Source organism: Afipia sp. GW821-FHT04G03 (assembly GCF_059419985.1).
Genome location: NZ_JBWKSV010000001.1, coordinates 1532979 through 1590649 on the forward strand (window position 1 = coordinate 1532979; position 57671 = coordinate 1590649).

Annotated in this window: 53 protein-coding genes and 1 tRNA gene (2 of these 54 cut by a window edge); 10 read left to right on the top strand and 44 right to left on the bottom strand. The window is 60.9% G+C overall.

All coding sequences use genetic code 11. The features are described 5' to 3' along the window. From AC07UB_RS07305 to AC07UB_RS07395, 19 genes are all read right to left on the bottom strand, one after another. On the bottom strand, window positions 1-409 hold the 5' portion of the coding sequence (locus tag AC07UB_RS07305) for a GntR family transcriptional regulator (RefSeq protein ID WP_492793261.1). The gene continues 251 nt to the left of window position 1, outside the view; 409 of the gene's 660 nt are visible here — the first part of the coding sequence; its start codon is at window positions 407-409; its stop codon lies beyond the left edge, outside the window. A gap of 71 nt (window positions 410-480) precedes the next feature. After that, a complete protein-coding gene (gene hpxZ, locus AC07UB_RS07310) occupies window positions 481-885 on the bottom strand; it encodes an oxalurate catabolism protein HpxZ (protein WP_492793233.1) in 405 nt (134 codons plus the stop codon). A 2-nt stretch (window positions 886-887) separates the two neighbouring features. Next, window positions 888-2303 carry an AtzE family amidohydrolase gene (locus AC07UB_RS07315; RefSeq protein ID WP_492793234.1) on the bottom strand — a complete coding sequence of 472 codons (1416 nt, stop codon included), beginning with the start codon at window positions 2301-2303 and terminating at the stop codon, window positions 888-890. Next, entirely contained in the window at window positions 2293-2475 is a 183-nt protein-coding gene (locus AC07UB_RS07320; protein WP_492793235.1) for a DUF4089 domain-containing protein, read from the bottom strand. Before AC07UB_RS07320 ends, AC07UB_RS07315 begins: the two co-directional genes overlap by 11 nt. A 36-nt stretch (window positions 2476-2511) precedes the next feature. Then, window positions 2512-4224 carry a dipeptide ABC transporter ATP-binding protein gene (locus tag AC07UB_RS07325; protein ID WP_494651540.1) on the bottom strand — a complete coding sequence of 571 codons (1713 nt, stop codon included), beginning with the start codon at window positions 4222-4224 and terminating at the stop codon, window positions 2512-2514. Between the two features lie 2 nt (window positions 4225-4226). After that, window positions 4227-5126: an ABC transporter permease gene (locus AC07UB_RS07330; protein WP_492793237.1), complete on the bottom strand. Its 900-nt coding sequence runs from the start codon at window positions 5124-5126 to the stop codon at window positions 4227-4229. After that, window positions 5123-6136, bottom strand: coding sequence for an ABC transporter permease (locus AC07UB_RS07335; protein ID WP_492793238.1), 1014 nt, complete (start codon window positions 6134-6136; stop codon window positions 5123-5125). The genes AC07UB_RS07330 and AC07UB_RS07335 overlap by 4 nt, the downstream gene beginning before the upstream one ends. Window positions 6137-6157: 21 nt before the next feature. Continuing rightward, on the bottom strand, window positions 6158-7771 hold the full coding sequence (locus tag AC07UB_RS07340; protein ID WP_492793239.1) for an ABC transporter substrate-binding protein: 1614 nt from the start codon (window positions 7769-7771) through the stop codon (window positions 6158-6160). Window positions 7772-8063: 292 nt separating this feature from the next. Next, window positions 8064-8654, bottom strand: a complete 591-nt coding sequence (gene pcaG, locus AC07UB_RS07345; protein ID WP_494651539.1) for a protocatechuate 3,4-dioxygenase subunit alpha — start codon at window positions 8652-8654, stop codon at window positions 8064-8066. After that, on the bottom strand, window positions 8654-9355 hold the full coding sequence (gene pcaH, locus AC07UB_RS07350; RefSeq protein WP_494651538.1) for a protocatechuate 3,4-dioxygenase subunit beta: 702 nt from the start codon (window positions 9353-9355) through the stop codon (window positions 8654-8656). The genes pcaG and pcaH overlap by 1 nt, the downstream gene beginning before the upstream one ends. Before the next feature lie 29 nt (window positions 9356-9384). Next, on the bottom strand, window positions 9385-10098 hold the full coding sequence (locus tag AC07UB_RS07355; protein ID WP_492792600.1) for an ABC transporter ATP-binding protein: 714 nt from the start codon (window positions 10096-10098) through the stop codon (window positions 9385-9387). Beyond that, window positions 10079-10843 (bottom strand): ABC transporter ATP-binding protein, encoded by a 765-nt coding sequence (locus tag AC07UB_RS07360; RefSeq protein ID WP_492792599.1) that lies wholly within the window; start codon window positions 10841-10843, stop codon window positions 10079-10081. The genes AC07UB_RS07355 and AC07UB_RS07360 overlap by 20 nt, the downstream gene beginning before the upstream one ends. Beyond that, complete coding sequence (locus tag AC07UB_RS07365; protein WP_492792598.1) at window positions 10840-11841, bottom strand: branched-chain amino acid ABC transporter permease; 1002 nt, start codon at window positions 11839-11841, stop codon at window positions 10840-10842. Before AC07UB_RS07365 ends, AC07UB_RS07360 begins: the two co-directional genes overlap by 4 nt. Window position 11842: 1 nt before the next feature. Beyond that, a complete protein-coding gene (locus tag AC07UB_RS07370; RefSeq protein ID WP_492792597.1) occupies window positions 11843-12709 on the bottom strand; it encodes a branched-chain amino acid ABC transporter permease in 867 nt (288 codons plus the stop codon). Then, a complete protein-coding gene (locus AC07UB_RS07375; RefSeq protein ID WP_494651537.1) occupies window positions 12709-14340 on the bottom strand; it encodes an amidohydrolase in 1632 nt (543 codons plus the stop codon). Before AC07UB_RS07375 ends, AC07UB_RS07370 begins: the two co-directional genes overlap by 1 nt. 170 nt (window positions 14341-14510) lie before the next feature. Further along, complete coding sequence (locus AC07UB_RS07380; protein WP_492792595.1) at window positions 14511-15686, bottom strand: ABC transporter substrate-binding protein; 1176 nt, start codon at window positions 15684-15686, stop codon at window positions 14511-14513. A 37-nt stretch (window positions 15687-15723) separates the two neighbouring features. Continuing rightward, window positions 15724-17181 carry a glutamine synthetase family protein gene (locus tag AC07UB_RS07385; RefSeq protein WP_492792594.1) on the bottom strand — a complete coding sequence of 486 codons (1458 nt, stop codon included), beginning with the start codon at window positions 17179-17181 and terminating at the stop codon, window positions 15724-15726. A gap of 15 nt (window positions 17182-17196) precedes the next feature. Continuing rightward, window positions 17197-18555 (bottom strand): aromatic ring-hydroxylating dioxygenase subunit alpha, encoded by a 1359-nt coding sequence (locus AC07UB_RS07390; protein ID WP_494651536.1) that lies wholly within the window; start codon window positions 18553-18555, stop codon window positions 17197-17199. Between the two features lie 50 nt (window positions 18556-18605). After that, window positions 18606-20306, bottom strand: a complete 1701-nt coding sequence (locus tag AC07UB_RS07395) for an amidohydrolase (RefSeq protein WP_494651534.1) — start codon at window positions 20304-20306, stop codon at window positions 18606-18608. Between the two features lie 239 nt (window positions 20307-20545). On the opposite strand from AC07UB_RS07395, the gene AC07UB_RS07400 reads away from it, so the two are divergent. The 3 genes from AC07UB_RS07400 to AC07UB_RS07410 all read left to right on the top strand — a co-directional run bounded on the left by AC07UB_RS07400 (window position 20546) and on the right by AC07UB_RS07410 (window position 22968). Then, a complete protein-coding gene (locus AC07UB_RS07400) occupies window positions 20546-20872 on the top strand; it encodes a 2Fe-2S iron-sulfur cluster-binding protein (protein ID WP_494651533.1) in 327 nt (108 codons plus the stop codon). Continuing rightward, complete coding sequence (locus AC07UB_RS07405) at window positions 20869-22107, top strand: NAD(P)/FAD-dependent oxidoreductase (protein WP_494651532.1); 1239 nt, start codon at window positions 20869-20871, stop codon at window positions 22105-22107. The genes AC07UB_RS07400 and AC07UB_RS07405 overlap by 4 nt, the downstream gene beginning before the upstream one ends. Window positions 22108-22170: 63 nt before the next feature. Then, a complete protein-coding gene (locus AC07UB_RS07410; protein ID WP_494652657.1) occupies window positions 22171-22968 on the top strand; it encodes an IclR family transcriptional regulator domain-containing protein in 798 nt (265 codons plus the stop codon). 21 nt (window positions 22969-22989) lie between these two features. On the opposite strand, the gene AC07UB_RS07415 is transcribed toward AC07UB_RS07410, so the two are convergent. Both AC07UB_RS07415 and AC07UB_RS07420 read right to left on the bottom strand, forming a co-directional pair. Continuing rightward, on the bottom strand, window positions 22990-25338 hold the full coding sequence (locus tag AC07UB_RS07415) for a bifunctional salicylyl-CoA 5-hydroxylase/oxidoreductase (protein WP_494651530.1): 2349 nt from the start codon (window positions 25336-25338) through the stop codon (window positions 22990-22992). 166 nt (window positions 25339-25504) lie between these two features. Next, complete coding sequence (locus AC07UB_RS07420) at window positions 25505-26083, bottom strand: winged helix DNA-binding protein (RefSeq protein ID WP_494651529.1); 579 nt, start codon at window positions 26081-26083, stop codon at window positions 25505-25507. Window positions 26084-26170: 87 nt separating this feature from the next. Here AC07UB_RS07420 and AC07UB_RS07425 point away from each other — a divergent pair, with 87 nt between their 5' ends. The 3 genes from AC07UB_RS07425 to AC07UB_RS07435 all read left to right on the top strand — a co-directional run bounded on the left by AC07UB_RS07425 (window position 26171) and on the right by AC07UB_RS07435 (window position 29165). Then, window positions 26171-26884 (top strand): glutathione S-transferase N-terminal domain-containing protein, encoded by a 714-nt coding sequence (locus AC07UB_RS07425; protein ID WP_492792587.1) that lies wholly within the window; start codon window positions 26171-26173, stop codon window positions 26882-26884. A gap of 68 nt (window positions 26885-26952) precedes the next feature. After that, the gene (locus AC07UB_RS07430) at window positions 26953-28464 is read left to right on the top strand and encodes a class I adenylate-forming enzyme family protein (RefSeq protein ID WP_492792586.1); all 1512 of its coding nucleotides are present in this window, start codon (window positions 26953-26955) and stop codon (window positions 28462-28464) included. Next, window positions 28461-29165: a glutathione S-transferase N-terminal domain-containing protein gene (locus tag AC07UB_RS07435; RefSeq protein WP_494651527.1), complete on the top strand. Its 705-nt coding sequence runs from the start codon at window positions 28461-28463 to the stop codon at window positions 29163-29165. The genes AC07UB_RS07430 and AC07UB_RS07435 overlap by 4 nt, the downstream gene beginning before the upstream one ends. Window positions 29166-29250: 85 nt before the next feature. Here the strand turns inward: AC07UB_RS07435 and AC07UB_RS07440 are convergent. The 7 genes from AC07UB_RS07440 to AC07UB_RS07470 all read right to left on the bottom strand — a co-directional run bounded on the left by AC07UB_RS07440 (window position 29251) and on the right by AC07UB_RS07470 (window position 36365). Then, window positions 29251-29326, bottom strand: a tRNA-Lys gene (locus tag AC07UB_RS07440). 176 nt (window positions 29327-29502) lie between these two features. Continuing rightward, window positions 29503-30105 carry a Spy/CpxP family protein refolding chaperone gene (locus tag AC07UB_RS07445; RefSeq protein WP_494651526.1) on the bottom strand — a complete coding sequence of 201 codons (603 nt, stop codon included), beginning with the start codon at window positions 30103-30105 and terminating at the stop codon, window positions 29503-29505. Window positions 30106-30207: 102 nt separating this feature from the next. Next, the gene (locus tag AC07UB_RS07450; RefSeq protein WP_492792583.1) at window positions 30208-31536 is read right to left on the bottom strand and encodes a TRAP transporter large permease; all 1329 of its coding nucleotides are present in this window, start codon (window positions 31534-31536) and stop codon (window positions 30208-30210) included. Further along, window positions 31533-32144 carry a TRAP transporter small permease gene (locus AC07UB_RS07455; RefSeq protein ID WP_492792582.1) on the bottom strand — a complete coding sequence of 204 codons (612 nt, stop codon included), beginning with the start codon at window positions 32142-32144 and terminating at the stop codon, window positions 31533-31535. The genes AC07UB_RS07450 and AC07UB_RS07455 overlap by 4 nt, the downstream gene beginning before the upstream one ends. Window positions 32145-32274: 130 nt before the next feature. Continuing rightward, the gene (locus tag AC07UB_RS07460; RefSeq protein WP_492792581.1) at window positions 32275-33276 is read right to left on the bottom strand and encodes a TRAP transporter substrate-binding protein; all 1002 of its coding nucleotides are present in this window, start codon (window positions 33274-33276) and stop codon (window positions 32275-32277) included. Between the two features lie 195 nt (window positions 33277-33471). Continuing rightward, window positions 33472-35034 carry a 2-isopropylmalate synthase gene (locus tag AC07UB_RS07465; protein ID WP_492792580.1) on the bottom strand — a complete coding sequence of 521 codons (1563 nt, stop codon included), beginning with the start codon at window positions 35032-35034 and terminating at the stop codon, window positions 33472-33474. 380 nt (window positions 35035-35414) lie between these two features. Further along, window positions 35415-36365: a polyphosphate kinase 2 family protein gene (locus AC07UB_RS07470; RefSeq protein ID WP_492792579.1), complete on the bottom strand. Its 951-nt coding sequence runs from the start codon at window positions 36363-36365 to the stop codon at window positions 35415-35417. 104 nt (window positions 36366-36469) lie between these two features. Between AC07UB_RS07470 and AC07UB_RS07475 the strand changes: the two genes are divergently transcribed. Together AC07UB_RS07475 and AC07UB_RS07480 are read left to right on the top strand one after the other, a co-directional pair. After that, window positions 36470-37255 carry an ATP-binding cassette domain-containing protein gene (locus tag AC07UB_RS07475; protein WP_492792808.1) on the top strand — a complete coding sequence of 262 codons (786 nt, stop codon included), beginning with the start codon at window positions 36470-36472 and terminating at the stop codon, window positions 37253-37255. Then, window positions 37252-38814, top strand: a complete 1563-nt coding sequence (locus AC07UB_RS07480) for a glycine betaine ABC transporter substrate-binding protein (protein WP_494651523.1) — start codon at window positions 37252-37254, stop codon at window positions 38812-38814. The genes AC07UB_RS07475 and AC07UB_RS07480 overlap by 4 nt, the downstream gene beginning before the upstream one ends. On the opposite strand, the gene AC07UB_RS07485 is transcribed toward AC07UB_RS07480, so the two are convergent. From AC07UB_RS07485 to miaA, 8 genes are all read right to left on the bottom strand, one after another. Then, window positions 38811-40541, bottom strand: a complete 1731-nt coding sequence (locus AC07UB_RS07485) for an LTA synthase family protein (RefSeq protein WP_494651522.1) — start codon at window positions 40539-40541, stop codon at window positions 38811-38813. The genes AC07UB_RS07480 and AC07UB_RS07485 overlap by 4 nt on opposite strands. Window positions 40542-40560: 19 nt before the next feature. Next, the gene (locus tag AC07UB_RS07490; protein WP_494652655.1) at window positions 40561-42282 is read right to left on the bottom strand and encodes a sulfatase-like hydrolase/transferase; all 1722 of its coding nucleotides are present in this window, start codon (window positions 42280-42282) and stop codon (window positions 40561-40563) included. 291 nt (window positions 42283-42573) lie between these two features. Then, a complete protein-coding gene (gene ilvC, locus AC07UB_RS07495) occupies window positions 42574-43593 on the bottom strand; it encodes a ketol-acid reductoisomerase (protein WP_494651520.1) in 1020 nt (339 codons plus the stop codon). A 155-nt stretch (window positions 43594-43748) separates the two neighbouring features. Continuing rightward, complete coding sequence (locus AC07UB_RS07500; RefSeq protein ID WP_492792575.1) at window positions 43749-44354, bottom strand: LysE family translocator; 606 nt, start codon at window positions 44352-44354, stop codon at window positions 43749-43751. Window positions 44355-44359: 5 nt separating this feature from the next. Continuing rightward, entirely contained in the window at window positions 44360-45232 is an 873-nt protein-coding gene (locus AC07UB_RS07505; protein WP_492792574.1) for an EamA family transporter, read from the bottom strand. 18 nt (window positions 45233-45250) lie between these two features. Continuing rightward, on the bottom strand, window positions 45251-45793 hold the full coding sequence (ilvN, locus tag AC07UB_RS07510; RefSeq protein WP_492792806.1) for an acetolactate synthase small subunit: 543 nt from the start codon (window positions 45791-45793) through the stop codon (window positions 45251-45253). 17 nt (window positions 45794-45810) lie between these two features. Beyond that, window positions 45811-47589, bottom strand: a complete 1779-nt coding sequence (locus tag AC07UB_RS07515; RefSeq protein ID WP_492792573.1) for an acetolactate synthase 3 large subunit — start codon at window positions 47587-47589, stop codon at window positions 45811-45813. Between the two features lie 235 nt (window positions 47590-47824). Further along, window positions 47825-48814 (bottom strand): tRNA (adenosine(37)-N6)-dimethylallyltransferase MiaA, encoded by a 990-nt coding sequence (miaA, locus tag AC07UB_RS07520; protein WP_494651517.1) that lies wholly within the window; start codon window positions 48812-48814, stop codon window positions 47825-47827. 9 nt (window positions 48815-48823) lie between these two features. On the opposite strand from miaA, the gene serB reads away from it, so the two are divergent. Together serB and AC07UB_RS07530 are read left to right on the top strand one after the other, a co-directional pair. Next, a complete protein-coding gene (serB, locus tag AC07UB_RS07525; protein WP_494651515.1) occupies window positions 48824-49717 on the top strand; it encodes a phosphoserine phosphatase SerB in 894 nt (297 codons plus the stop codon). 28 nt (window positions 49718-49745) lie between these two features. Next, a complete protein-coding gene (locus AC07UB_RS07530) occupies window positions 49746-50579 on the top strand; it encodes an SDR family NAD(P)-dependent oxidoreductase (protein WP_494651514.1) in 834 nt (277 codons plus the stop codon). 66 nt (window positions 50580-50645) lie between these two features. On the opposite strand, the gene AC07UB_RS07535 is transcribed toward AC07UB_RS07530, so the two are convergent. The 8 genes from AC07UB_RS07535 to AC07UB_RS07570 form a co-directional block, all read right to left on the bottom strand. Beyond that, window positions 50646-52169, bottom strand: coding sequence for a DegQ family serine endoprotease (locus tag AC07UB_RS07535; protein WP_492792569.1), 1524 nt, complete (start codon window positions 52167-52169; stop codon window positions 50646-50648). 197 nt (window positions 52170-52366) lie between these two features. Next, window positions 52367-52567 carry a DUF2065 domain-containing protein gene (locus AC07UB_RS07540; protein ID WP_492792568.1) on the bottom strand — a complete coding sequence of 67 codons (201 nt, stop codon included), beginning with the start codon at window positions 52565-52567 and terminating at the stop codon, window positions 52367-52369. A gap of 34 nt (window positions 52568-52601) precedes the next feature. Further along, window positions 52602-53501, bottom strand: a complete 900-nt coding sequence (hflC, locus tag AC07UB_RS07545; protein WP_492792567.1) for a protease modulator HflC — start codon at window positions 53499-53501, stop codon at window positions 52602-52604. After that, window positions 53498-54640 carry an FtsH protease activity modulator HflK gene (gene hflK, locus AC07UB_RS07550; protein ID WP_492792566.1) on the bottom strand — a complete coding sequence of 381 codons (1143 nt, stop codon included), beginning with the start codon at window positions 54638-54640 and terminating at the stop codon, window positions 53498-53500. The genes hflC and hflK overlap by 4 nt, the downstream gene beginning before the upstream one ends. A gap of 182 nt (window positions 54641-54822) precedes the next feature. After that, window positions 54823-55359, bottom strand: coding sequence for a dihydrofolate reductase (locus AC07UB_RS07555; protein WP_494651511.1), 537 nt, complete (start codon window positions 55357-55359; stop codon window positions 54823-54825). Further along, on the bottom strand, window positions 55356-56150 hold the full coding sequence (locus AC07UB_RS07560; RefSeq protein ID WP_492792564.1) for a thymidylate synthase: 795 nt from the start codon (window positions 56148-56150) through the stop codon (window positions 55356-55358). The genes AC07UB_RS07555 and AC07UB_RS07560 overlap by 4 nt, the downstream gene beginning before the upstream one ends. A gap of 153 nt (window positions 56151-56303) precedes the next feature. Then, window positions 56304-57290, bottom strand: coding sequence for a tripartite tricarboxylate transporter substrate binding protein BugD (locus AC07UB_RS07565; RefSeq protein ID WP_492792563.1), 987 nt, complete (start codon window positions 57288-57290; stop codon window positions 56304-56306). A 143-nt stretch (window positions 57291-57433) separates the two neighbouring features. Next, a protein-coding gene (locus AC07UB_RS07570; protein ID WP_492792562.1) for a tripartite tricarboxylate transporter permease crosses the window boundary here: on the bottom strand, window positions 57434-57671 show its 3' portion. Its footprint extends 1277 nt past the window's final position; 238 of the gene's 1515 nt are visible here — the last part of the coding sequence; the start codon falls outside the window, past its right edge; it ends in the stop codon at window positions 57434-57436.

Sequence of the window (57671 nt, forward strand, 5' to 3'; positions counted from 1 at the left end):
AAGCTTCATTCGCCTCGTGAAAGAGCTGCGGATTGCCTTCATAACTCAGCAGCCGCAGCCGCTCGTGCAAACCTTCAAGCTCGTGTCGCTGGCCGACGGGCATGCGTTCCGCGGCAAGCCCGGCACACAGAGCCTCAAGTTCGGCCATGGCTTCGAACATGGCATTAAGCTGTTCGATGGTTGGGCGCGCAACAACCGCGCCCCGATGTGGGCGGGAATCGACAAGGCCGCTGGCGACAAGTTGCCGGAGCGCCTCACGCACTGGCGTGCGCGATACATTGAAGCGCCGCGCGATGTCGGATTCGTCAAGCGAAGAGCCTGGCTCAAGCGCGCCACGCACGATGTCGTCGGCAAGCTGCAATCGCAACTCCTCGGCAAGCGTGCGCCTTCCAGCTACGCCCCTCCCCAGCGTTGACGTCGCGCCTGATTCATTTGTGCCCGGATTCTCAGCCAATCCGCGCGATGATCCGGGCTCAAAGATCATGGCTTTTCGTTCGCAGGCGCGTCGATGAGGCTGACATGGGCGGCGACGATCCGCCAACCCTCTGCCACGCGAATCCACATCTGCATCTGCCGTCCGACCCTGCCGGGCGATAATGTCCGATGAAACAACGTCGAGGCAACAGCGGTATCGCGGCCATACGCCGTGATGACGGTCTTCGTCAATTCGCGCATCAATCCTGCAGGGCTGCGCGCGGCGCGAAACGCCGCGATGGCATCGTAACCGTAAAGATTTTCGCCGATACCATAGCGGATCGTTCTGGCATCCTTGTGAAACAGCGCATCGAGCGCTGCGACATCATTTGACGTCAGCGCTTTTTCGTAAGCCGCGAAGGCTGTTCTGACTTCGGCAACGACATCCGGCAGATCGATTTCGGTCGGCATCTTCAAAATCCTTTTGGCCGCGGCGCGTAAACCACGCCGGCCTGTTCAAGCGTATAAGCGACACGCAAGGCTATATCCTCACGCCACGGCGCTGCAATCACCTGCACACCAATCGGCATCGAGTTCAGCGGAACCGGCACGGCAACCACCGGAAGCCCGATGAAGGAAATCGGCTGGGTGTGTATTCCAATGTTCGCCCGAACCGGCAGTTCGACGCCGCCCAGCACGAACGTCGCCTGGCCGAGTTTCGGCGCAACACATGGCGTGGCGGGTGCCAGAACGACATCGACGGTTTTGAAAAGCTCCAGCACCTGCGCGCGATACCAGCGGCGGAACTTCTGCGCGCGATCCACGAACGGCGCCGGGATCATCGCTCCCGCCAAAAGCCTGTCGCGCACCGCCGGGTCGAAATCGTTCGGCCGCGTGCGCAGCCGGTCGAGATGCAGCGAAGCCCCTTCGCAGGTCGAAATGACATAGGCTGCCGCCCGCGCCCTCACCGCTTCCGGAATTTCGACCTCGCGCGTTACGGACAGCGCCTCGGCGACGCGCGCCATTGCCTCCTGGGCTTCGGGAAGGACATTCTCCCTGAAGTATCCGCCCGCGACGCCGATGCGCAGATTACCAATCCCAAGCTCAAGCGACGAGGTGGCCGGCTCGATGGGGCGATTGGTACATGCGGCATCGTCCGCATCCGGTCCCTGCATCACGTCGTAAGCCAGTGCGAGATCGCGCGTCGTTCGTGCGAAAGGGCCAACATGATCGAAGCTCGTGACGAACGGAAACGATCGTGCTCGCGACAGCCTGCCATAAGTGGGCTTCAGCCCGAAAATGCCGCAGAACGACGACGGCACGCGAATCGAACCGTTGGTGTCTGACCCCAGCGTCAACGGCACGAGACCGCCGCCGACCGCGGCACCCGAACCTCCGGACGAGCCGCCGGTTATGCGCGTCAAATCGTGTGGATTGCGCGATGGACCATCGTGGATATTCTCGCCAGTGAAATCATAGGCGTATTCGCCCATATTGAGCGCGCCGACCAGCACCGCCCCCGCGGCTTCCAATCGCTCGATCAACGTCGCGTCTCGCTCTGAGGGAACGCGCTGACGGTTGATTTTCGAGCCCGCCCGGGTCGGCAAGCCTGCAACGTCGAAAAGATTCTTAACCGCGAACGGCACACCGGCCAGTGGTCCCACCTTGCCGCCACCCGCAATCGCGGCATCGATTTTTGCGGCACGCGCACGCGCGCGATCCGCAACCACGTCGGTGAAAGCGTTCAACTTGCCGTCGTTTGCAGCAATGCGCACAAGCGCGCCGTTCGTGACATCGAGCGCCGATATCTTGCGCGCGGATACCGCATCGGCAATCGCCGACGCCGAGGACCAATCCATACCGGACGATATGATGCTATCAGGCTTCATAGATGCTCGCTGGTTCGATTTCGTCGGGCAGCGGGAATTCCTGCACCAGACGCGCCATCTTCAGGGTCGTGTCGAGATTGACACGCACCGCGGGTTTCCATTCCCCCTCGATGGATAACGCAAGAACCTCGGCAACAGTATCGATATAGATATCCAGCGGATCGTTCGGCATGCGCGTCTCTGTGTGCGTAGCGGCGATAACTCGGTCTCAATGCGCGGTAAGCGGTGGATGCGGGATCGCCGACAACAATTCGCGGGTGTAGGCATCCTGCGGCGCATCCAGCACCTTTTTCGTTTCGCCCTGTTCGACGATTCGTCCGCTTCGCATCACAATGACGCGATCGCACAAAAGCCGCACCACATTCAAATCGTGTGACACAAACAGATAGCTCATTCCCATCGACTGCTTGAGATCCTGCAGCAAATTCAGCACCACCGCCTGCACCGAGACATCGAGCGCCGCAGTCGGCTCGTCGAGAATGATGAGGTCGGGTTTCAGCGCAATCGCCCGCGCAATGCCCACACGTGCTTTCTGGCCGCCGGACATCTGATGCGGGAAACGATCCAACAGCGACAACGGCAAGCCGACCTGCTTCGCCAGTTCTTCGCATCGCGCGCGCAACGCAGCACTTCCCTTGATATCGCCAAGCTGCATGATCGGATCGGCGACAGCGCGCGCTGCCGTAAATCGGGGATTGAGGCTGTCGGTCGGGTCCTGAAACACCATCTGGATTCGCTTGCGCAGCGGCAGCCGCGCGAAAGCGTTCGGAGCGATCTCGCCAATGTCCTCGCCGTCGAACACGATGCGGCCCGAAGTCTGCCCCAGCAACCGCATCACCATCATCGATGTGGTGGATTTCCCGCACCCCGACTCGCCGACAAGCCCGACACTTTCCCCCCGCGCCACCGAGAAGCTGATGCCATCGACCGCGCGGAACTGCTCAGGCTCCACCGGAGGCTTGCGCCCGAACAGTGCCGCCAGCGTTTTTGATGCACCCTGGCGCGGATATTCCTTGATCAGTTTTTCGACGACAAGAAGCGGCGTCTCTGCCTGTACAGCCGGAGCGATGGAGAGGGACGCAGGCAAAGCTGCCCTGTCCTCGTCCGACAGCAGGTCTCGCAACGAGACTCCGAGTCTCGGCGTCGCGCGCATCAGCTTACGCGTATAGGGATGTTCGGGGTTGGCGAAGATATCTTTTGAAAGCGCCGTCTCGACAACATTTCCCTTCTCCATCACCACGACGCGGTCACAATAAGCCGCCGCGAGGCCGAGATCGTGGGTGATGAGAATGGTGGACATGCCGCGGCTTTTGGTCAGCTCCACGATCAGGTCCATCACCGCCTTCTGCGTGGTGACATCCAGACCCGTGGTCGGCTCGTCGGCAATCAAGAGTTGCGGATTACACGCAAGCGCCAGCGCAATGACGACGCGCTGGCACATGCCCCCGGACAGCTCAAAAGGATAAGCATGATAGCGCTCACGCGGGCGGGCGATCCTCACCTGCTCCAGCGCCTCGATTGCCTTTTCGCCGCGGTCGTTCGATGTCGATTGTACATGCTGGCGCAGCACATCCTCGATCTGGTCGCCAACCTTACGGATCGGGTTGAGCGCGGCGCGTGGATTCTGGAAGATCATCGAGATTTCACGACCTCGCAGGTCGCGCATCGCGTTCTCGGATGCGTTTTGGACATCGATACCGGAGAACATGATCGATCCGTCGGCGATCTTGCCGGCGCGATCGAGAATCCGCATCACCGCATAGGATGTTACGGACTTCCCGGAACCGGATTCGCCGACGATACCCAGCGTTTCGCCTTTCGCCACGCTGACATTGACATGCTGGATCGCGCGCACGATGCCGCGTCGGGTGGCGAATTCTACGGTAAGATTTCTGACGTCCAGCAGTGGAGTTGCGGTCATCGTTACGTCCTCCGCTGCGGATCGACAATGTCGCGCAGACCGTCGCCGAGCAGATTAAAGCAAAACACCGCGATCATCAGTGCCAGCCCCGGGAAGAACGCGATCCACCATTCACCCGACACCATAAAGGTCGCACCTTCCGCGACCATGATACCCCACTCTGCCGTCGGCGGCCGCACGCCGAGACCGATGAACGACAGTCCGGCGGCATTAAGGATGGCGTACCCCATGGTCAGCGACATCTGCACGATCATGATCGGCATGATGTTCGGCAGGATGTGCCCGAGCAGAATGCGATACTCCCCGTTGCCGGACAGGCGCGCGGCCTGCACGAAGCCCGCATCGCGGCGGACATTGGCCTCGGCGCGCGCGACACGCACGTAAAGCGGGAAATTCACGATGGCTGTGGCGATGATGATGTTCTGCACGGTATTGCCGAGCGCCGCAACGATGCCCATCGCCAGCACGAACAGCGGGAATGCCATGATGGTGTCGGCAATGCGTCCGACGATGCGGTCGGTCCAGCCGCCGAAATAACCTGCCGCGATGCCGGCAATGCCGCCCATGAAGAACACCAGCACCACCGACGCCGCGGCAATAAAGAAATCCAGCCGGGTCGCGACCACGACACGACTCAGAATATCGCGACCGAGCTGGTCCGTGCCGAACCAATGCGCCGCCGACGGCGGCTTCAGCGCCTGCGCGGTATTGCTGGCGAGCGGGTCATAAGGAACGACCCAGGGTCCAAAGATTGCCAGGAAAATGATGAGAACCAGCAATCCAAATGCAAACGCCGTGACGAGATTTTCGCCAAGAATGTAGCGCGCATGCAGAAGCGTCGCCTTAAATCCGGAGGCTTGAGGCACCGGCACAGCTTCGGCAACAGGTGCGATAGTGCTCATCCTTCCAGCCTCACGCGCGGGTCGATAACGCCATAAAGAATGTCGATGACCAGATTAAGCAGTACGTACATCACCGCCATGGTCAGCACGAAGCCTTGCACGGGTGCGAAATCTGAAGAGATCAGCGCCTCGACTGCGTAGGAGCCGATGCCCGGCCAGGCGAATACCTTTTCCACCAGCACGTTCGCGCCGAGCAGGAACGAGAATACCATGCTGAGCGTGGTGATGACGGGAAGCATTGCGTTCCGGAACGCATAGGTGACGATCACCTTCCCCGGCGATAATCCACTGGCGCGCGCGGTGCGGACGAAGTCGGATGCCAGCACCGCCAGCATCGAGGCTCGCGTCATGCGCGCGATCGGCGCCAGCGAGAAGATCGCCAGCGTCAGTGCGGGCAGAATGAGCTGGTTGAATGCCGAGCGGAAGGTCTCAAAATTCCGCGCGATCAGGCTGTCGATCAGATAGAAACCCGTGACACTCGGCGGCGCACTGGCGAACACGTCGAGCCGCCCGAGCGGGGCCGGTGACCAGCCGAGCTTGAAGTAGAACACATAAACGAGCACCAGCCCGGTAAAGAACACCGGCAGCGAGACGCCGGCGGTCGTCAGCACTCGACACAGATGATCGATCCACGAGCCCGGCCGGGTCGCGGCAAGGATGCCGAGCGGTATCGCGATCGCCACCGCGATCAGCAATCCGATCAGCGTCAGTTCCGCCGACGCAGGCAGACGATTGCGGATTTCAGTCGCCACCGGCTGCCCGGTGGTGAGCGAATTGCCGAAGTCGCCTTTCGACAGATCCACGGTGTAGCGCACGAATTGCTCGATCAGTGGCTTGTCTAACCCGAGCTTCTTGCGGATCTGCTCGACGGCATCCTTGGTCGCCGCAGGCCCGGCGAAATATGCAGCCGGATCGCCCGGCAGCGCGCGCGTCAGAAGAAACGTAACGATCACGACCCCGATCAAACTCGGGATCGCGAACGCCAGTCTTTTGCCGATCATGCCGAGCATGAAACGCTCCCGCCCCTGCCGTTACGCTTTCACAAGCGCGCGATAGTCGAGACGGCGGTGGAACCAGTACTGATAGCCCGAGACGTTTTTCTGCATCGCGACGTTGACGTAAGGCTGGAACAGCGGAATGCGCGGAATGTCGGCGTAGGCGAGATCGACGAAGCCCTTCACGTCCTTGTCGTAGGTCGGCTTGTCGCCTATCGCAGCGGCAGTCACTGACCCGTCGATGAAGCCATCCATCTCCGCAGACTGATAGCTCATCGTGTTGAAGACGGAATTCTTTCCGCTGTAACACCAGATGAAGAAATATTCGGGATAGTCGAGCCAGCCCGAAAACACGTTGGTGTAAAGCGGCAGAACCTTTTTGTTCAGTTCGGTGCGCCAGTTGGCCCCGGGGATTTTATTGATGGTTGTCTTGATGCCGATCTGTCCGAGGCTCTCCTGCACAAGAATGCAAAGAGGCTCGTTGACGCCGGCGAAGCCGAGATCGAACGACAGCGTCGTCTCGAACCCGTTGGGATAACCGGCCTCGGCGAGCAGCGCCTTGGCTTTCGCAATGTCGGTGTTGAACTTGTGCGGCTGCGGCCATGCTACTTCGGTCGCGCCGTTACCGCCGAACATCGGCTTGGCGAGGCCGAACAGCACCGCATCCATGATCTTCTGGTACGGCAGCGCGTAAGCCACTGCCTGACGCACCTTGGGGTTGTCGAACGGCGGATTCTTGACGTTCATTCCGATGTACTGGACTCCGTTGGAGTAAGGCGTCGAAACAATGTTAAGCTTGCCGGAGTCCTTCAGTTCAACGAAGTCCTTGTTCGGCAGATCATAGGAGATGTCGGCGTCGCCCCGCTCCAGCAGCGCGCGCCGATTGCCGGATTGCGGCACCATGCGCCAGATCACGCGCTTGATCTTCGGCATCGGGCCGCCGACCCAATTGTCGTTGCGCTCCATCACGACTTCAGTGCCAGCGGTCCAGCTCTTGACCTGATAGGCGCCAGAGCCCGCCGTGTTCTGCTTGGTATATTCGAGACCCCACGGATCCTTTTCGGTGGCACTTTTCTTGACCAGCTCGGAGTTGACGACGCAGGGTACGATCACCCCGAGATCGGGTATCGTCAGGCGATCCTTCTTGGCGAAATCCACACGCACGGTGTGGTCATCGACCACGACGAACTGTTCCGGCTTGGTCAGCGAGCCGGCGGCCATCTGGAAGGTGGGAAAGCCGCCGACACTGACGGCGCGATCCAGCGACCATTTCACGTCCTTCGCCGTCACCGGCGTACCGTCGTGGAAAGTCGCCTTCCTCTTCAGCTTGAATGTCGTCGACATGTCACCGACGCTCATGTCTTCGGCGAGTTCGGGTTTGAATTTGTCGCGGTCGTAATACGGCACGCCGTTGGCGCCGGTTTTCATCTCATGGGTAATGAGACGGTCGTAACAATTCCACGACACCTCGTAGCCCGGGACGTTGGTGCCGACGCCATGAATGTCGAGATTGTTCGGACCGCTTTCCGAAACGATCAGCAGCGTTTCGGAACGGGCGTCAGCCTTGGCGGCCGACCAGATCGCCGGCCCCGGTATCGCCGCACCTGCCGCGGCCCCGGTGACAGTTTTCAAAAAATCGCGACGCTTCATGATGCTCTCCAACGCGTTCAGACTTCGTTGGAGAAGGCATCGCAAGCATCGTGCCAAACCCTAAGGGATCATTAAAAATATGAATAACTACCTGAAGTCTCGAGCCTTTCCGATGCATTTCAGACGCATGCCGACATGCGTGGCTCGCGCGTCCATTGCATACAAAGACAGGCATTTGCATAATTTTTATGCTGTATTTTTCGATGCTTAAATCTCACCCACACGTCGCCGGCGCACAAACGCGATCAGCGAAAGCGGCGTGTTACCTTTCGCCGAAGATCGGGCGAAAACCTCACAGGTCGAAGAACACCGTTTCCCTGTCGCCCTGGAGATGGACGTCGAAGCGGTAAGTCACAGGCTCGCCCGGCTCGCGCGTCGCAACCAGTGTGGCGCGGCGATCCGCCGGCACCAGCGCCAGGATCGGATCCGCCGCATTGGCAGCATCCTGATCCCCGAAATAGATCCGCGTGAGCGCCTGCTGGGTCATGCCGCGCGCAAACACCGCCAGAAGAACATGGGGCGCCTGCGGCTTCCCGCCGGGTCCAGGCACCGAGCCGGGCCGGATGGTCTGAAACGTAAAGCCGCCGTCGGTGTCCGTGCCGCAACGGCCGAAACCTCTGAACGCCGTATTCGGCACGGCCCGCGCATCCTGCGGATCGGCAAAGCGTCCCTGCGCATCGGCCTGCCAGATCTCGAGCATGGCATCCGGCATCGCCTTGCCGTCGCCATCCAGCACCCGACCGTCAATCCGGATACGCTCGCCAGATACATCCGAGGTCACCAGATCGCTACTGAACGCGTCATTCCATTGGTAGTCGTCGCCCGGTGTCAGACCATACTTGAAATACGGGCCGACGGTCTGCGACGGAGTAATCTTGCTCATCAGTCGTTATCCAGCGGTGTGGCGTTGCGTCCGCGCAAGACGATGTCGAAGCGATAGCACAGCGCCCAGTCGGGCTTGGTGTTTTCGAGGTCGAAGCTCGACACCATCCGCATGCGTGCGTTCTCGTCGGTCACCGAATTGAAAATCGGATCGTAGGCGAACAGCGGATCGCCGGGAAAATACATCTGCGTCACGATGCGCGAGATGAACGAATGGCCAAACACCGAGAAATGGATATGGGCCGGTCGCCATGCGTTATGATGATTGCCCCACGGATACGCGCCCGGCTTGATGGTGACGAACCTGTAGTAACCTTCTGCATCGGTCTGCGCGCGGCCAGCGCCTGTGAAGTTCGGATCGATCGGCGCCGGATGCTGGTCCACAGCGTGGATGTAACGCCCACAGGCATTGGCCTGCCAGACTTCCAGCAGCGTGTTGGGGACGCCGCGGCCATCTTCATCGCGCACATGACCATGAACGATGATGCGCTCGCCGAGCGGCTCTCCGGCGTGCTGGATCGTGAGATCGTTGTCGTTCTCGCGCACGGTCTCATGGCCGTACACCGGCCCGGTCAACTCCGACAGCGTATGCGGGACGATCACCAGCGGCTTGGTCGGCGAACGCTTGACCGTGCTCTTGTAGTCAGGCGACAGCCGCGGCGCGTGCGCGAGATTGCTCTCGCGCGGATAGATCAAAGTCATCGGTTGTCCTCCCGCATCGCAGCGCTCGATCAGTGGATTCCCACACCAAGCAGCTTGTTTACCAGAGGCCGGTCGGACTTCAACTCCTCGGATAGCCCTTCCCAGACCGCGCGCCCGCGTTCAACCACCATAACGCGGTCCGCGAAATTCAGCGCGCGCTCGATCTGCTGTTCGACCAAAACAATGGTCATATCGCCGCTGGTGGCAAGCAGGGAAATCGTTTCCATCAACTGGTCGCAGATCACCGGTGCGAGGCCCTCAAGCGGTTCATCCAACAGCAGGATCGACGGCTTGCCCAGGAGGGTCCGCGCCATCGCAAGCATTTGCTGCTCGCCTCCCGACAATTGCATCCCGAAATGACGCCGCCGCTCCGCCAGCCGCGGAAACATGTCGTACATCTCTGAGATCGCGCTGCGTTCCCGCTGCTTGAGACCGGTTGAGAGATTCTCTTCGACAGTCAAAGACCGGAAAATATCGCGGGTCTGCGGCACGTATCCCATCCCGCGCAACGCGCGCACCGATGTCCGTAATCCGCTGATGTCCTCCCCATCGGCGAGAATGCATCCATGATGCTGCGTCGAAAGCCCCATCAGCGTCGCAAGAAGTGTCGTTTTCCCGACCCCGTTGCGCCCGAGAATCGCGAGACGCCCGCCAGCCGGAACGTCGAACGACATCTCCGAGACGATCTGCGTCGGGCCATAGCCCGCGCTCAAATGCTGCACTTCAAGCCGTGCGGCTGGCATCGGCGTAACTCCCCAGATAGGCGCGGCGCACTTCATCGTCTTTCGTGACGTCCGCCGGACTGCCCTCAAAGATCAGGCGACCGTTCGCCAGCACGAGCACGCGCTTGGCGAACCTGAAAACGAGGTCCATGTCGTGATCGATCATGAGAACTGCGATGTCGGACGGCAGGCGATTGATCGCCTCCAGAATCTTCGGTGCTTCATCGTGCGGAACGCCGGCGGCCGGCTCGTCGAGCAGCAGAACTTTCGGCGTCAGCGCGAGGCCGATCGCAAGATCGAGCAAGCGCTGCTGCCCATAGGCAAGTTCCGAGACGGGAAAATGATAGAGATGCGCAATCCCCAGCATGCCGAGGATATGCATCCACTCTTCGCGCACCTCGGGCACGAAGGTCCCCGGTGAAAAGAAGCGGCGCGTGATGCCTTTACGCTGCATGACCGCAAGCGCGACATTCTCCGCCACGGTCAGACTGGTGAACAGCCGCGTGATCTGAAACGTCCGCGCCAGTCCCTTGCGGACACGTCCCGGGATCGAAACCGCCGTCAGATCTTCTCCCTCGAACAGAATTTGGCCATCCGATGGAGCGAGATCGCCGGAGATAACGTTGACAAGCGTGGTCTTGCCCGCACCGTTCGGACCGATCAGCGCCACGCGGTCGCCTTTGCCGAGGCTGAACGACACGTCGCGATTGACGTGGAGTCCGCCGAAAGACCTGGAAAGATTCCGCAACTCGAGCAGCGGGCTCATCGGCGTGACCTCCGCCGCGAGAGCGCATCCCAGAGCGTGACGACGCCATGTCCAAGGCCCCGCGGGGCAAAAATAACAATGACGATCAGAAGCAAGCCAACCAGCGTCATCCAGTGGAACGGATTTGCGGCCGAGACGATGTGCTCGAAGATCTGGAAAATCACCGCGCCGGCCAATGCACCCCACAGATTTCCCGCGCCACCCAGCACCAGCATGACCAGCACTTCGGCGGATCGCTCAAAGCTCACGCTATCCAGTCCCACCACACCCGTATTGATCGCCATCAGCGCACCACCAAGCCCCGCGACCACACCCGACACGCCGTACATGATCACAAGTCTTGGATAGGCCGACGCGCCGATCATCAGCGCACGCAGGCTGTCGTCCTTGATGCCGCGGCATAACAAGCCGAACGGCGACCGAACGAAACGCAGCAACAGCGTCATGACGATCGCGAGCGTCACCAGCGAAAAGACGTATGATGTGCGGCTGTACATATCGAACGAGAACACCCCGAATATCGGCGCGGGCGTTATCCCGGACAAGCCGTCGCTGCCGCCGGTCCACGACGCCAGCTTGTTCGCGAGCGAACTGACGAGTTGGCCGATGGCGATGGAAAGAACGAGTTGTGGCAATCCCTGAAAGCGCGTGATGAGCGCACCGGAAATGAGACCCATGCAGGTGCCGGTAAAAGCCCCGATCGCCAACAGCATCAGCGGGTTTGTGACCCCGGCGATGCAGGCATTTCCCACGGCATAAGCGCTGACGCCGAAGAGTGCAGCGTGGCCCAGCGTGGCGACGCCGCAATAGCCCGTGACCAGATCGAGCGACAGAACAAGGAACGTGATGCTGATGAGGCGCGTCAGAAACGCAAGATCGTCAGGAAATGCGAAATAGCCAATCGCTCCCACGACCGCGACCGTCAACAGTCCATAGGCTTCCGCCTGGAACGGAATTCCCTGCCGCGGGACGTCGGATTTGATGATCTGTTCGGTCATGTCAGTGCGCCCGCCCGAGAAGACCGCGTGGAAACAGGAACACGGTCAGGATCACAGCGAGATAGAAAAAGAACTCGCCATACTCTGGCGCGAGATATTTTCCGGTCGTATCCGCTAGCCCCAGAAACAGCGACGCCGAAAGCGCACCGAGAATCGATCCCGCGCCGCCCACCGACACGACGACCAGAAATGTCACCATATAGCGAAGCGCATAGAACGGCTCGATCGGCAGCATTTCCGCACCGAGCACGCCACCGAACGCCGCCAGACCGACCGCGAGCGCGAAGGTCGCCGAGTAGATCCACTGCGTGCGAATGCCGAGCGACTCCGCCATGTCGCCGTTATCGACCGCGGCGCGCATCCGCACGCCGAATTCGGTCTTGTCGATCAGCAACCACAGCAGCAACGCCGTCACAAGTCCGCACGCGATCACCAGCAACCGATGCGTCGCGATCATGCGGAATCCGATATCGAACGGACCGCTCAGCGCCGCCGGCAGAGGTATCGGCTTCGATGTCGGCCCGAGGACGAAGTTCGACAACCCGATGATGACGAAGGTGATCCCGATGGTGAGCAGCACCTGAAGCAAAGGATCGGATTTTCGGTAGATACGCCGGTAGAGAAGAACCTCGAACGGGATCGAGATGATAATCGTACCAATGACAGCGACCGCAATGGCAATCGGATAGCTGACGCCCATCGTCTTCAATGCATAGGACGCGAGATAACCGCCGATCATGGCGAACGCGCCGTGAGCGAGGTTCACGACACGCATCAATCCCATCATGATCGACAGGCCGATGGAAATCGTGAACAGCACCATGCCGTAGGCAAACGCGTCCACCACAATGCTCAGCGCCGTCAGCATCAGTGAACCTCCGCCTGCATCGCGACGGCATGGCCTGCCGAGAGCAGATCATGACGCACGACGCCCCGCAGCACCGTCATCAGGACTTTCGTCGCGGCGAGATCGGTGGATTCCTCAAAGGGATCGTGGTCAACAGCGACAAAGTCCGCGGCCATTCCGGGAGCAAGCGTGCCGCGCCAGTCCTCCTGTTTCATCGCGAAAGCACCGCCATGCACGTAACTCCCGACGGCCTGGCGGCGGGTCAACGCTTCGCTAGCACCGATCGGTGTCCCCAGCGACGCCCCGCGGTCTACCGCATTCGCCATCCCGACCCATGGCGAGACGTGCCCGGTCGGCGCGTCGGAGCTTCCGACATAAGTCACGCCGGCGTCGATCACGGACCGCGCGGGATATTTTGTATGGGCGTCCGGGCCGAATGCCTCGAGAATCGATCGCCGCATTCGCGTGAGAAAACTCGGCTGCGTGACCACGAGAGCGTCGAGCGCCTTCATGCGCGCGAGGCCACCGGCGGGCGGACAGAAATAGTGCTCAATGCGGTGACGCGGCTTTTGTCCCGGCAACGCCTTTTCCGCTTTTTCGAATGCCGCGATGACGCGTGCAGACGCGCGGTCGCCCACGCAATGCGTCGCAGTCTGCCAGCCGCCGAGATGCGCCTCGACGATCACGCGCTCAAGGTCGTCCTCGTCGCGCATGAAGAAGCCCTGCGATTTCGTATCGGCAAACGGCGCGGTAACCGCCGCCGTGCGCGCACCGACAATGCCATCGGCAAAAAATTTCAACGTCATCGCCTGCCAGTCAGGATCGCGGCCCGGGGTGAGACCGCGGACCGCAGCGTCTTTCGGATCGAGCTGATACATGAACCCGAGGCGCATCGGAGAAAACGCCAAATCCTGACGTAGCAAATTCCATACCGAAAATTCTTCGTCGAAACCGCTGGTGAATCCAACCGCGGCCTCGACGGCGGCGGTCAGGCCCATCCGGATGCTGTCATCGATTGTATCGCGCAACGACCTGACCATCGCGACGCGGTCGATGTGCGGGATCGCCCGGAATATGACCTCCGCCGCGCTTTCCTTGGCGCTGCCATCCAGCCGGCCGGCCGCATCGCGGCCGAACGACCCGCCCGCCGGGTCCGATACACCGTCGCCGACTCTCAGTAGTTGCAATGCCGCGCTGTTGAGGATCGCTGTGTGCCCGCAAAACCGGCGAATGATCACGGGGTGATCGGGCGCAACGGCGTCGACTTCGTCCCGCGTCGGATAACGGTGCTCGGCGAGATTGTTCTCGTCAAAACCGACGGCTCTGATCCATTGTCCTGGTGGCGTTGCCAATGCCGCCGCTGACAACTGGCGTAAAACATCCGAAACGGTGCGGACGCCCTGATTACCGAGATGAATCTGCTGCCGTTCGTGGGCGATCGCAAACAGATGCACATGGGCATCCGTCAGGCCGGGAATGATCGTGGCGCCCTGCATGTCGATCGTGCGCGCGGCAACGGGCGCATCATCCTTATCGCCAACCCAATGGATGACGCCCCCACGGGTCACAAGAGCGTTCGCCGGCCAGACATCGTCGGCAGATCGATAGATCCGCGCGTTGACGACTCGCAGAGAATCCAGGCCGTGTGACATCGCTCGGTCAATCCGCTCATTCTGGCTGGAGCCGATGCAGGTCTCCTGAATCAACTCGTGTTCGTTTTTTGTTTGGGCACGATCATTGCCGAAAGCCGATCTCGGCTTTCGGGATCATGCTTGAAGGATTGACGCGAGAGACTCGCGCCAATCCTGTGTGACGGCCTGAATCAGTTCTTGACCAGCGCCCAATCGGGCTGAGCTTCGAATGTCTGAAGCTCCTTGTTGATCAATTTTCCGTCCTTCTTTGCAACTTCACGCAAATAAATGTTCTGTGTGATGTGACGCGTCGTCGGATCGATGGACACAGGCCCACGCGGGCTGACCCACTTCATCCCCTTGACCGCGGCAACGGCTTTCTCAGGATCGCGCTGACCCTTGGTGGCCTCGATCATCTTGTAGATCACGCGCGCGCCGTCATAGGCAGCCACCGAGGTCATAGTCACGTCATCGAGCTTGGTGCCGACCTTCGCGAGCAGTGCGAGGAACGCCTTGTTCTCGGGCGAGTCGTGCGACACCGCATAGTGGTAGGTGGACAGCAGGCCGAGGCCGTTCTCGCCGATATTCGGCAGATCGGGTTCGGTCAACACGTCGCCGAGCGAGATCAGCTTGACACCACCTGCCTTCAAACCGTTGTCGATATAGCCTTTCACAAAACCAAGCGTCGGCGGACCGGCGGGCAAGAACGTGAAGATCGTATCTGCGCCAGAGCTTTTGATACGCTGCATGATCGGGCTGAAATCGGTGGTGTTGAGGGGCATACGGATCGCTTCGACAATCGCGCCGCCTTCTGCCTCAAAGGTCTTTTTGAAAGCCGCCTCCGCATCGACGCCCGGACCGTAATCGCTGACGGCGATGGCGACCTTCTTCGCACCCTTCGCTTTCGCAACCTTGGCGGCGGGAACGGTGTTCTGCCACATCGTAAACGACGTGCGAACGATATACGGGCTCTTCTCCACGATGGACGACGTCGCAGCATTGAAGACGATCATGGGCGTCTTCGCTTCTTCAAGCAGGGGCGCGACCGCCATGGCGTTCGGTGTGAAATAGAGGCCGGCGATATACTGCACCTTGTCCTTGACCAGAAGTTCCTGGGCAAGCGCCTTGGACTTTGCCGGGTTCGGCGATTCTTCATCGCGGTAGATGAATTCGACGTCGTGCCCCGCGACCTTGGAGCCGTGCTCCGCCACCCAGGCATCGATGCCCGCCTTGAAGTTCTGACCGAACAACGCATACGGCCCGGACATGGTGCCGATGACGCCGACCTTGATCACGTCGGCATAGGCCGCCCCTGACATCAATCCAGCAACCGCCAGCGTAAACGCGTATTTCACTGCCTTTTTCATGTTTAGTCCCCTGCTCCGGTTTCTTTGCTTTTGTTTATCAAAACATCTCGAAATATTCTCGCTGCTCCCACTCGGTGACTTCGGCCTGGAAGCGCTCGATCTCGGCATTCTTGATGTGCACGTAATAGTCTACCAATTCCGCGCCCATTGCGGTCCTGAAGAATGGATCATCATTCAACGCAAAGACAGCCTCTCGCAGCGATTTCGGCAGCAGGCTGGCCTTGGTTTCATAAGGTGTATCGGCTGAGGGGCCCGGGTCAATGGAGCGGTCCACACCGTCCAGCCCCGACAGGATTTGCGACGCCATATAAAGATACGGGTTGGCGGCAGGCTCGCCGACGCGGTTCTCGAGCCGGGTGGCCGGGTCTTTGGGGCCGCCCAGCACGCGTATCATGACACCACGATTGTCCCGCGCCCAGATCGCACGGTCGGGTGCTAACGAATAGGACCGGTAGCGCTTGTAACCGTTGATCGTCGGCGTTGTGAACACCGTCGCCGCACGCGCATGTTCGAGCAGCCCGCCGAGATAGCCCTTGCCGAAATCCGACAGGAATTCCCCGTCGGTGTCGGACATGAAAGCATTCCGGCCATCGGCGCGGGAGACCAGCGACTGATGCAAATGCCAGCCCGACGACACGACATTGGGAATGCGCGGGCGGCACATGAAGGTGGCGTGATAGCCATGGCGGTGGCAGATCTGTTTCACCGCGCTGCGAAACAGAACCATCGTGTCGGCTGGATCGAGTCCGACCGTCGGCGCGAAGGTAAATTCGCACTGGCTGGGGCCGAATTCGACCTCGATCGACCGCAGCGGCAATCCTAGCGCCACGACATCGCGCCGGATCAGTTCGAGCACCGGCTCCATCTGATCGTAACGCTGCTCGGTGAGGTACTGGTAGCCGTGCGAGAGCAGGCTCACGGCAGGCGGCTCTCCCGGCTGCCCGGCATCCGTCGGCGCCATTCGCGGATCATCCACCTTGAAGACGTGAAATTCGACTTCAAGACCAGCCACGAAATCATAGCCGCGCTGAGACAGCGTGTTCAGCACCGACTTGTAGAGACCGCGCGTCGCGAACGGCACCGGGCGGCCATCGGCAAAGTGAAGGTCACACAGGATCCAGCCCGTCGCGGGTGCCCAGGGCAGAACGCGAAAGGTTGTCGGATCGGGGATCATCAGGACGTCGGCGGCGCCCTGCATTTCCGTCATCCCGAACCCGCCGCCGGCGGTGAACACCGGGAACACGGTGCGATGCGACGTATCTTTCGCGAGCATCGTGGTCGTGATCGAGCAGCCGCTTTCAAGCGTGCGCAACGCCTCGCTTGCGATCAGCGTCTTGCCGCGCAGGATTCCGTGCTGGTCCGGAAACGACAGCCGGATTGTCTCAATACCTTTTTCCTCGACGATCCGCCGAAGGCGGACAGCTGCCTCCTGCTGCTCTGCGGACCAGAGGCGGTGTCGTGCGACAAAGCTCAACGACGTTGCTTTCCCTGACATTTGCGCGGCCAGACCTTACTCGGCCGCGGACAGGTGCGGCACCTTTGCGGCGATTTCGGCCGGAACGGGCGCGGCCCACGGCGCGCCCCTCCGCCGCTTGACGTCGACCTCCATCCAGTAGGTTTCCCAGCCGCGCGTCGGGCCGATGCCGTCCATCGTCGCTGGCCCCTGAATACTGCGCGCATGCGCCTCATCGAGAAACAGTAGCGGCTTGCCGCCTGCAGCGACCTTTTCGATTTCCTGCCGCAACAGCCGGCGATACTGAATGATTGCCTTGTCCGACTGCCCGAGATGTTCGCGGGTGCGGTTCTGGATCGGCCCCATCGACTCCACGGCCCACTGGTCGTGCACGTTGATGTCCAGTCCCATGCCGGTATAGGTCTCGGTGGCCTGCTCGTGCGGATCGAAACCGTAATCGTTGGTCTTGTTGCGCCGCGACTTGTAGTCGGGCAACTCGTACAATTCCAGACGTTGCTCGCGCATTTTCTTCTTGTCGACCGGCGTCGAGTAACTGGTGAAAATCGCATACCAATAGCAATGGGTGTCGTCGACCGGGACATGCCATTGGGTGATCGTCATTTCCTGGCTCATGGGAATAACGAAACCCTGCGGAAACAATTGATTGGTGACGCGCACATGGGTGCACTCGTCGTCGATCTGGCGCAACGCGACCAGACGAAGGCCGTACTCGGTCTTCTCGACGTTGATGATCGGACGGTCGTATTCGCGCAGGATTTTTGTCATCGGCATGTCGCTGCCCGCAGACGCGCCGCGGAATTGCTTGCCGTAGGATTTCTCTAGATCTTCATCCTCGAAGAACCGGTGCAGGAACGATGCGTGCGCCGGATCGATGCCGACTTCAAGCGCCTGAAGCCAGTTGCAGTCGATCAGACCCTTGAACGCGAAGGTGTAGGCATCGGGTGCAACAAAGCAGTCGATTTCGGGGAATGCGGGCGGCTCGCCCTCGCCCAGATAGGCCCACAGGATGCCGCCCTTCTCGACCACGGGATAAGCACGCTGCTTGATGTTCTTGCACAGCGATGACCCGACCGGTTCGGCCGGCGTCTCGAGGCAGTTGCCTTGAACGTCGAACAGCCAGCCGTGAAAAGCGCAACGCAGTCCGCCGTTTTCGAGCCGGCCGAACGCGAGGTCGGCGCCACGATGCGGGCAATCGCGATCCATCAGCCCGTAACGGCCCTGCTCGTCGCGGAACAGCACGAAGTTTTCCCCGAGCAACTTGACCGCCCTGATCGGCCTTGGGCCTTCGAGTTCGTCAACCAGGGCCGCGGGCTGCCAATACATCCGCATCAGTTTTCCTGCGGGGGCGGCCGGGCCCGTACAGGTGATCAGATCGTTCTGCTCCTGGCTCATCATGGCGAGAGTCTCCCTTTAATTCTGGTACGAGTTGCCCGACGTTACGCAACTCAGCGCTGAAACACGATCTTGCCGCCAACCATCGTCATGTCGGCCTTGATGTCCTTGATCTGCTCGTCCGGCACGGTCATCGGGTCCGCCGACAGAACCGCAAGGTCGGCGAGCTTTCCGGGTTCAAGCGTGCCCTTCCGCCCTTCATCGAACATGTAATGCGACGCCGAACTCGTATAGAGCCGCAGCGCCTGCTCCCGGCTGATGGCTTCCGACGCACCATACACCTTGCCGGCCGGGTCCTTCCGCGTGACCATGATATACATATTGAGGAACGGATTGATGGGATTGACCGGGAAGTCGGTCCCCGCGCCGAGATTGTCCATGCCCATCTTGTCGATCAGCGTCCTGGTCGGCAACGCACGATCTGCGGTCGCTTTTCCGAGGAAGCGCTCGACGGTTGCGGCCTTGTCCCACATGAACACGTTCTGGAAGTCGATGCGAACGCCCAGCTTGCGTGCACGCTCCATCTGTTCAGGCCGGATCAGGCTGGCGTGGATCAGGACAAACCGCTGGTCCTTGATCGACTTTTCCTTGTCGGCGGCTTCGAACGCGTCCAGCGCATGATCGATACCCAGATCTCCGACAACATGGACGCCAACGCGCCAGTTGAACTTGTTGGCGATCGACACCAGTTGCTTGAGCCGCTCCGGCGTCTGCTGGGCAATACCATGATAGTGGTCATGGGACTCAGGATAGACGTCGCGCGTCAACGCCGTCTTGAGGGTCATGCCGCCATCGTAGAAAATCTTGATGCCGCCGAATCTCAGCCAATCGTCCCCGAAGCCAGACGCCGCTCCGTTGCCGCTCATGATCGCTTCCCACGCCGACATTTCGGCCGGCGGCTCGGGACGAAACATGGCGCCGACACGCAGCGTGGCGTTTCCGGAAAGCACGATCTTCTCAAGCGTGCGCAGATCGCGCGGACTGGTCGCGCCTTCGACAGCACTCGTGATTCCAAAACTGTTCAGGGCCTTCTCTGCCAGAGTGTACTGGCGAATCTCGTCGTCCTCGGAAAAGGGAGGCACAAGATCTTCGACCAGCGGAATCGCAGTCTCAACGAGAACGCCGGTCAATTCACCTGCCGCGTCCTTCTCGAACGATCCCCCGCTCGGATTTGGCGTGGTCTTGTCTATTCCGGCCTTTTGCAACGCGATGCTGTTGGCCATTGAGAAGTGGCCGACGGTGCGCAGGTAGACAGGGTTGTCCGGAGACACGCTGTCGATTTCCTGCCGGGTCAAATATCTTTTTTCCGCAAGCTGGGACGGCGGATGCCAACCACCGGTGACGATCCACTCGCCGGGTTTTTTCTTCGCCACGAACGTCTTGATCGCCTCAAGCGCCTCGGCGACGTTTTTTGCCCGGCCGAGATTGACGACATAGTCTCCAAGGCCGGCGGCCTTGAAATGGGCGTGGGTGTCGATCAGTCCAGGAACGACCGCCTTGCCAGCGAGATCCATCACGCGCGTTTGCGGCCCGGCCAGCGGCCTGATCGTCGCGTTGTTGCCGACAGCGAGAATCTTGCCGTCACGAACAGCGACCGCTTCAGTCACGGTTGATCGGCCGTCCATCGTCAGGACTTTTCCATTGACCAAGACAAGCTCAGGAGAGTTCGGATCGGGCTGCTGCGCAACCGCGATCTGAGCGGCAACCAGACTGCCGAGAATTCCAATCAAAGAGAAACCCGCCGCTGCCCGCATTTCTGCTTCCCCATACATACTGTTCGTTGATCGAACATTTGTGCGAATTATGCTAGACTGACTCCAAACTTAAATTCCCGCAAGCGCAATTTGAGTGCTCCAATCGCCTATTTATGCTGCAAATGCGAAAAAGCCGTGTTGAGCACCTTGATGTCAAGACAGGCGTCCCGTCGTTTCTGATTGATTTGTTCGATCACCGACCATATGTTCGTTTTAATAACTGAAATGGACTTGTCCCGATGGCACGCCTTACTTTCGTTCAGCCCGACGGTGCCGAGAATGTCGTGGAGATCGTCGACAAAGAGACAAGCGTGATGCTGGCCGCCATCCGCAACGGCATTTCGGGCATCGATGCGGAATGCGGCGGTTGCCTCGATTGCGCGACCTGCCACGTCTACGTAGAAGAAAGCCATTCCGGTCTTCTGGCCTCGCCGCAGCCGCAAGAACTTGAGCTTCTCGGGTCGGTCGCAGCCATCCGCAAACCAAACAGCCGGCTGAGCTGCCAATTGAAGCTTCCTCCTTCGATGACATCCCTCACCGTCCACATTCCGGAGGCGCAGTCGTGAACGGACTCGTTGTCGTCGGCGCGTCGTATGCCGGCATTCAGGCGGCTTTATCCGCGCGCGATGCCGGATACGCGGAGCGCATCACCGTTGTCGCCGACGAACATTTGCTGCCGTACCAGCGGCCGCCTCTGTCCAAAGATTTCCTGCTCGACAAGACGACGCAGGAACATCTCATCCTCAGGGACGACGCGTTCTTCAAGCTGAAGCAGATCGAACTGATGCTCGAAACACGCGTGAACGCCATCGACCGGCGTGCCCGTCAACTCGTGCTCGACGGCGACACGAAACTGGATTTCGACAAACTGTTTATCGGCACCGGATCGCACGCACGGCGCCTGACGCTGCCCGGCGCAAACCTCGACGGCGTCTGCTATCTGAGATCGATCCGGGACGCGATCGACCTCAAGGCACGTTTGGCGGATGCCGCGGAAATCGTGGTGATCGGCGGCGGTTTCATCGGCCTCGAGGTCGCGGCGTCCGCCAGCAAGCTCGGGAAAAAAGTAACCGTCATCGAGAGCGCATCGCGGCTGCTCGAACGCGCGGTCTCGCCGGTCGTCTCGCAATTCCTGCTCGATCTGCACAAAAGGCACGGCGTCGACGTGCGCCTCAACGAGGCCTTGGCTGAAATCGAAGGCCAGGGTGGCCGCGCCGCGTTCGTAAGGACGCAAGGCGGCGCACGCTTGCGCGCGGATCTCGTCCTCGTCGGGATCGGCGGCTTGCCGAACGATCAACTCGCCCGCGGCGCGCAGCTGAACTGCACCAACGGCATCGTGGTCGATGAACACGGCATGACGGACGACTCCGGCATCTACGCGGCTGGCGACTGCGCCAATCACTACAATGTCCATGCGCAGGATTGGCTTCGTCTGGAATCTGTCCAAAATGCCCAGGATCAGGCCAAGTCCGCCGGTCTCGCTATCGCGGGTAAAACCGGACCCTACGACAGCGTGCCGCGCTTCTGGTCCGACCAGTATGAAGCGAAACTCCAGACGGTGGGCATCTCCCGGAATTTCGACCGGCACGCCATCCGCGGATCGCTGGAAGACGGGCAGTTCTCGATCTTCTACTACAAACAGGACAAGCTGTGCGCGGTCGACAGCGTCAACCGTGCCGGCGATCAAATGGCCGCTCGGCGCCTGATAGGAAGTGGCGCTTCCCCCTCGCCGGAACAGGCCGCCGACCTCTCGTTCGATTTCAAAACGCTGATGAAAGCAACGAATGCCGGTGGTGCATAATCCGGTAAATTGTGGTCTCGTCTGCCGGATCGATTCATGACCGGAAAGAACGTTCGTCCCCGCATGCCCCGAATGAACCGCACGGCAGAGGAAGAAGAAGCCCGACGCGACGGAGGCGAATTTATCGAAAGCCTCGATCGCGGCCTTCGTGTGCTGCAGTCGTTTGGCATCGATCGCCGACCGATGACACTGAGCGATATTGCGAAGGCGACCAGCCTGCCCCGCGCCACGGCGCGCAGAATCCTGATGACCCTTCAGAAGTCCGGTTTCGTCGCCGGCGACGAGCGGCTTTTCTCGCTGACGCCGCGCGTGCTGGCGCTGGCCTCGGCCTATCTCGCGTCCAATCAGATCGTCTCCGTCATGCAGCCGCTGATGGACGACATCTCCACGAAGGCAAAGGAGGTCTGCTCGCTGGCGATCCTGGACGGGCAGGAAGCCGTTTTCGTCGCGAGGGCAAGTCCAGCGCGGGTTTTTTCCGCCGGCATCGACATCGGCTATCGGCTTCCGTCCTATTGCACGTCAGTAGGCCGCGTCTTGCTGGGTCGTCTGTCGAACGACGAACTGACGGCGGCGATCGGGTCGATGACGCTCGTAGCGCAGACGCCCGAAACCGTGACAGACAAATCCATCGTCATCGCGACCATCATATCGGACCGCAACAAAGGCTATTCGCTGGTGGACCGCGAAGCCGAGCCGGGTTTCCGTTCGATCTCGGTCCCTATCCATCGTTACGACGGCGCGGTTGTGGCGGCGGCCAATATTGGCGCGCATGTCGATCGCATCACCACCGGTGAAATGATCGACCGTTTCCTTCCGCTCCTCAAGGATATGGCGGCGGCCGCGAAACCCCTCCTCGTCTAGCCGCGCGCCCAACTATCCGCACTATTCGGCCGCGAGCGACTTATCCTTGTCGGCTTTCAGTTCTCCACGCGTTCTCGGCTTTGCCTTGATCTTGAGATCGTCAAGGTCCTGACGATCGCGCACCGAGTTCCGGAAAATCTGTTCCTTGCCGGGCTCGTATTGCGGCGGACAATACATATCGGCGCCATACCAGGCGGCAGCCTTCATCGAGAATCCGGGATCGACGAGATGCGGCCTGCCCAGCGCGACAAAGTCGGCGCGCCCGGCGGCGAGAATGGTGTTCACCTGATCCGCCGTGGTGATGTTACCGACGCACATGGTCGCAACCTTGGCTTCGTTGCGAACCTGCTCGGAGAACGGAGTCTGGAACATTCGCCCGTAGACCGGCTGGGCTTCATGCACAGTCTGTCCCGTGGATACGTCAACGAGATCGACGCCGGCTTCGCCGAACGCCCGCGCGATCGCCACCGCGTCGTCGCCTGTGATGCCGCCTTCGGCCCAGTCGGTCGCCGATATGCGCACCGACATCGGCTTATGAGCCGGCCACGCCGCGCGCATCGCTTCAAAAACCTCGAGCGGAAAACGAAGCCGGTTCGCAAGCGGCCCGCCATATTCGTCGGTGCGCCGGTTGGTCAACGGCGAGATGAAACTCGCGAGCAAATACCCGTGGGCGCAATGCAGTTCGGCCATATCGAAACCACAGCGATCACCGCGCTGTACGGCCTGCACGAACTCATCCTTGATACGCGTCATGGCCGCGCGGTCCAGTTCGCGGGGCACCTGACTGTCCGGAAAATACGGCAAGGGCGACGCCGAAAACACCTCCCAGCCCCCGTCCTCGAGCGGCCGGTCGATTCCCTCCCACATCAGTTTCGTCGCGCCCTTGCGGCCCGCGTGACCGAGTTGCAGACATATCTTTGCAGCCGAATTTCCGTGAACGAAATCGACGATACGCCGCCAGGCGGTCTCCTGCTCATCGTTCCAGAGCCCGGCGCAGCCGTGCGTGATCCGCGCATCACGCCCGACACACGTCATTTCAGTGAACAGCAGACCCGCGCCGCCTATCGCGCGCGACCCATAGTGAACCAGATGAAAATCACCCGGCACGCCTTCCTTTGCCGAGTACATGCACATCGGCGACAGCACGAGGCGGTTCGCGACCTCCATCTCGCGGAGACGGAATGGCTGAAACATCGGCGCGACCGGCTTCTCGGCATTGACATCGAAACCCTTGGCGCGAACCTGCTGCGCGAAAACGCGGTCCGCTTCCGCGACGAACTCAGGGGCGCGCAGCGCGAGGTTATCGTAAGTGATTGCCTTCGACCGCGTCATGACGCCGAATGCGAACTGGACCGGGTCGAAATCCCAGAAGCGATCGACATGCTCGAACCAGACCAGCGAGACGTCGGCGGCGTGCTGGGTTCGCTCCACCTCTTCGCGACGGCCGACTTCATACTGCTGCAAGGCAGCAGCCACGGTCTTCTCGCCTTTCATGGCGTCGGCAAGGGCAATGGCGTCTTCCATCGCCAGCTTGGTTCCCGACCCAATCGAGAAATGCGCCGTCGCCTTGGCGTCGCCGAGCAGCACCATGTTGTCCTTGATCCAGCGCTTGCTGCGGATCATCGGAAAATTTCGCCACTGTGAACGGTTGATCAGAATGGGGTGACCGTCGAGGAAGGAGCCGAAAATCTGCTCCATGCGTTTTGCGGACTGTTCTTCGCTCAAACCTTCGAGGCCTGCCCGCCCGAACGTTTCGGGATCTGTCTCGAATATCCACGCAGAGCGGCCGGCCTCATACTGATAGGCATGAGCGATGAACGGCCCCCATTCCGTTTCCTGGAAAATGAAGGTGAAAGCATCGAGCGGCTTTGTCGAACCCATCCAGGTAAACTTGTTCGAGCGAAGATCGATTTCCGGCTCAAAGTGATCCTTGTATTTCTCGCGGAGCCGGCTGTTGATGCCATCGGCGATGACGATCAGATCGGCGCCGGAAAAATTCACATCACTCTCGATTTCGGTTTCGAACAGAAGGGTGACGCCGAGTTCGCGCGCCCGCTCCTGCAGGATCAGAAGAAGCGTGCGGCGGGAGCAACCGCAAAATCCGTTGCCACCGACCCGGCGAACCGTCCCCTTGAAGTGAACGGCGATATCGTCCCAGTACGCGAACTCCTGAGTGATCCGGCGATAGCTTGGCGGATCGTATTTCTCGAAGTTATCGAGCGTTGCATCGGAGAACACCACGCCAAAGCCGAACGTGTCGTCGGCCCGGTTGCGCTCATAGACCGTAATCTCTGCCGCAGGCCGCTGTTTTTTCAGCAGGATCGCACTGTAAAGGCCCGCCGGGCCGCCGCCGATAATCGCGATTTTCATAGAACCTCCGACCAACCTTCGACCGATCCTACTATTATTTTAAACCTAAAATATTTTGACGACAAGGCCCGGCTGCCATACAGCTCTCGGATTCCATCGGGAACACCAGTTTGCCCTCAGCGCGAAGGGCCTCGGAGACCGAGCGGCTCATTGTAGCGAAGCAAGATCAGGTTTCGTCGGTAGGATTACGCCCCACAAGCACGCGCGTTCCGTGGTCGTAGACGCCCGTCAGCAACCCGAGGGAAAGGGTAAGCGCGCGCATCTGCCGGTCGAGATCGGCAATATCCTTTGTCGGCTTCATCAGAAGATCGCGGCGCTGCGACACCAACCGCGCCGAAACGCGCGCGCCAAGCGGCGTGGCTGCGTAGGTCATGTCGCGGTGCCGCGCACCCTTGATTTGCTTCACCAGACCAGCCTTGATCAGCTTGCGCAGCGAATACTGCACATTGGACACGTCGTCACGGTTGGCGAAACGCAACAAGTCACCGATACGGCGCGGACTCCCCGTAACGATAAGCTGCTGGAGAATAACACAGTCCTGACCCGACAGATTGTGCTCGCGCGCCTCCGGTCCGAGCAGCGCGCCAGCGAACCTGTAAAAGGATTCAGCCGCGCAGATCAGCGCCTGCTCGAATTCCGTGACCGTCTTCTCGTGATCTGTCGCCGCAAGATGCGCGGGCGCCTTCTTCGCGCGCGGGGACGCGGCGGGCAGCGTCCGGGCAACATTCTTGACATCGGATTTCACTGCGTGTTTTATCCCTGAAATTCAATTGTAGATTAAGAGATAATATATCCGGAAGCAGCGTGCAAGCCGACGGCAGGGGGAAAGCAAATGTCTCTGGTCCTGTATGAACTCGGGGGACGCGACGACCGGCGATACAGCCAGTTTTCCTGGCGTACGCGCCTTGCCGTGGCTCATAAGGGTCTCGATACCGAAGCCCGTCCGGTTCGCGTCAGCGACAAGGCTGCCATCGCCTTCAGCGGCCAGGGGAAAGTGCCTATCCTTATGGCCGGCGACACCGTGATTTCGGATTCGTGGTCGATTGCCGAATATCTGGAGGCCACCTATCCCGACCGGCCCTCGCTGTTCGGTGGAGAGGTCGGCCACGGACTTGCCCGTTTTATCAATTCGTGGGTCGACCGGCAGATCGTGCCACGGATCGTCCCGCTTCTGATGATCGACGTGATGACGTGCGTCGACGAGGCAGACGGGATTCACCTGCGCGGTCAAATCGAAAAGGCCTTTCGCGGAAGCCTTGAGAAGCTTGCAGAGAACCGCGACACCGAAATCGTGGCGTTCCGGCGCCTGCTGGATCCCGCTCGCACCACGCTTCGTTCGCAGCCCTTTTTGTCTGGTCATGCGCCTGCCTACGCCGACTACATTCTGTTCAGTGTTTTTCAGTGGGCACGGATCGTGAGCGCGTTCGATCCACTGGAGGCCGACGATATCGTCGCAGCCTGGCGCGAACGGATGCTCGACCTGTTTGACGGGCTCGCGAGAGCAGAAGGCGCTCGTGTTTCCGACACCGGACCTGGACGACGATGATGGCTTCGGGCCCTGCACCGCAACCTGCGCTTGATGAAGCGACATTGCGCGACTGGGTCGAAAGAAGAGTGACTGACACGCCGCACGCGGCGGCGCTTCTGACACGCTCCGGCCCGATCGACTTCACAACGCTCCATCAGCGAGCAATGACCCTTGCGAACATCTTCAACAATCTCGGGTTGAGGCGTGGCGATGTCATCGCAGCGCAGCTGCCAAATGACGTCGAGTTTGTCCTGACCTTCCTCGCCGCCGGCTACGTCGGCGCGATCTTTCAGACCGTCCACATGCCGTATCGCGCGGGGGAAATCGAGCCGCTGCTCTTGCACAGCAAAGCGAAGGCAATTGTCTGCCTCGGCAGGGTGAAGGATTTTTCGCCTGCGGGATTCGTGCTGTCGCGGCGCTCGACACTGCCCTCGCTTCAGCATGTGATCGTCGTTGGCGACGAACCTATTGCTGACACGCACGCCTTCCCTGACGCGGCGACGCTTCCAAACGCTAAAGACTTCGGACGCCCTGTCGCGACCGATCTGTTCCAGCTGCTCTACACCTCGGGCACGACGTCGGCCCCCAAAGGCGTGCCGGTCGCTTACAACAAGTTTCTGCCCAACGCCGCGCTTTCAGCCATCGAACTTGGCATCAGCGAAAATTCGGTCCTGTTGTCCGCAGCACCCTTCACGCACCTTTACGGCCTGTTCTCGCTCAATCTCGCCTTCGCCGCCGGCGCGACCACAGCGTTGCTGCCGGCATATTCACCGGCGCAGCTTGCGGAAGCTATCGATCAATATCGGCCGACCGGCTTGTTTGTTGCACCAGCGCATATGGCGGCTTGCCTCAATGAAGGCCTGCTTTCAGCGGAGCGTCTTGCATCGCTCCGGTTCGTTCTGATCTCCGGCTCGTTTTGCCCGCCCGAACTCGCACAAACGCTTCAAACCCTGATGCGAAACGGCGAGGTGCTTCAGCTGTGGGGCATGAGCGAGCTTCAGGCCGGTTCATTCACGCGTCCCGGCGATCATCCGGCGGTTCGTTTTACCAGTGCGGGCCGCCCAAGCCCGGGCACTGATCTCCGCGTCGCCCTTGATGACGTGCCCCTCCCGCCAAACACCGAAGGCGAACTTCAGGTGCGCGGACGTTCGGTGTTCGAGGGCTATCTCAACAACGTTGAAGCCACTTCGGCTGCTTTCACACAGGACGGCTGGTTCCGGACGGGCGATCTCGCGCGCATGGACGAAGCGAAGAACCTGCAGATCACCGGCCGCACCAAGGATGTGATTAATCGTGGGGGCGTGAAGTTCAACCCTGCGGATGTGGAGGCATTGATTGCCCTTCATCCCGCCGTCGCCGTCTGCGCCATCGTTCCAGCTCCGGACGCGGTACTCGGCGAGCGGGCTTGCTGCTTTGTGGTTTTAAAGGACGCAAAGACCGGTTTGCGTCTCGACGAGCTTTGCAGCTGGCTCGGAAGCCGCGATGTCGCAAAGCTTAAATGGCCGGAGCGGCTCGAATTGATCGACGAAATGCCGATGACGCCGACCCGGAAAATCATGAAGGGCGAACTCGCAAAACGCGCAGCGGCATTGAAATGATCGACCTCTACACATGGCTGACGCCGAACGGGCGCAAGGTTTCCTTGATGCTTGAGGAGACCGGCCTGCCCTTCCGTGCGATTCCGGTCAACATCGGAAAAGGCGAACAGTTCGCGCCCGGTTTTCTGGCGATCAGTCCGAACAACAAAATACCAGCGATTGTCGATCACGATGGGCCGGATAGCGGCCCGATAACCTTGTTTGAGACGGGCGCGATCCTTCTCTATCTCGCAGAGAAGACGGGCAAATTGCTGCCTTCTCACGCCGGCGACCGCTGGCGCACGATTCAATGGCTGCAATTTCAGATCTCAAGCCTCGGGCCGATGCTGGGTCAGGCGCAACACTTCCTGCACTACGCTCAAGAAGAAGTGCCCTATGCACAGGCTCGCTTTGCGAGCGAGGCCAAACGGCTTTACGGCGTCCTCGATCGCAGGCTCGCAGAGAGCCCCTACCTTGGACATGACGACTACAGCATTGCGGACATCGCAACCTGGCCGTGGATTCGGGCCTGGAAGATACAGGGCATCGCGATCAGCGAATTTCCAAACGTCGCGCGCTGGCTGGATGCGATCAACAAGCGCCCGGCGGTTGCCCGCGAGCGTGCCGTTCTCGCCGAATTCAGATCGGAAACGGCTGCCTCTCTGAGCGCTGAGGCGCGAGAGCACCTGTTTGCGGGAAGCACGTCGAAGCCGCGATCATAAACTCGAACTGCGGCCAAAGCTTCCAACCGTTCTGCAAACCGCAGCGGCTTTCGGTTTGTCAAATCAGCGAGGTGTCTGATTTAAATGGTGGGCGCACCAGGGCTCGAACCTGGGACCCGCTGATTAAGAGTCAGCTGCTCTACCAACTGAGCTATGCGCCCGGATCCAACCGGATGTCCGTTGAGGACGGCGTCGTTTAGCAAAGCGAACCCGCCATGTCCAGCAATGCTGGCGGGTTTTCCCGGCCTCCAACAGAACCGGCCTGGAGCGGTTCCGGGCGCGAAAAACCGCCGTAAATCCGGCGGTTTCTGCATCTCGAAGGACCTCGCGGCGCGTTTTAAAGGCGCTCGGAGCGCCCCTCACCGCGCTCACGGCCCGGACCGCGATCCCGTTCGAATCGGTCGCCGTCAAAGCCCCGCTCAAAGCCGTGTTCGCGCCAGCCATGGCGCCCACCCATCCGGGTCAGCACCGACAGCCGCCGCTTCTGACCATCGTTGAGGCTCTTGTAGAGCGGATCGGCCGCATCCGCGATCTGCTTCAGGCTGGTGGCAGTTGCCGCCATCCGATCCGCCCGGTCGCGCAGGCGCGTCACCGGATCGCGGGTCGTCTGATCTGCCGCGCCTTGCTCGCCGGGCGCACGATCCTGGGAGCCCCGCTGATCCCCTTCAGCGCGGCGTGCATCCCGCGCGCTGGCGCGCGCATTGGCAAGCGCGATGCGCTGCTTGGCGAAATCGCGCACCGCCGCCTCGACCGGCGGCCACATCTTTTCCTGATCTGGCGTCAGTTGCAGGCCGGCCTTCACGGCAGCGATCTTCGCGTCGACGAACGCCGCCCGGTCTTCCGTGCTCATGCGGTGATGATGATGGCGATGCTGCGCGTAGACGGCAGTGGAGCCGATGATCGCGACTGCCGCAACGCCGACAAGAATGGCTTTCTTCATGGGAGCATCTCCGGGGTGAAACTTCCCCGAAGATGACAGCCGGTGCCGCGGTTTCAACTTAAGCTTTCGACACCTAGGTGAACGCCCATTAATGCAGGCCGGCTAACGCAGCATCCCCAGCGTCCGCGGCAGCCACAGCGATATCTCCGGCACGAATGTCACGACGACCAGGAATCCCAGCATGGTCAGCAGCCATGGCCACACCGCGATGGTGAGTTCCGTAATGCCCATCTTCGCAATGCCCGAGGCGACGTAGAGATTTAGCCCCACCGGCGGATGGCACATGCCGACTTCCATGTTAACCACCATCAGGATGCCGAGATGCACCGGATGGATGCCAAGCTTCACAGCGATCGGAAACAGGATCGGCGCAGTGATCAGCACGATCGAGCTTGCTTCCATCACGTTTCCAGCAACCAGAAGCAGGATGTTGACGAAGATCAGGAACGTGATCCAGTTGACCCCCTTATCCAGCATCCAGGCCGTAAGCTGCTGCGGGATCTGCTCGCTGGTCATCAGGAACGAGAACAACACCGCGTTGGTGATGATGTAGAGGATCATCGCGCTCATGTTGGCGGAGCCGAGCAGCACGCGGGGCACATCGCGGAACGTGAGGTCCTTGTAGACGAACACTGCGATGACGAACGCATAGACCGCGCTCATGGCGGCGGCTTCGGTCGGCGTGAACAAGCCTGCGTAAATGCCGCCAAGAACGATCACGATCAGCAGCAGTCCCCAGATGCATTCGCGGAATGCCTTTATCCGCTGAGCCCATGTCGCGCGGGGTAACCGCGGGTAGTCATATTTCCACGCCCGATAGACGGTGGTCAGACCAAGCAGCGAGGCCAACATGATGCCGGGAATCACGCCTGCCATGAACAACTGACCGACGGACGCCGATGTCACGCGCTCGCCACCCGGCCCAAATGCGACGCTGCCTCCCGTCGCCACGGAATAAATCACCATCACAATAGACGGTGGAATCAGGATGCCGAGCGCACCCGAGGTCGTGATGACGCCCGCACCGAAACGCTTGGGAAACCCCTGTGCGACCATCGCAGGCATCAGAATCGAACCAATTGCGATCACCGTTGCCGGAGAAGACCCGGAGATTGCCGCGAACAACGCGCAAGCCATCACACCGGCCAGACCAAGGCCGCCGTACCAATGCCCGACCATCGAGGTCGCAAAATTGATCATGCGTTTGGCGACGCCGCCATGGGTCAGGAAATTTCCCGCAAGGATGAAGAACGGGATCGCCATGATCTCGAAATTCTCGATGCCGGTGAACAGCTTCAACGCCACCGCTTCAATCGGCACGTTGGTCAGAAAGAAGAGGAACGTCAGAACCGTAAGACCGAGCGCGATCGAGATCGGCATGCCGGTCAGCATAAGAGCAATGAGCAAAGCGAAGATAATTGCGGTTGTCATCGGACGCCCTCCGGCGTCGGCCCGACCGCTTCGCTGACATCGATGCCTTCGACATGCGAATGATCATGATGCGGAAGCTCTCCGCTCTTCCAATAGGCGTAGGCAACTTGAAGAAAACGGAAGCACATCAGATACGACCCGAGCGGAATGCAGAGATAGACGATCCAGCTCGGCAGCTCGAGGTCAGGCGATGTCTGATCGGTGGCCGAAAGCCCAATGACAAAGCTAGCGCCCATGGTGCCGATGATTCCGGTAAACAGCGCGCCGCACAGCAGACCGAACAGGATTGTTCCCTTGCGCCATTTCGGGCTGAGCGCCAACACCAGAACGTCCACGCCGACGTGAATGCCGGTCCGCACCCCATAGGCCGCGCCGAACTTCGCCATCCACACGAACATGTAGATGCATAGCTCCTGCGCCCAGGACAGGTGAATGCTGGCAAGGAACGCGTAAATCTGCGGCGCTCCGGGCCAGGTGCGATGATTGACCACGAAATCCGTCGTGTAGCGATGCGCAACAGCCGCGAAAATCACCACCGTTGCCGCCGCGATCAGCGTGGCAATCAGGGTTTCCTCGAGGCGGTCGAGGACGCGAAAAAATAACTTCAAGTGAGCCCCCCACCCGCAGCGGCCGCGTCTTTGCGCGTTTCGATATTCAACTGATGCCCCGCTTTACCCTACCAGACAAAAGTGGCCCGGGCGATCCGGACCACTCTTTAACGCCTGCTGACCAATCTTGTCAGTTGGTCTTGGCGTTGGCCTCCTTCTGGAACGCGGCGATCAGATCCTTGCCGACGCGTGAGGCCATGTCATTCGTCACGGGCTCAAGGGCCTTCATCCATTCCGCACGTTCCGCAGGCGTCAACTCGTAGAACGTGGTCGTGCCGGCCTTCTTCATCGCGGCCAGCGCGTCATCGTTTTCCTTCTGCGAGATGTCGTTGGAGAACTCGGTCGCCTCCGCCATGGCCTTTTCGACCTGAGGCTTCACATCTGCGGGCAAACCATCCCAGAACTTCTTGTTCACGATCACCGCATAGCCGATGTAGCCGTGATTCGAGATCGTGGCGTGCTTCTGAACTTCATGCATTTTCTGGGTATAGACGTTCGACGGCGTGTTCTCGTTGCCGTCAACGACGCCGGTCTGCATCGCCTGATAGACTTCGGAGAACGCCAACACCTGTGGAATAGCGCCCAGTGCACGCATCTCAGCTTCCAGCACCTTGGATGACTGAATGCGCATCTTCATGCCCTGGAAGTCGGCGACTTTATGCATCGGCTTGTTGGCCGTCATGATCTTGAAGCCGTTGTCCCAGTAGGCGAGCCCGGTGATGCCCTTGGGCTCGAGCTTGGCGAGAAGACTTTTGCCGATCGGCCCCTTGGTGATGCGACCGAGCGCCGCCTTGTCCGGCAGGATGTAAGGCAAGTCGAAGACTTCGAATTCCTTGACGCCGAGCGGGCCGAATTTGGCGAGCGACGGCGCCAGCATCTGCACCGCGCCGAGCTGAAGCGCTTCGACTTCTTCCTTGTCCTTGTAGAGCTGCGAGTTCGGATAGACCTCAACCTTCACCTTGCCGTTGGTGTATTTTTCGGCGAGTTCCTTGAACTTCTCGGCACCCTGACCCTTCGGGGTATTGGGCGCAACGACGTGGCTGAACTTGATGATGATCGGGGCTTGGGCCGAAGCCGGCCCGACCAGCGCGAGAGCCGCAATCGACGCAGCGGCCAGAATGATTTTTTTCATGGTACCTCCCGAGGGATTGTTGGGAACCGTCATTGGTGTAACGGCTCCGAAGTCCGGACAAGACCGGATCATCGCAGACTGACGCGGTCAAGACCATTGCCCCTTAGCAGGGGTGTTGCACGCTGTTGCTGCAACGCAAAACGCGGTGCATCGAAAATGCACCGCGTTTATCGGATTGCGATATTTGAGAGGCTATCAGTGCCCGGCAGCGGCGATCGGCATGTCGCGCTGCTTCTTCATGACGATCTTGTTCAACGCGCTGAGATAGGCCTTGGCGGAGGCCACCAAGGTATCCGGGTCCGCTGCGCGTGCCGTGACCGAGCGGCCATCCTGCGACAGCCGCACCGAAACTTCGGCCTGCGCGTCAGTACCCGCGGTGACAGCATGCACCTGATAGAGCTCCAGCTTGGCCTCGTTCGGCACCAGCGACTTGATACAGTTGAACGTGGCGTCCACCGGGCCGTTGCCTTCAGCTTCCTCGATCTTGATCTGACCGTCGATGTCGAGCTTCATGGTCGCGCGCTGCGGACCATGCGTGCCGGCGATCACCGTCAGCGACACCAGATGAATCCGGTCGTGCGAGTGGGCGATCTCCTGATCGACCAGCGCCTCGATGTCTTCGTCATAGATGTCCTTCTTGCGGTCGGCGAGCGCCTTGAAGCGCACGAATGCGTCTTCCAGCTGGTTCTGCGCCAGCTTGTAGCCCATCTCCTCCAGCTTGTGGATGAAGGCATGGCGGCCGGAATGCTTGCCCATCACCAGCGAGGTCTGCTTCACGCCGACAGTTTCCGGCAGCATGATCTCGTAGGTCTGTGCGTTCTTGAGCATACCGTCCTGATGGATGCCGCTCTCATGCGCGAAGGCGTTTCGCCCGACGATGGCCTTGTTGTACTGCACAGGGAACGACGTCGCCGCGGCAACCGCCTTCGATGCGCGCGTCAGCATCGTAGTGTCGATGTTGTTCCAGTACGGCAACTTGTCGTTACGGACCTTCATCGCCATCACGACTTCCTCGAGCGCGGCGTTGCCCGCCCGCTCGCCGATGCCGTTGATGGTGCATTCGATCTGCCGCGCACCCGCGCGCACACCGGCCAGTGAATTGGCGACGGCCATGCCGAGATCGTTGTGGCAATGCACCGAGAACACGGCCTTGTCGGCATTCGGCACGTTCTCGCGCACGCGCTTGAACAGGTCGTAATATTCCTCGGGCACGCTGTAGCCGACGGTGTCGGGAATATTGATCGTGGTGGCGCCGGCCTTGATTGCCGATTCCACGCAGCGGCACAGGAAATCGAACTCGGTGCGGGTGCCGTCTTCCGAAGACCACTCAACATCATCGGTGTGATTACGCGCACGGGTGACCTGCGAGATCACCAGATCATGCACTGCGTCCGGCTCCATCTGGAGCTTGTATTTCATGTGCACCGGCGAGGTGGACAGGAACGTATGAATGCGCCCGCGCTTCGCAGGCCGGATGGCCTCCGCGCAACGGTCGATGTCTTTATGGGCCGCGCGCGACAAGCCGCAAACCACCGCATTCTTGGTGCGCTTGGCGATCTCGCGAACCGCCTCGAAGTCGCCGTCGGAGGCGATCGGAAAGCCGGCCTCAATGATATCGACGCCCATGGTATCGAGCAACGCTGCGACTTCGAGCTTTTCCTCGAATGTCATGGTGGCGCCGGGGCATTGCTCGCCGTCGCGCAAGGTGGTGTCGAATATGACGACGCGGTCCTTGGCGGACTGGGGCTGGGTGGTCATCGGGATAATCCTTCGGTCAAATGCGCCATGTCAGGCGCTCGGGTTTCGGTGCTGTCTTCGAACCCCTGAGTGCCCAGGCGCAAATGCCCAGACGGCTCTCAGGGGCAGATAAGAAGCAGGAGCCCGCCAAGAAGGGACGAAATCGGCGCAGCCGGAATCGCAATGAAGCCAGCAGCTTGCGCCGCCGTTCCCTGCTGTCCCTGAATGCCGCCGCGAATCATCATTTCAGTCCCTGAGAAGCTGAATCATCGGCCCAAACCGTTGACGGATGGTTGCCGAAAGCGCCTCGTCAGGCCGTTCTAGACGAGAAATACGAAGCCCTGCAACGCCAAAGATTGGTCAGGAGACCTGTCCTTTTTAGCGGCTTGGCCCTGTATCCCTCACGTCTTGCTACCCTTCTTGCTCGCCGGGACCGCTTGTCGCCCCTCGCCCTCCAGCGCCGCCTGGACCTTTTTCAATTCGCCGGCGGCGCTCTTGTCCACCTCTGGAAAGTGCAGATCGAGCTTCTCCATCGCGCTCACGATGGCTGAACTGATCACCACGCGCGCAAACCATTTGTGGTCCGCAGGCACGACAATCCACGGCGCGTGCTTTGCCGAAGTGTTGCGGATCAGATCCTGATAAGCCGCCTGGTACTTGTCCCACAGCTTGCGCTCGGCGACATCGGCCAGCGAGAATTTCCAGTTCTTCGCTGGCTCCTCGAGGCGATCGAGAAACCGCTTGCGCTGTTCTTCTTTCGAGACGTTGAGAAAGAACTTCAGAACCAGCGTGCCATTGCGCGCGATATACTTCTCGAATGCGGAAATATCCTCGAAGCGTTCGCGCCAGATGTTCTTGGTGACCAGTTCGGGCGGAATCCTTTGCTTGGCTAAAATCTCCGGATGAACGCGCACCACCAGCAATTCTTCATAATAGGACCGGTTGAAGATGCCGATGCGGCCGCGCTCGGGGAGACACTTCGATGTGCGCCACATGAAATCGTGATCGAGTTCCTTCGATGACGGCTGCTTGAACGAAAAGACCTGACAGCCCTGCGGATTGATGCCCGACATCACGTGTTCGACAGCGCTGTCCTTCCCGGATGCGTCCATGCCCTGAAAGATCAGCAGCACCGACCAGCGGTCGTGGGCGTAGAGCTTCTCCTGCAATTCCCGAATCCGCCCGCGATTGGCGTCGATGATCTTGTGAGCTGCGTCCTTGTCGAGATCGCCCTTCTCCGCAGGCTTGTACGACTTGAGATGAAACTCGCCCGAACCATCGATACGGAAGGGGTCCACATAGGACTTCAACTGCCTGGCGCGCGGTTGTGAGGCCTTGTCGTTCTTCGCCATGATGCAGGATACTCCGATTGATCGCGTGGAAGCTACACGGCAGCGAACATGTCCGCCAGTGGCGAACCGTCGACAGGTTCCCGCCGATGGGCCATCATGACGCCATGAATGATGCCGCCCCCGCCATTGCTTATGAGAACGTCGGCAAGAGTTTCGAGCATGGCCGCCCCAGGGCGCTGGACGGTGTGTCGCTCACGGTCGCCGCGGGCGAATTCCTGGCGGTGGTCGGCGGCTCGGGCTCCGGCAAGACCACGCTGCTGAGATTGGCAAACCATCTAATCGTCCCCGACAGCGGCGCGGTGCGCGTGCAGGGCGACGACGTGAGCGGGGTCGACCCGATCGCGTTGCGCCGGAGCATCGGCTACGTGTTCCAGAGCGGCGGACTGTTTCCGCACATGACCGTCGCCGGCAATATCGGCATCACCCCTCGCCTGTTGGGCACGCCGGCGCAGGAGATTTCCGCGCGCGTTGACGAGTTGATCGATCTGGTGCGGCTGGAACGTAGTCATCGCGATCGTTTCCCGCATGAATTGTCCGGCGGTCAGCGCCAGCGTGTCGGCGTGGCGCGCGCATTAGCGGCGAAACCGAAAATCGTCCTGATGGACGAGCCGTTCGGCGCACTCGATCCCCTCACCCGCGATGCGCTCGGCGAGGACTATCGCGCGCTTCATCACAACCTTGAACTGACCACCGTCATGATCACCCACGACATGGCGGAAGCATTGCTGCTCGCGGATCGTGTCGCGGTGATGCGTGAGGGGCGGCTTGTCGCACAAGGCACCGCGCAAGAATTGTCGAAGAGCGCCGACGCCTATGTCGGCGAACTGCTCAACACGCCGCGTCGTCAGGCGGCACGGTTGCAGGAGCTGTTGCCGAAGAGTGGACCATGACGCTGTTGTCCGACCCGCGCTGGAGCGACGCGCTGACACGGCTGCCGGATTATCTCGGCAATCATGTTCGCGTCAGCCTCGCTGCGCTGGCGCTCGGCCTCGCCATCAGTTTTCCGCTGGCGCTGATCGTACGACGGCAACCTTTAACGCGCGACATCGTGCTCGGCATCGCCAGCGTCGTGCAGACCGTTCCGGGTCTCGCGCTGCTGGCGCTGTTCTATCCATTGCTGCTGGCGCTGGCTGCCGTGTCATTGCAGTGGTTCGGGTATGGCTTCTCGGCCTTCGGCTTCCTGCCGTCGGTGCTGGCGCTCGCGCTCTACAGCATGTTGCCGGTGCTGCGGAACACCATCACCGGCTTGCAGGGCATCGATCCCGCAATCATGGAAGCAGCCGAAGGCGTCGGCATGACGCCACGCCAGTCACTGACAATGGTCGAACTGCCGCTGGCGCTGCCGGTCATCATGGCTGGTATCAGGACGGCGGCAGTCTGGGTGATCGGCACCGCCACCCTCTCCACCCCCATCGGCCAGACCAGTCTCGGCAATTACATCTTCGCGGGATTGCAAACGCAGAACTGGGTGTTCGTGCTGTTCGGCTGCGCCGCGGCGGCGGCGCTGGCGCTGGCCGTCGATCAACTGCTGGCGTTGATCGAAACCGGCGTGCGGCTGCACAGCCGCATCCGCGTCGTGCTGGGATTCCTCGGCATTGTCGCGCTGATCGGCGTGACGCTGATGCCGTCGCTGGCCCGCGCGAAAACAAGCTATGTCGTCGGCGCAAAGACGTTCACCGAGCAATACATCCTCTCGTCGCTGATCGCCCAGCGACTGCAAGCAGCAGGATTATCGGCCAGTTCCCGCGAAGGGCTCGGCTCCAACGTGATCTTCGAGGCGCTCGCCTCCGGCGACATCGACGTTTATGTGGACTATTCCGGAACCCTGTGGGCCAACCAGTTCAAACGCACCGACGTCAAGCCGCGCGAGAAACTGCTGAACGACCTGACCGCCACCCTCAACAACAAATACGGCATCGCGCTGCTCGGCGAACTCGGGTTCGAGAACGCCTATGCGCTGGTGATGCCGCGCAAGCGCGCCGAAGAACTCGGCGTCCAGACCATTGCCGATCTTGCCCCGCGCGCATCGTCACTCTCGATTGCCGGCGACTATGAGTTTTTCTCCCGGCCGGAATGGGCGGCGCTGCGCCAAAGCTACAATCTGACGTTTCGCCAGCAGCGGCAAATGCAGCCGGATTTCATGTATGCGGCCGTGGCTTCCGGCGAGGTCGATGTGATCGCGGGCTACACCAGCGACGGTTTGATCGCGAAATATGACCTCATCGTGCTGAGCGATCCAAAATCCGCGATCCCTCCTTACGACGCCATCGTCCTCGTCTCGCCCAAACGAGCCGATGACGCAAAGCTGCGCAAGGCGTTGCAGCCGCTGCTCGGCCGTATTGACATTGCCGCGATGCGCGCGGCCAACCTGCGCGCGGCCGGCGGCGACAGCGCCAGTTCACCGGATGCGGTCGCACGATGGCTGTGGGACGAAATCGGAAAGCGTTAGAGGTTTTCTACGAACCCGGCATCGATCAGCAGGCGATTGAACCGCTTCGCTTCCGCGCCCTCCCGGCACGAATAGAACAAGCCCCGGCAACGCAGCATGATCTTCTTCTGCTCGATGAATGTCGGGTCGAGCGGAATTCGCGCGGCTTCCTGAATCGCAAGCGGCAGATACGCGGCATCCAGCGTCTCCAGCGCTGACGACATGTCGGGCTTGTAGTTAAGCGCATCGATCGCATAGTAGGTTTTGTAATAGCGCGGATCGTGCCGCATCAGGCGGTCCGCCAGCAGAGCCTGCGGCAATTTCGGCTCCAGCAGTTTCTGCGAAATGGCCGGCTGATGATCGCCGAACCGCACCAGCAGGAACGGCTCGTCAGGATGATCGGCCTTCAGCCGCGCGACAAAGTCTGAATAGTCCGAAGCGGTCATCGCCTGACGGCGGATATATTCGTCGACTTCGGCGGTGTTGCCCGGCGCAGTCCAACCGGCCGGCGTAAGGTCAGTCCGGTAGCTCGACGTCCACGGAAAATGGTTGGCCGTCAGATACACGAACACGAACATCGGCTGTTCGGACTTCCGCTCCTTTGCGATCAACTGCAATGCCTTGTCGAAATAGAATTTGTCGGGCTGCATATCCTCAGCGACGCCCATGTCGGCCATGTCGATGAATTTGCCGACGCCTGCGGATTTCTGAAAATCACGCGCGCTAAGAAAGTTTCCATAGGTCGGGTACAGCGAGAACGTCCGGTAGCCGCACCGCTCCAATGCCTGCGGCAGTCCGCGCGAAATCTTTCCCGCCGCGATCCGCGTCACGTAAAACTTGAGTTTGCCGAATGACCGCGCCGACAACCCCGTCAGGACGTTGAACTCGGTGTACCAGGTCGGCCCGCCGCTGGATTCCGTAATAAACGACCGCTGCTGCCCGTCCGCCGACTTGAAGAAATCGCGATACCCCTCGGGCACCTTGATGCCCGGCGCAGCACTGATGTCGAAGCTCGACTCGTCGAGCACCATGACAATGTTCGGCCGCTTGGCGCCCGGCGCACATTCCGCGAGCGGCGAAGCCTGCGCGGACCCGATCAGATTCGGAGGATCGGCTTCGATCCAGCCGGTCGATGTCAGGTGCGACACCGACACCACGCCGGACCGCGCGAGGTTGGAGATGTGGTTGACGCCCTGGAACGGCTCCCACGGCTGCTCGGGATTCGCCACCGAAAGTCCCGTGATCAGCAACACGCAAACGGCTGCACCCGCAAGCGACACCGCACGGCGAATCCGGAACGGGTCCGCCCGCCAGATCAGCCACATTACTGGCGCGGCGATCGCGGCAAGCACGATGGATTGCGTCTTGAGTTGCGGGAAGATGGAATGCAGGAACGAAACCGTATCACGGTCGACGATCAGAAAATCGAGGAACGTCAGCGTAAGCTGCATGATCCCGTACTTGAATTGCGAGAGCGCGATCAAAATCGCCACCAGCGCCAACGACAGCGCCGCGCTGATGCCAGGCCGGCGCAACACGGCCAGCCACAGGCAATTCAGCAGCACCCATGTCAGCAGCGCCACCGTGTTCGCAAACGGGCCATATTCGACCGACGCCAGAATCACGACCGCAGCAAGATGTATGGCGGCGATCAGCGCAACACGCGCACGCCGGAGCCACCCGCCGTCGCCAAGCCGCTTCAACAGAAGCTTGCCCCGGTTGCGGATCGATGTCGTGGTGGCTGACATGATGCTGAATCCGCCTTGGCTAGAGGTTCTTGACGAACCCGGCGTCAATCAGCAGGCGATTGAACCGCCTTGCCTCCGCGCCGTCCTTGCACGAATAAAACAACCCCTTGCAGCGGAGCATGATCTTCTTCTGCTCCTCGAACGACGGATCGAGGGGAATACCCGCCGCGTCCTGAATGACCAGCGGCAAATAGGCCGCGTCGATGGTCTCCATCGCCGTCGGGCTGCCGACCGGTTTGAAATTGACCGAGTCGATAGCGTAGTAGGTCGCGTAGTAGCGCGGATCGTAGACCATCAGCCGCTTGGCGATGTCGGCCTCGGTCAGGTTCGGTTCAATGATCAGGGACGAGAACTCGGGCTGATGATCGCCGTAACGCACGATCAGGAAGGGCTCGGTTGGAAATTGTTTCTTCAGCTTGGCGACGAACGCATTGTAATCCTGCGCGCTCATGGTCTGGCGGCGCAGATATTCGTCGATCTTCGGTTCGTTGCCGAGACTGCGCCACGCCGGCGTCCGCTCCGGGCGGAAGGTGGACGCCCACGGGAAGTGATTGGCGCCGAGATAGACATACATGAAGACCGGCGTGCCCTGCTTTTCCTGCGACAGAAGCCGGACTGCGTTGTCATAGAAGAAGCCATCAGGTTCGAGGCCCTTCGCACCGAGATCGCGCGCATCGTAGAATTTCTGAATGCCGGTGGTGGTCTGGAAACTCCGCGCGCTCATGAACGCGCCATAGGCCGGATAGAGCGAAACGGTGCTGTAGCCGCAGCGGCGCAGCGCAAGCGGCAAGCCCCGCTCGACGCGGCCGGCTGCAATTCGCGTGACGAAATAGGAGAACCTGCCGAACGAGCGCGACGAAAGACCAGTGAGAACATTGTATTCGGTCAGCCAGCTTGAGCCGCCGTTGCTTTCGGCGAGGAACTTCCGCACCTTGCCGTCGCCGGAGACGAACTGGCTGCCGTAGCCCGCAGGCACTTTGATTTGCGACGCCGAGCGGATGTCGTAGCTCGACTCATCGTGGATCATGATGATGTGCGGACGGCGCCCTGCCGGATGGCAGGCTTCCTCCAGCGGCAGCTTGAGGCGCTCGACGGTTGCCGCGTCCGATTCCATGAAGCCGTCATTGGCAAAATCAGAAATCGCGATCACGCCCGAGCGCGCGAACTTCGAGATGTAATTGTCGGCGTAATATCCGCGCCAGTCCTCCTGCGGCCACGCCAGCGAGAAACCGGCAAGTCCGGCGACACATGCGAGCGCAGCGGCGGCGGCCGGAAGCCGGCGAATGCGAAACGGGTCGAGCCGCCAGAGCGCCACCATCAGCGGAACGATCAGCAGCGCGCTGAACACCGCCGACCAGCGCAGGTTCGGAAAAATCGTGAACAGGAACGCGACGCTGTCGCGATCGATCATCATGAGATCGACGAAGTTCACGGTCATCTGCACGATGTCGTGTTTGAGACGCGACAGCAGAATGAGCACGACGATCAGCGTCAGCGACAGCGCGCCCGACAGCGCAGGCCGCCGCAACACGGCGATCCAGGAAAAGTTCAGCACAGCCCAGCACAGCAGGAAGACGAGGCGCGAACCGAAATCGGTTTCGGTTTGCAGCAGCAGACCGAGAGCTGCGAGATGCGGCATAGCCACCGCGAGAAGCTGCCAGTATCTGACAGGTGCAAGAGCGCCCGCGACCGTCTTGGCGGGGGGCAGCGTAGGCGGCACTGATGTCGGCGGGGGCAACATTGCCTTGACGCGAACTACACCCGGCACTGTCCTGACGCCTTGGCTGGCGGCGGCCAGGAGGCAAAACGCGCGGCCGGAAACCGCAACGTGTCACAAAATCGTAATGTAACCGTCATACCCGCGCAACTTGATCTTTAGCCGCAGGGGTTTGGCTTCGTCTGTTCAGCGGGCGTTAAGCCGGGGTTCTGCACTGGAAGGGCTGATCCGTTTGGCGCGCTGCAACGAAAAACGGGACCGCGGATGCGGTCCCGTTAACGAATGCTCGTCCTCCCGCCAAGGAAGGAAGCAAACTCAGTTCTTGGTCTTGTCGACCAATGCGCCCTTCTTGATCCACGGCATCATGTCGCGGAGCTTGGCGCCCACTTCCTCGATGTCGTGCGCATTGGCGCGCGCGCGGGTGGCCTTGAAGGAAGCCTGGTTGACCTTGTTCTCGAGCATCCAGTCGCGGGTGAACTTGCCGGACTGAATGTCGGCCAGCACGCGCTTCATCTCCGCCTTGGTCTCTGCCGTGATGATGCGAGGGCCGGTGACATACTCGCCGTATTCGGCGGTGTTGGAGATCGAGTAATTCATGTTGGCGATGCCGCCTTCATAGATCAGATCGACGATCAGCTTCAGTTCGTGCAGGCACTCGAAGTAAGCCATCTCCGGCGCGTAGCCGGCTTCGACCAGCGTCTCGTAGCCGGCGCGGATCAGTTCGACGGTGCCGCCGCAAAGAACAGCCTGCTCGCCGAACAGATCGGTCTCGCACTCTTCCTTGAAGGTCGTCTCGATGATGCCGGCACGACCGCCGCCGATGGCCGAGGCATAGGACAGGCCGAGATCATGCGCATTGCCGGACGAGTCCTTGCTGATCGCGATCAGGCAGGGCACGCCGCCGCCGCGCTGATATTCCGAGCGCACGGTGTGGCCCGGACCCTTCGGCGCGACCATCAGAACGTCGAGATCGGCACGCGGATCGATCAGGTTGAAATGCACGTTGAGGCCGTGCGCGAACAGCAGCGCCGCGCCCTGCTTCATGTTGTCGTGCAGGTGCTCGCGGTAGATGTCGCCCTGCAATTCGTCAGGCGTCAGCATCATCATGACGTCGGCCCACTTCGCGGCCTCGGCGACTTCCATCACGTTAAAGCCGGCGGCTTCGGCCTTCTTGGCGGTCGCGGAGCCCTTGCGGAGCGCGATCGCGACGTCCTTGACGCCGGAGTCCTTCAGGTTCAGCGCGTGGGCATGGCCCTGGCTGCCGTAACCGATGATGACCACCTTCTTGCCCTTGATCAGGTTCAGGTCGGCGTCGCGATCGTAGTAAACACGCATGGCTTTTATCTCCTATTCGGCGGCCACAATTGGCCATGTTCATGCATTTTTCGGATGGATCAGGCCGCTAAGGCCCGGATGAATTGCCGCCGTTGTGTAGGGCGGCTGGCGCTGCGAGACAAGTCCGGGACGGCCATTTCTGCAGTGCAATGAGGTCAAGGCTCCTTCAGAACGGGGTAAAGCGAGGCCAGCAGAAGCAGGGCCATGACGATGTTGAAGATACGGACCGCGCGCGGCGACTTCACCAGCGACTGCAGCGAGGTGCCGAGCAGCACCCAGGTCAGCGACGAGCCCAGCCCGATCACGAACAGCAGGATCGAGAGCGTCGCGATGTTCAGCGGATATGCGGCGATGGCGGCGTAGGCCGTTACAGCGCCGACGGCGATCACCCAGCCCTTGACGTTGACCCACTGGAACAACGCCGCGCCGAGGAACGTCATCGGCCTCCCCTCGCCGCTGCCATCGGTGTTTTCAGGACCAGACATCGCAATCACGAAGGCGAGGTAGATTAGGTAAGCCGCGCCGGCGTATTTCAGGATGGTGTGCAAAATCGGATAAGCCGCGAAAACGGCTCCGAGCCCGAGCCCGATCACCGCGACCAGAAACGAAAACCCGATGGTGACGCCCGCGACATGCGGCAATGTGCGACGGAACCCGTAATTCAACCCCGACGCCATCAGCATGACGTTGTTCGGCCCCGGCGTGAACAGCGTCGCGGCGGCGAAGGCAATAAACGCGATGGCGAGTTGCTGGGAGATCATGGCGTTCAGGCCACTTCAACAAGCGGGGGCGGACGACGCGAGAACAGCATGACGGCAATCCCCATCACGACGACGATCATGCCGGTCAAGCGCAAAGGGCCAAAGGTCTCGCCAAATACGAGACTCGATGCACCGGCGCCGAAAAAAGGCACCAGCAGCGCGAACGGCACCACCTGCGCGGCGGAGTAGTTCCCCAGCAAGCGTCCCCAGATCCAGTAGCCAAGCGTGGTTCCGAGCAGCGCTAACGCCAATACGCTGGCTACAACCTTGAACGAGAGATGCGTCAGCGAATGCCATGTCACGCTGGCACCGTCGATCGTCAGCAACAATGGCAACAACGGCACCATCGCAAAAAGACCGATCCATGCAAACAGATTCAGCATCGATACATCTTGCGCGCGGCGGAGCAGCAGGTTGGACACGGCAAAGCAGACCGGCGCAGCCATCAATACTGCGAAGGCCAGGACGCTGAAATCGTAACCGACCGTAAAACAGATCAACAGCAATCCGCACGTGGCAATCGCAATGCCCAGCACCTGAGCGCGCGTCGGCAACTCACGCAAAAACAGAGCCGCGAAAGCGACTGTGAACAGGGCTTGGCTTTGCACGATCACGGCAGTTAACCCGGCGGGCACGCCATGAGCTATCGCGTAAGTCTGCGTCAAGAACTGCGCGACCAGCATCCAGCTGATCGCTACCACAAGCCTCCACGACAATTTCGGGCGCGGAAGAAAAAGGCACGGCAGCGCCGTGATGGCAAAGCGCAGCGTCGTAAACAATATCGACGACATCTCATCGACCGCAACCCGGGTCAGCACGAAGCCAATCCCCCAGATCACGGCCACCGCGACGGCCAGCACAATATCGATCGGTTTCATGGATCAGGATGCACGCAATTACATGACATCCGGTCCGCGCCCGATGGCGGCAACGCCGGTGCGCGACACCTCGATGAGCCCGAGCGGCACCATCAGCGCAATGAACTGATCGATCTTGGCCGTTCCACCGGTGATCTCGAACACGAAGCTTTCCGTCGTCGCGTCGATCACGCGGGCGCGAAACGCCTCCGCAAGACGCAATGCCTCGACATGCGGGTCGCTGCTTCTTTTCACTTTGACCATCGCAAGCTCGCGCTCGATCGAGCGGCCCATCGTGGTCATATCGACCACGCGATAGACCGGGATCATGCGGTCGAGCTGATGCTTGATCTGTTGAATCACCATCGGCGTACCGGTGGTGACGATGGTGATGCGCGACATGTGCTTGGCGTGTTCTGTCTCGGACACCGTGAGACTGTCGATATTGTAGCCACGGCCGGAAAACAGCCCGATCACGCGCGCGAGCACGCCGGGCTCGTTTTGCACGAGAACCGACAAGGTGTGCGTCTCGTTCGGATCGTGACGATCTTCCATGAAGTAGGCGGATGCAGGCTGTTCCATTGTTTTTGCGTCCATGATCACACCAGCGCCTTGCCGCCGGCGAAGGCCGCGGCGGTCGTTTCGTCATTGGCTTCCGCGGGCAACAGCATCTCGTTATGCGCCTTGCCCGACGGAATCATCGGGAAGCAGTTTTCGAGCGCGGCGACGCGGCAATCGAACAGCACTGGTTTCTTGACCTTGATCATCTCGTTGATCGCGCCGTCGAGATCGCCCGGCTTCATCACCTGAATCCCGACGCCACCATAGGCTTCAGCGAGCTTGACGAAATCCGGCAGCGCCTCGGAGTAGGAATGCGACAAGCGATTGCCGTGCAGCAGTTGCTGCCACTGGCGCACCATGCCCATGTACTGGTTGTTCAGGATGAAGATCTTGATCGGCAATTCGTACTGAACCGCCGTCGACATTTCCTGCATGGTCATCTGTACCGAGGCGTCGCCCGCGATGTCGATGACGAGGCTGTCCGGATGCGCCACCTGCACGCCGAGCGCCGCCGGAAGGCCATAACCCATCGTGCCGAGGCCGCCGGAGGTCATCCAGCGATGCGGCTGCTCGAAGCCGAAGAATTGCGCGGCCCACATCTGATGCTGACCGACTTCGGTCGTGATGTAGGTGTCGTGCTTCTTCGTCAGTTCGAACAGACGCTGGATCGCGTATTGCGGCAGGATGACGTCGTTGTTCTTCTTGAAGGCCAGCGAGTTGCGCGCGCGCCAGCGACCGATCTCGAACCACCACGGATCGATCTTCGGCTTCTTCGCTTCCGCCTTGAACACCGTGAGGATATCGCCCAGCACGTTGGCGACGTCGCCGATGATCGGCACGTCGACGCGGATGTTCTTGTTGATCGACGACGGGTCGATGTCGATATGGATCTTCTTCGAGTTCGGCGAGAACGCATCGGTGCGGCCGGTGATGCGGTCGTCGAAGCGCGCGCCGACACAGAGCATCACATCGCAATCATGCATGGCCATGTTGGCTTCGTAGGTGCCGTGCATGCCCAACATGCCGAGCCAGCTTTTGCCCGACGCGGGATAGGCGCCGAGTCCCATCAAGGTCGATGTGATCGGGAAACCCGTGACCTCGACCAGTTCGCGCAGCAGCTTGGAAGCCTCGGCACCCGAGTTGATCACGCCGCCGCCGGAATAGATCACCGGACGCTTGGCCGACGCGAGCAGCGCGACCGCCTTGCGGATCTGGACGGCGTCGCCCTTCACACGCGGCGCGTAGGAAATATGCACGTCCGATTTGCGCGGCGGATGATAGGTGCCCACCGCGAACTGCACATCTTTCGGCACGTCCACCACCACAGGACCGGGACGGCCCGTGGTCGCGACATAGAATGCCTCGTGCAGCACCTTCGCCAGATCGTTGACGTCGCGCACCAGCCAGTTGTGCTTGGTGCAGGGCCGTGTGATGCCGACGGTGTCGCATTCCTGGAAGGCGTCGTTGCCGATCAGGTGCGTCGGCACCTGCCCGGTGATGCAGACCAGCGGAATCGAATCCATCAGCGCGTCGGTCAGCGGCGTCACCATGTTGGTCGCGCCCGGTCCCGATGTGACCAGCACGACGCCCGGCTTGCCGGTGGAGCGCGCATAGCCTTCTGCAGCATGACCCGCGCCCTGCTCATGACGCACGAGGATGTGCTCGACTTCGCTCTGCTGGAAAATCTCGTCATAGATCGGAAGCACCGCACCGCCCGGATAGCCGAAAAGGTGCTTGACCCCATGATCGGCAAGCGCGCGCACGATCATCGCCGCGCCGGTCATCTGGTTGGGGTCGTGTTTCTTGCTGTCACTCATGGTTCGCTCCGGGGCGCTTTTTTGCGCGCGATCTAATCGAAGTGTTGGTCGAGTTCGGAAACAAAAAAGGGTCCGAGAGGGACCCTTCGCACACCGCCTTGTCGTGGGTAGCCGTCAGCTACCCCCGGCGGTGCGCCAGGGTACGACGATAACAAGAAGGTCGGTAACTTTATTGCGCATGATCGTCTACAGATTTCCAAAGGTTGCGCGGGTTATACGGCCAGACAGCCGAAAGTCAAGCCCGCGCCGAGGGTTTCAGACTAGCCGGTTCCGGGATGTTCGGCGAGAGCGAAAGTGCATGGGAGAGCCACGACCAGGCCGCCCCAACCAGCATCCACTCGAATTCCGGCAACTGGTGCCTGAACCAGGTGAACTGCCGCTTGGCGTAGTGGCGGGTGTCGGCGCGGCCGATATCGGCGGCCTGCTCCAGCGTGATCTCGCCGGCCAGATGCCGGGTCAGCGCCGGCACGCCGTGGGCCTTCATCGCCGGCAGCATCGGATCGAGCTTGCGCGCCGCGAGTGCGGCGACCTCGTCCAGCGCGCCTTGCTCCAGCATCGCTGAAAATCGCGCATCGATGCGCGCGTAAAGCTCCTTGCGATCCGGTGCGAGAAACAGCGCCTTGACGCCCTCGGGCGCGAGCAACGGCGGCAGGCCCTCATTGTGCCAGTCCGGAAGCGCGCGTCCCGTCGCCTCGATCACCTCCAATGCGCGCGCCACGCGTGTGCTGTCGCGCGGTTTCAGCTTTGCACCCGAGATCGGATCGCGCCGCGCCAGTTCCGCATGCAGCGCCTCGACACCGTCACGGTCCATACGCGCACGAACCTCGTCACGCACCGCTTGCGGAATCGGCGGCACCGCCGACAGTCCGCGTGTCAGCGCCTTGAAATAGAGACCCGTGCCGCCGGTGAAGATCGGCAGCCGGTTCGCGGCCCGCGTCTCCGCGAGAACAGCCGCCGCATCGGCAATCCACGAGCCAGCCGAGCAGTTCACGGCAGCGTCGCAGTATCCATACAGCCGGTGTGGCACGCGTGTTTCCTCGTCGGGTGTGGGGCGCGCCGTGAGCACCCGCAGGTCGCGATAAACCTGCATGGAATCGGTGTTGATCACGACGCCGCCGGTTACTTCCGCAAGAGCGAGCGCCAACGCCGACTTGCCGCTGGCCGTTGGCCCTGCGATAAGCACGGCCTTGGTGCCGCCGTTGTCCTTCACGCCATCTTTCAACATCGAGCCGTCATGTCTCTTGTCGCCACGCTGATCTGCAATCCCGCCGAATCCGAACTCGACTCGACCGCGATCGACGCTGCGCGTTCCGCGCTGCCCTCGCCCGAGCACGGCGACTGGCTGTCCGAAGGCATAGCCGCCGACATCCGGTTTAGCAGCAACGATGACATTCGCACAATTTCTGATCGCCTGCGCGAAGCCATGAACGGCGTCCGCGTCGATGTGGTGGTGCAGCCGCAGATCGATCGGCGCAAGAAGCTGCTTCTGGCTGACATGGACTCCACCATGATCGGCCAGGAGTGCATCGACGAACTGGCCGATTTTGCCGGTCTCAAGGCGCACGTGTCCGCGATCACCGAACGCGCCATGCGCGGCGAGATCGAGTTCGAGCCTGCATTGCGCGAACGCGTGGCGCTGCTGAAGGGGTTGCCGGTCACGGTGGTCGACGAGGTTCTCAAGACCCGCATCACACTGACGCCGGGCGCGGTCGCGCTGGTCCGCACCATGCGCGCGCACGGCGCCTATACCTGTCTGGTGTCCGGTGGTTTCACGCTGTTTACGAAAGCCGTTGCCGAGATGATCGGGTTTCAGGAAAACCGCGCCAACGAATTGCTCGTGAACGACGGCAAGCTGACGGGAGAAGTCACCGACCCGATTTTAGGGCGCGAGACGAAACTCGCGACGCTGTACGATCTTCGTGAATCGTTCGACCTCGACAATCTGGACACGCTGGTGGTGGGCGACGGCGCCAACGATCTCGGCATGATCGAAAAGGCTGGCCTTGGCGTCGCCTATCACGCCAAGCCCGCGGTCGCCGCGGCCGCCGGCGCGCGGATCGACCATGGCGATCTCACGGCTTTGCTGTACGCACAAGGTTACAAGCGCAGCGAGTTTGCGGCGGACTAAGCATTCAGTAGCTATCAGAGACTGAGCCATGCGTAACCTTGCTGGCAAGACTGCATTCGTGACCGGTGGCGCGAGCGGCATCGGTCTGGCGCTCGGCCGGGCGTTCGCGGAAGCGGGCATGAAAGTGATGCTCGCCGATATCGAAACGGACGCGCTGAATAATGCGGTCAAAGGCCTGCACAATTTCGGGCCGAACGTGCGCGGCATTACCTGTGACGTGACCGACCCGTTCAGCGTCGAACGCGCCGCCAAAGCTGCATTCGACGCATTCGGGAATGTCCATGTGGTCTGCAACAACGCCGGTGTCGCGGCGGGCGGCGGCATCGACAGCATCTCGCTCGACAGCTGGAAATGGGTGCTCGACGTCAACCTGATGGGAGTCCTGCACGGAATCCGCACCTTCCTTCCGCACATCCGGGCCCACGGTGAAGGCGGTCACTTCGTCAACACCGCTTCCATGGCCGGAATGGTGAGCGGACTCGGATTCAGTCCGTACCATGCGAGCAAGTTCGCGGTAGTCACCATGTCGGAAGGGCTGGCGATGCAGCTCAAACCGCACGGCATCGGCGTATCCGTCCTCTGTCCGGGGTTCGTCCGCACCCGCATAGGCGAAAGCGGGCGCAACCGGCCGGAACAGTATGGCCCGACGCCGACGCTGGATCCCGCAAGTCCGGCGGCAGCGCTGGTCGCCCAGATCGCGCAGCTTGTGGAATCCGGCCTCGATCCGGCAGATGTCGCGGCGCAAGTCCTCGCTGCGGTCCGCGACGACGAACTTTACGTGTTCACACATCCTGAAATGCGCGCTGAGGCTGAACAAAGATTTACAGCCATCCTGGCCGCGATGGACAAGGCGGCGCGCTAACTACTCCCTCACATGCAAATGGCCGGGCAAATGCCCGGCCATCACGCATGATGATAAAAGCGGTTGTTACTTCACGGCCAGCGCGACGAACCGAACCTCGCCCGCGCCGTTCGACACCAGAAGCAGCACGGACTTCTTGCCGTCCTTCTTCAACTGGTCGATGCGCTTCTTGACGTCGGCCGCGTTGGTCACCGCCTCCTGCGCGACCTCGACGATCACGTCGCCAGCGCTGAGCCGCTTTTCAGCCGCGTCTGAGCCGCTATCGACGCCGGTGACGATCACGCCCTTGACGCTGTCCTTGATCTTGTAGCGCGTGCGCAGATCCTTGCTGAGACCTGCCAGATCGAGACCCAGCGCCTTCTGCGTCACGGGCTTCTCGGCCTCGACCGGAGCGGTCGTCTTGGCGGAGGCTTCGACCGGCTTCTCGCCGTCGTCAAGGCGGCCGAGCGTCACCTTCTTGGTTTCTTCCTTACCCTTGCGGATGATGATCACATCCACCGCCTTGCCGACCGGCGAGTCAGCTACGGCGCGCGGAAGATCCTTCATCTCCTTGATGTCCTTGCCGTCGAACCTGACGACAACGTCGCCCGGCTCGATACCAGCGGGCTTGGCCGGACCCTTGTCGTCCACGCCGGCGATCAGCGCGCCGCGCACCGGCTTGATGTTGAGACTTTCGGCGATTTCATCCGTGACCTGCTGGATGCGGACGCCAAGCCAGCCGCGGCGGACTTCCTTGAACTGGCGCAGCTGATCGACCACCGCGACGACCGTCTTGGACGGCACAGCAAAGCCGATGCCGATCGAGCCGCCCGACGGCGAGATGATCGCGGTGTTCACGCCGATGACTTCGCCGTCGAGATTGAACAGCGGGCCGCCGGAATTGCCGCGATTGATGGAAGCGTCGGTCTGGATGTAGTTGTCGTAAGGACCGGAGTTGATGTCGCGGTTGCGCGCCGAGACGATGCCGGCCGTGACCGTGCCGCCGAGGCTGAACGGATTGCCGATGGCTATCACCCATTCGCCAAGGCGAAGCGTGTCGGAATTGCCGAACTTCACCGCGGTGATCTTCTTTTCCGGCGGTGTGAATTTCAGGACCGCAAGATCGCTCTTCTTGTCCTTGCCGATCACCTCGGCCTTGATCTTGGTGCCGTCGTTGAGAATGACGTTGATCTCGTCAGCGTCGGCGATGACGTGATTGTTGGTCACCACGGTGCCATCGGTATCAATGATGAAGCCGGAGCCGAGCGAGTTGACCTTGCGCGCCTGGTTTCCTCTGGAGTCCGGAGCGCCGCCGCGACGATTCTTGAAGAACTCGTCGAAGAACTCGCTGAACGGCGAGTCCGGCGGCAACTGCGGGTTGACCCCTCGCCTGTTGCCCCGCTCGTCGCTGCCCTTGTCGCTGTCGTCGTTCTTCTTGGCGTCGACGGTCTGCGAGGTGGAAATGTTGACGACCGCGTCGATCACCTTCTCGGCGACGTCGGCAACGCCTTCCGGTCCACGGGCCAGCGCGGGCGTCGCAACGACGGCAAAGGCAACGGCCGCGGCAAGCGGCAATACGCGGCGGCTCAATGCTTGAAACGCATCGGACATGGTCGAAAAGTCTCCTGAAAAGGGTCGGGTCATTTGGCTCTAATGTGCGCCGGAAAAGCGTGCATACGCAAGCACCGCCAAGCCTCGATCAACGCACCGATTGCGGCAAAAACCCGGCTTTATGCCTCACAACAGCGTCAGGCCGATACGTATTCCGGCGGAAAACAACCTGGTGTGGTGTTCCGCAGGTCCGCACACTAATGGCGAACCAGCCAGATCAGGATCAGGCCCACCACCGCCGACGCGAGCCCGACGCCGCGCAGGATATTATCCGGCGAGGAAAGCGCGCTTTTCATCGCGGAGCGCATCCAGTTCGGGAGTGCCGTGAACAGCAACCCCTCCAGCACCAGCATTATCCCGACCCCGACAAGGAGGTCACCGAATCCAATCGACCTCATCCTTCAAGGACTCCTGCCTGATCGTGCACCCGCCTCAACGCTGAGGCGCGGCGCTGGCAGCAGGCTTGCCTGCCGGATTGGCGAAGAACCGGAAGAACTCGGAATCCGGCCGCAGCAGGAATCGCGTGTCGTTGGCCTTCAGGCTGGTGTCGTAAGCCGACATCGAACGGTAGAACGCGAAGAATTCCGCGTCCTTGCCGTAAGCCTCGGCGAACAGCCGGTTTCGCTCGCCGTCGCCTTCACCGCGGATCTGCTCGGACTGCGAGTTGGCTTCAGCGATAATGACGGTCGCTTCACGGTCGGCCTTGGAACGAATTTCCTGAGCCTTCTGGCCGCCCTGCGCGCGGAACTCGGCCGCTTCACGCTGACGTTCCGTCTGCATTCGCTGATAGACCGCCTGGCTGTTCTGCTCGGGCAGATCGGCGCGGCGAATGCGCACGTCCACCACCGAGATACCGTAGTTGGCGGCTTCGCGATCGAGCTGTTCGCGAATCTTGGTCATCAGCGCATCGCGGTCGTCGCGCACGACGGTGATGAACGTCACCTCGCCAAGCACACGGCGCAGCGATGCGTTGAGCAGCGTGGTGAGCTGGATGTTGGCGGCCTGGATCGAACCGATGCTCTGATAGAACCGCAACGCGTCCTTGATGCGATAGCGCGCGAACGCGTCGACGACGAGCCGCTTCTGATCCGAGGCAATGACTTCCTGCGCCGGATTCTCGAGATCGAGAATGCGCTTGTCGATGCTGATCACGGCATCGATGAACGGCACCTTGAAGTTCAACCCTGGTTCGGTGACGACGCGCACCGGCTCGCCGAGCCGCACCAGCAGGACCTGTTCGGTCTGGCTGACGGTGAAGACCGAGCTATAGCCGACGACGATCGCGACCAGCAGAATGAACAGAGAGACGATACCTGCAATGCCGTTTTTCATCGTGTGCTCCCGCCCTGCGGCTGTGCAGCCGGCGCCGCTCGGCGTCCGATTTCATTGAGCGGCAGATACGGCACCACGCCAGGCGCCGAGCCGTTCGCGCCCTGATCGAGGACCAGCTTGTCCGCCCCGCCGAGAATGCGTTCCATCGTTTCGAGATAAATGCGCTGCCGGGTCACGTCAGGCGCTTTCTTGTACTCGTCGTAGACTTTCAGGAAGCGCGCGCTTTGGCCCTTCGCTTCGGCGACCGCCTGCTCCTTGTAGCCTTCCGCGACTTGCAGGATCTGCGCGCCACGTCCGCGTGCATCCGGAACGACGCGATTGGCATAGGTCTGCGCTTCGTTCTGCAGACGCTCAAGGTCGGCGCGGGCCGCCTGCACGTCGCGGAACGCGTCGATGACCTGCTGAGGCGGATCGACCTTCTGCATCTGCACCTGCTGGATCAGAACGCCGGAGCCGTAGGTGTCGAGTGTCTTCTGCATCAGTTCGAGCACCGCGGCTTCCGTCGTGGTGCGCGCGCCGGTGAGGATCGGCTGAATGTTCGAACGGCCGATCACGTCGCGCATCGCGCTTTCGGCGACCGCCTTCACGGTGCCTTCAGGATTCTGGATGTTGAACAGGAAATTGCCCACGCCATCGGGCTTGATGCGCCAGAGGACCGTGAAATCCACATCGACGATGTTCTCGTCGCCCGTGAGCATCAGGCTTTCCTCGGGAACGTCGCGGATGGTGGTGCCACCGCCGCGCCGCGAGTCGTCAACCACGCGCATACCGATGCTGAGCGTCGAAACACGCAACGCCTTCGGCAGCAACACTGTCTCGATCGGGTAAGGCAGATGATAGTTCAGGCCCGGCTGCACCGTGCGCACGTGCTTGCCGAAGCGCAGCACCACGCCGAGTTCTTCGGACTGAACGCGGAAGAAGCCGGACAGTCCCCAGATCGCCAGCGCCGCGACCAGCACGAGCGCAATGCCCATGCCGCTGAGGTTCCCGCCGGGAATCAAGGTCTGGAGTTTGTCCTGTCCGCGACGCAGAAGATCCTCGAGATCGGGCGGCTTCGGGCCGGTCGATTGCGGACCTGACCCCCAGGGGCCTTTCGGGCCAGAACCCCATGGGCCTCCGCCTTGATTCTTCCACGGCATCGTCGATCTCCTCCGCGCGAAAGCTCACGCTCCGCAATATCAGCAGGCCTTATAGGGGACGCGCCCGGTCCTTACAACGCAGGACGCTGCCATCAGAGAGCTATGGCGCAGGGCGAATTTGTCAATGCAAACATCGTGATCGCAGTTAATGCCGTCACCTGCGGCTATATGAGACGCCGGCCTCAACCATGCCGTTTATATGTGACATAGGAAAAATCGACCGTATCGCCATCCGCCTTTGAATGACGGATTCGCGCGACTTCTTGCCATTCTTTCGGATTAACCGGCGCCAGAAACGTATCGCCTTCGGGCCTGTCGTGCACTTCGGTCAACTCGAGACGATCAGCCTTTTCCAGCCATTGCGCAAAAATGTCGGCGCCGCCGATCACCATGATCTCAGTGACGAAACGCCGCAGCGCATCGCCGCGCGCGATGTCATGCGCGGCGTCCAGCGAAGTTGCGACCACCACGCCCCGCGCCTGAAAAGCCTTGTCGCGCGTCACGACGATGTTGGTGCGCCCCGGCAGCGGACGGCCGATAGAAATGAACGTCTTGCGGCCCATGATAACCGGATGGTTGAGCGTGATCGCCTTGAGACGCTTGAGATCGGACCTGAGATGCCACGGCATCGCATTGTCGCGGCCGATCACGCCGTTTTCCGCGACGGCGACGACGAAAACGATTTGCGGTGATGACGTCGCGGAGGGAGACGCGCTCAAACCGCCACCTCGGCCTTGATGTGCGGGTGCGGATCGTAGTTCTCGAGCGTGAAGTCCTCGAAGCGGAACGAGAAGATGTCCTTCACATCGGGATTGATCTTCATCGTCGGCAACGGGCGCGTCAGGCGCGTAAGTTGCAGCCGCGCCTGATCGAGATGGTTCGAGTAGAGGTGCGCATCACCCAGCGAATGCACGAAGTCGCCGGGTTTGAGGCCCGTCACCTGCGCCACCATCATCGTGAGCAGCGCGTAAGACGCGATGTTGAAGGGCACGCCGAGAAACACGTCCGCAGAGCGCTGATAGAGTTGGCACGACAGTTTTCCGTTGGCGACATAGAACTGAAACAGACAGTGGCACGGCGGCAGCGCCATCTTGTCGACGTCGGCGGGATTCCACGCGCTCACGATCAGGCGGCGGGAGTCCGGAGTCTTGCGGATCATCTCGATCAGGTTGGAAATCTGGTCGATGCTGCGGCCGTCAGGCGCGGGCCAGGAGCGCCACTGCGATCCATAAACGGGGCCAAGATCACCATTGGCGTCCGCCCACTCGTCCCAGATCGTGACCTTGTGCTCCTGAAGATAGCGCACATTGGTGTCGCCCTTCAGGAACCAAAGCAACTCATAGATGATCGATTTCAGCGGCAGTTTCTTGGTCGTCAGCATCGGGAAGCCCGACGCCAGATTGAACCGCATCTGGTGGCCGAACACGGACAGCGTTCCGGTGCCGGTGCGGTCGGTCTTTTCCGCGCCGTCGCTGAGAATTCGCTCGAGCAGGTCGTGATATTGATTCATGGGCCTATCTAGCCGCCGGCCACCGCCGCCGTCTGCGGCGATTCGATTTCGGTTGGGCAATTATACCCTGAAAAATGAGGACGCCCGCCCCGAACAGCAAGGGGCGGAACTTGCGTCCCGCCCCTGCCAAACTCACGTTATTTCAGCAGAATCTCAGTTCGAGAGCGGCTTCAGCACTGCGGACCACTTGACGATTTCGCTGTCGACCAGCTTCTTCAGCGATTCCGGCGTGCGCTCTTCCGTCTTCGGGATCACGCTGCCGAGATCGAGCAGACGCTTGCGGACGCCTTCGTCGTCCAGCGCCTTGACCACAGCCGCGTTCAGCTTGGCCACGATCGGCGCGGGCGTGCCCTTTGGCGCGAAGATCGCGTTCCAGGCCTGCGCCTGGTACTCAGGCAGACCAGCTTCGGCGGTGGTCGGAACGTCCGGCAGCGACGGATTGCGCTCCGGTGTCGCCACTGCATAAGCCTTGATGGTGCCGCCCTTGACCTGCGGAACGGCATTCACGATCTGGTCGCACATGTAATCGACCTGCCCGCCAACCAGCGCGTTCATGGCCGGACCGGTGCCGTTGAACGGAACGCCGGTCGGCTTGATCTTGAGCACGGAGTCCAGCAACTGGCAGGACGAATAGGAGACCGAGCCGACGCCCGCATGAGCGGCATTGAGCTTGTCCGTGTTGGCCTTCACGTAGGTGATGAATTCCTTGAGATCCTTCGGCGGAAAATCCTTGCGCGCGAGGATCAGGATCGGCGTGCCGGCCAGCAGTCCGATCGGCTCGAAATCCTTCGAGGGATGGTAGGCAAGGTTCGGATACAGTGGCACGGACGCAGCATGAGTGCCCATGTGGCCGGTGATCAGGGTGTAGCCGTCCGGCGCGGCACGCGCGGCGCGCGTGGAAGCCGTGGTGCCGCCTGCGCCGACCACGTTTTCGATGATGATGGTCTGGCCCAGCGTCTGCTGCATATGGCCGGTCACGATACGCGCGATGACGTCGGTCGGGCCGCCGGCAGCGAACGGAACGATCATCGTGATGTTGCGCGTCGGATAGTCCTGCGCCTGAACCGGCGCGGTGGCGATACCTGCAACGGCAAGTGCCGAGAGCCCGCAGGTCGCGAGCATACGCTTGAGCAAATTCATAAGATTCTCCCGAAACATACTTTTATGATTACGGACGGAAAAGCCGTGCCCAGCAGTCTCAACATCACCGGGTGTGACGAGTCCATTCAACTTGCTATCAAGAACGAGCAAAGAGGCGCGGCCCAACGCCGCACCTCGTTATCTCAGTTTTCGGATTCAACGAACACCTCGTCGCGCTTCTTGCGAAGCGCAGGCAGCAACGCGAGAATCAGAAGGAATGCCGCGATCGCCATCAAGGTCGCGGACAACGGACGGGTGAGAAATACCATCCAGTCGCCGCGCGAGATCAACAGCGCGCGCCGCAGATTTTCTTCCATCAGCGGCCCGAGCACCATGCCGAGAAGCAGCGGCGCCGGCTCGAAATCGTGCTTCACCAGCCAG

Coding starts and splice junctions, on each gene's coding strand:
- AC07UB_RS07320 (WP_492793235.1), bottom strand. CDS start 2,475: ATGCCGAACGATCCGCTGGATATCTATATCGATACTGTTGCCGAGGTT.
- AC07UB_RS07415 (WP_494651530.1), bottom strand. CDS start 25,338: ATGAAAATCGCGATTATCGGCGGCGGCCCGGCGGGCCTTTACAGTGCG.
- AC07UB_RS07435 (WP_494651527.1), top strand. CDS start 28,461: ATGATCGACCTCTACACATGGCTGACGCCGAACGGGCGCAAGGTTTCC.
- AC07UB_RS07375 (WP_494651537.1), bottom strand. CDS start 14,340: ATGTCACACGGCCTGGATTCTCTGCGAGTCGTCAACGCGCGGATCTAT.
- AC07UB_RS07490 (WP_494652655.1), bottom strand. CDS start 42,282: ATGTTGCCCCCGCCGACATCAGTGCCGCCTACGCTGCCCCCCGCCAAG.
- AC07UB_RS07315 (WP_492793234.1), bottom strand. CDS start 2,303: ATGAAGCCTGATAGCATCATATCGTCCGGTATGGATTGGTCCTCGGCG.
- AC07UB_RS07395 (WP_494651534.1), bottom strand. CDS start 20,306: ATGCGGGCAGCGGCGGGTTTCTCTTTGATTGGAATTCTCGGCAGTCTG.
- AC07UB_RS07450 (WP_492792583.1), bottom strand. CDS start 31,536: ATGACAACCGCAATTATCTTCGCTTTGCTCATTGCTCTTATGCTGACC.
- AC07UB_RS07565 (WP_492792563.1), bottom strand. CDS start 57,290: ATGAATTTGCTCAAGCGTATGCTCGCGACCTGCGGGCTCTCGGCACTT.
- AC07UB_RS07560 (WP_492792564.1), bottom strand. CDS start 56,150: ATGAATCAATATCACGACCTGCTCGAGCGAATTCTCAGCGACGGCGCG.
- ilvN (WP_492792806.1), bottom strand. CDS start 45,793: ATGGAACAGCCTGCATCCGCCTACTTCATGGAAGATCGTCACGATCCG.
- hpxZ (WP_492793233.1), bottom strand. CDS start 885: ATGCCGACCGAAATCGATCTGCCGGATGTCGTTGCCGAAGTCAGAACA.
- AC07UB_RS07445 (WP_494651526.1), bottom strand. CDS start 30,105: ATGAAGAAAGCCATTCTTGTCGGCGTTGCGGCAGTCGCGATCATCGGC.
- AC07UB_RS07465 (WP_492792580.1), bottom strand. CDS start 35,034: ATGACCACCCAGCCCCAGTCCGCCAAGGACCGCGTCGTCATATTCGAC.
- miaA (WP_494651517.1), bottom strand. CDS start 48,814: ATGTTGAAAGATGGCGTGAAGGACAACGGCGGCACCAAGGCCGTGCTT.
- AC07UB_RS07460 (WP_492792581.1), bottom strand. CDS start 33,276: ATGAAAAAAATCATTCTGGCCGCTGCGTCGATTGCGGCTCTCGCGCTG.
- ilvC (WP_494651520.1), bottom strand. CDS start 43,593: ATGCGTGTTTACTACGATCGCGACGCCGACCTGAACCTGATCAAGGGC.
- AC07UB_RS07485 (WP_494651522.1), bottom strand. CDS start 40,541: ATGTCAGCCACCACGACATCGATCCGCAACCGGGGCAAGCTTCTGTTG.
- AC07UB_RS07340 (WP_492793239.1), bottom strand. CDS start 7,771: ATGAAGCGTCGCGATTTTTTGAAAACTGTCACCGGGGCCGCGGCAGGT.
- hflK (WP_492792566.1), bottom strand. CDS start 54,640: ATGCCGTGGAAGAATCAAGGCGGAGGCCCATGGGGTTCTGGCCCGAAA.
- AC07UB_RS07475 (WP_492792808.1), top strand. CDS start 36,470: ATGAATGATGCCGCCCCCGCCATTGCTTATGAGAACGTCGGCAAGAGT.
- pcaH (WP_494651538.1), bottom strand. CDS start 9,355: ATGACTTTGATCTATCCGCGCGAGAGCAATCTCGCGCACGCGCCGCGG.
- AC07UB_RS07505 (WP_492792574.1), bottom strand. CDS start 45,232: ATGAAACCGATCGATATTGTGCTGGCCGTCGCGGTGGCCGTGATCTGG.
- AC07UB_RS07500 (WP_492792575.1), bottom strand. CDS start 44,354: ATGATCTCCCAGCAACTCGCCATCGCGTTTATTGCCTTCGCCGCCGCG.
- AC07UB_RS07535 (WP_492792569.1), bottom strand. CDS start 52,169: ATGTCCGATGCGTTTCAAGCATTGAGCCGCCGCGTATTGCCGCTTGCC.
- AC07UB_RS07540 (WP_492792568.1), bottom strand. CDS start 52,567: ATGAGGTCGATTGGATTCGGTGACCTCCTTGTCGGGGTCGGGATAATG.
- AC07UB_RS07355 (WP_492792600.1), bottom strand. CDS start 10,098: ATGCCAGCCGCACGGCTTGAAGTGCAGCATTTGAGCGCGGGCTATGGC.
- AC07UB_RS07380 (WP_492792595.1), bottom strand. CDS start 15,686: ATGAAAAAGGCAGTGAAATACGCGTTTACGCTGGCGGTTGCTGGATTG.
- pcaG (WP_494651539.1), bottom strand. CDS start 8,654: ATGAGCAAGATTACTCCGTCGCAGACCGTCGGCCCGTATTTCAAGTAT.
- AC07UB_RS07360 (WP_492792599.1), bottom strand. CDS start 10,843: ATGAGCCCGCTGCTCGAGTTGCGGAATCTTTCCAGGTCTTTCGGCGGA.
- AC07UB_RS07335 (WP_492793238.1), bottom strand. CDS start 6,136: ATGCTCGGCATGATCGGCAAAAGACTGGCGTTCGCGATCCCGAGTTTG.
- AC07UB_RS07325 (WP_494651540.1), bottom strand. CDS start 4,224: ATGACCGCAACTCCACTGCTGGACGTCAGAAATCTTACCGTAGAATTC.
- AC07UB_RS07330 (WP_492793237.1), bottom strand. CDS start 5,126: ATGAGCACTATCGCACCTGTTGCCGAAGCTGTGCCGGTGCCTCAAGCC.
- hflC (WP_492792567.1), bottom strand. CDS start 53,501: ATGAAAAACGGCATTGCAGGTATCGTCTCTCTGTTCATTCTGCTGGTC.
- AC07UB_RS07365 (WP_492792598.1), bottom strand. CDS start 11,841: ATGACCGAACAGATCATCAAATCCGACGTCCCGCGGCAGGGAATTCCG.
- serB (WP_494651515.1), top strand. CDS start 48,824: ATGTCTCTTGTCGCCACGCTGATCTGCAATCCCGCCGAATCCGAACTC.
- AC07UB_RS07410 (WP_494652657.1), top strand. CDS start 22,171: ATGCCCCGAATGAACCGCACGGCAGAGGAAGAAGAAGCCCGACGCGAC.
- AC07UB_RS07530 (WP_494651514.1), top strand. CDS start 49,746: ATGCGTAACCTTGCTGGCAAGACTGCATTCGTGACCGGTGGCGCGAGC.
- AC07UB_RS07385 (WP_492792594.1), bottom strand. CDS start 17,181: ATGTCAGGGAAAGCAACGTCGTTGAGCTTTGTCGCACGACACCGCCTC.
- AC07UB_RS07480 (WP_494651523.1), top strand. CDS start 37,252: ATGACGCTGTTGTCCGACCCGCGCTGGAGCGACGCGCTGACACGGCTG.
- AC07UB_RS07400 (WP_494651533.1), top strand. CDS start 20,546: ATGGCACGCCTTACTTTCGTTCAGCCCGACGGTGCCGAGAATGTCGTG.
- AC07UB_RS07370 (WP_492792597.1), bottom strand. CDS start 12,709: ATGCTGACGGCGCTGAGCATTGTGGTGGACGCGTTTGCCTACGGCATG.
- AC07UB_RS07390 (WP_494651536.1), bottom strand. CDS start 18,555: ATGATGAGCCAGGAGCAGAACGATCTGATCACCTGTACGGGCCCGGCC.
- AC07UB_RS07425 (WP_492792587.1), top strand. CDS start 26,171: ATGTCTCTGGTCCTGTATGAACTCGGGGGACGCGACGACCGGCGATAC.
- AC07UB_RS07515 (WP_492792573.1), bottom strand. CDS start 47,589: ATGAGTGACAGCAAGAAACACGACCCCAACCAGATGACCGGCGCGGCG.
- AC07UB_RS07470 (WP_492792579.1), bottom strand. CDS start 36,365: ATGGCGAAGAACGACAAGGCCTCACAACCGCGCGCCAGGCAGTTGAAG.